Annotated in this window: 51 protein-coding genes (1 of these 51 running past the window's edge); 31 read left to right on the top strand and 20 right to left on the bottom strand. The window is 32.6% G+C overall.

The features are described 5' to 3' along the window. A protein-coding gene (gene tamL / locus AMD28_RS15790; RefSeq protein ID WP_055445119.1) for a translocation and assembly module lipoprotein TamL crosses the window boundary here: on the bottom strand, nucleotides 1–225 show its 5' portion. Its footprint begins 2295 nt before the window's first position; 225 of the gene's 2520 nt are visible here — the first part of the coding sequence; the start codon lies at nucleotides 223–225; the stop codon falls past the left edge of the window. Between the two features lie 103 nt (nucleotides 226–328). On the opposite strand from tamL, the gene AMD28_RS15785 reads away from it, so the two are divergent. Continuing rightward, entirely contained in the window at nucleotides 329–1048 is a 720-nt protein-coding gene (locus tag AMD28_RS15785) for a TrmH family RNA methyltransferase (protein WP_055445118.1), read from the top strand. Between the two features lie 75 nt (nucleotides 1049–1123). Here AMD28_RS15785 and porT read toward each other — a convergent pair whose 3' ends face one another. Together porT and ubiE are read right to left on the bottom strand one after the other, a co-directional pair. Further along, nucleotides 1124–1837, bottom strand: coding sequence for a type IX secretion/gliding motility protein PorT/SprT (gene porT, locus AMD28_RS15780; RefSeq protein WP_055445117.1), 714 nt, complete (start codon nucleotides 1835–1837; stop codon nucleotides 1124–1126). Nucleotides 1838–1840: 3 nt separating this feature from the next. After that, nucleotides 1841–2566, bottom strand: a complete 726-nt coding sequence (ubiE, locus tag AMD28_RS15775) for a bifunctional demethylmenaquinone methyltransferase/2-methoxy-6-polyprenyl-1,4-benzoquinol methylase UbiE (RefSeq protein WP_055445116.1) — start codon at nucleotides 2564–2566, stop codon at nucleotides 1841–1843. 132 nt (nucleotides 2567–2698) lie between these two features. On the opposite strand from ubiE, the gene trkA reads away from it, so the two are divergent. From trkA to AMD28_RS15750, 5 genes are all read left to right on the top strand, one after another. Then, nucleotides 2699–4051: a Trk system potassium transporter TrkA gene (trkA, locus tag AMD28_RS15770; protein ID WP_055445115.1), complete on the top strand. Its 1353-nt coding sequence runs from the start codon at nucleotides 2699–2701 to the stop codon at nucleotides 4049–4051. Further along, entirely contained in the window at nucleotides 4048–5550 is a 1503-nt protein-coding gene (locus AMD28_RS15765; protein WP_055445114.1) for a TrkH family potassium uptake protein, read from the top strand. Before trkA ends, AMD28_RS15765 begins: the two co-directional genes overlap by 4 nt. A 141-nt stretch (nucleotides 5551–5691) precedes the next feature. Beyond that, nucleotides 5692–5946: a hypothetical protein gene (locus AMD28_RS15760; RefSeq protein ID WP_055445113.1), complete on the top strand. Its 255-nt coding sequence runs from the start codon at nucleotides 5692–5694 to the stop codon at nucleotides 5944–5946. Between the two features lie 226 nt (nucleotides 5947–6172). Further along, the gene (locus tag AMD28_RS15755; RefSeq protein ID WP_055445112.1) at nucleotides 6173–6436 is read left to right on the top strand and encodes a hypothetical protein; all 264 of its coding nucleotides are present in this window, start codon (nucleotides 6173–6175) and stop codon (nucleotides 6434–6436) included. Between the two features lie 4 nt (nucleotides 6437–6440). After that, complete coding sequence (locus tag AMD28_RS15750) at nucleotides 6441–6692, top strand: hypothetical protein (RefSeq protein ID WP_055445111.1); 252 nt, start codon at nucleotides 6441–6443, stop codon at nucleotides 6690–6692. A 56-nt stretch (nucleotides 6693–6748) separates the two neighbouring features. Here the strand turns inward: AMD28_RS15750 and AMD28_RS15745 are convergent, their stop codons facing one another. Beyond that, entirely contained in the window at nucleotides 6749–7936 is a 1188-nt protein-coding gene (locus AMD28_RS15745; protein ID WP_055445110.1) for a pyridoxal phosphate-dependent aminotransferase, read from the bottom strand. A 35-nt stretch (nucleotides 7937–7971) separates the two neighbouring features. Continuing rightward, complete coding sequence (locus tag AMD28_RS15740) at nucleotides 7972–9066, bottom strand: fatty acid desaturase family protein (protein WP_055445109.1); 1095 nt, start codon at nucleotides 9064–9066, stop codon at nucleotides 7972–7974. 142 nt (nucleotides 9067–9208) lie between these two features. Here AMD28_RS15740 and rsmG point away from each other — a divergent pair, with 142 nt between their 5' ends. Continuing rightward, nucleotides 9209–9838: a 16S rRNA (guanine(527)-N(7))-methyltransferase RsmG gene (rsmG, locus tag AMD28_RS15735; RefSeq protein ID WP_055445108.1), complete on the top strand. Its 630-nt coding sequence runs from the start codon at nucleotides 9209–9211 to the stop codon at nucleotides 9836–9838. A gap of 38 nt (nucleotides 9839–9876) precedes the next feature. On the opposite strand, the gene AMD28_RS15730 is transcribed toward rsmG, so the two are convergent. Together AMD28_RS15730 and pruA are read right to left on the bottom strand one after the other, a co-directional pair. Beyond that, nucleotides 9877–12291: a T9SS type A sorting domain-containing protein gene (locus tag AMD28_RS15730; protein ID WP_055445107.1), complete on the bottom strand. Its 2415-nt coding sequence runs from the start codon at nucleotides 12289–12291 to the stop codon at nucleotides 9877–9879. A 141-nt stretch (nucleotides 12292–12432) separates the two neighbouring features. Next, on the bottom strand, nucleotides 12433–14061 hold the full coding sequence (gene pruA / locus AMD28_RS15725; RefSeq protein WP_055445106.1) for an L-glutamate gamma-semialdehyde dehydrogenase: 1629 nt from the start codon (nucleotides 14059–14061) through the stop codon (nucleotides 12433–12435). A 144-nt stretch (nucleotides 14062–14205) separates the two neighbouring features. On the opposite strand from pruA, the gene AMD28_RS15720 reads away from it, so the two are divergent. Then, nucleotides 14206–14931: an NRDE family protein gene (locus AMD28_RS15720; protein WP_055445105.1), complete on the top strand. Its 726-nt coding sequence runs from the start codon at nucleotides 14206–14208 to the stop codon at nucleotides 14929–14931. Next, the gene (locus AMD28_RS15715; RefSeq protein WP_055445104.1) at nucleotides 14924–15916 is read left to right on the top strand and encodes a DUF6695 family protein; all 993 of its coding nucleotides are present in this window, start codon (nucleotides 14924–14926) and stop codon (nucleotides 15914–15916) included. Before AMD28_RS15720 ends, AMD28_RS15715 begins: the two co-directional genes overlap by 8 nt. 234 nt (nucleotides 15917–16150) lie before the next feature. Here the strand turns inward: AMD28_RS15715 and apaG are convergent, their stop codons facing one another. Together apaG and AMD28_RS15705 are read right to left on the bottom strand one after the other, a co-directional pair. Further along, entirely contained in the window at nucleotides 16151–16537 is a 387-nt protein-coding gene (apaG, locus tag AMD28_RS15710; RefSeq protein ID WP_055445103.1) for a Co2+/Mg2+ efflux protein ApaG, read from the bottom strand. A gap of 107 nt (nucleotides 16538–16644) precedes the next feature. Next, nucleotides 16645–17892, bottom strand: coding sequence for a type IX secretion system plug protein (locus AMD28_RS15705; RefSeq protein WP_055445102.1), 1248 nt, complete (start codon nucleotides 17890–17892; stop codon nucleotides 16645–16647). A gap of 196 nt (nucleotides 17893–18088) precedes the next feature. Here AMD28_RS15705 and AMD28_RS15700 point away from each other — a divergent pair, with 196 nt between their 5' ends. The 19 genes from AMD28_RS15700 (at nucleotide 18089) to AMD28_RS15605 (ending at nucleotide 46333) form a co-directional block, all read left to right on the top strand. Continuing rightward, nucleotides 18089–19444, top strand: a complete 1356-nt coding sequence (locus tag AMD28_RS15700; protein ID WP_055445101.1) for a Na(+)-translocating NADH-quinone reductase subunit A — start codon at nucleotides 18089–18091, stop codon at nucleotides 19442–19444. Beyond that, nucleotides 19444–20649 carry an NADH:ubiquinone reductase (Na(+)-transporting) subunit B gene (locus tag AMD28_RS15695; RefSeq protein ID WP_055445100.1) on the top strand — a complete coding sequence of 402 codons (1206 nt, stop codon included), beginning with the start codon at nucleotides 19444–19446 and terminating at the stop codon, nucleotides 20647–20649. Before AMD28_RS15700 ends, AMD28_RS15695 begins: the two co-directional genes overlap by 1 nt. Nucleotides 20650–20651: 2 nt before the next feature. Further along, complete coding sequence (locus tag AMD28_RS15690; RefSeq protein WP_055445099.1) at nucleotides 20652–21398, top strand: Na(+)-translocating NADH-quinone reductase subunit C; 747 nt, start codon at nucleotides 20652–20654, stop codon at nucleotides 21396–21398. Between the two features lie 3 nt (nucleotides 21399–21401). Beyond that, nucleotides 21402–22046 (top strand): NADH:ubiquinone reductase (Na(+)-transporting) subunit D, encoded by a 645-nt coding sequence (locus AMD28_RS15685; protein WP_055445098.1) that lies wholly within the window; start codon nucleotides 21402–21404, stop codon nucleotides 22044–22046. A 29-nt stretch (nucleotides 22047–22075) separates the two neighbouring features. Then, on the top strand, nucleotides 22076–22792 hold the full coding sequence (nqrE, locus tag AMD28_RS15680) for an NADH:ubiquinone reductase (Na(+)-transporting) subunit E (protein WP_055445097.1): 717 nt from the start codon (nucleotides 22076–22078) through the stop codon (nucleotides 22790–22792). A 1-nt stretch (nucleotide 22793) separates the two neighbouring features. Further along, entirely contained in the window at nucleotides 22794–24107 is a 1314-nt protein-coding gene (nqrF, locus tag AMD28_RS15675; protein WP_055445096.1) for an NADH:ubiquinone reductase (Na(+)-transporting) subunit F, read from the top strand. A gap of 247 nt (nucleotides 24108–24354) precedes the next feature. Beyond that, nucleotides 24355–27174, top strand: coding sequence for a T9SS-dependent choice-of-anchor J family protein (locus AMD28_RS15670; protein ID WP_083478349.1), 2820 nt, complete (start codon nucleotides 24355–24357; stop codon nucleotides 27172–27174). 83 nt (nucleotides 27175–27257) lie between these two features. Continuing rightward, nucleotides 27258–27635 carry a hypothetical protein gene (locus AMD28_RS15665; RefSeq protein WP_055445094.1) on the top strand — a complete coding sequence of 126 codons (378 nt, stop codon included), beginning with the start codon at nucleotides 27258–27260 and terminating at the stop codon, nucleotides 27633–27635. 5 nt (nucleotides 27636–27640) lie between these two features. Beyond that, nucleotides 27641–28621 carry an FAD:protein FMN transferase gene (locus AMD28_RS15660; RefSeq protein ID WP_055445093.1) on the top strand — a complete coding sequence of 327 codons (981 nt, stop codon included), beginning with the start codon at nucleotides 27641–27643 and terminating at the stop codon, nucleotides 28619–28621. Nucleotides 28622–28713: 92 nt separating this feature from the next. Next, complete coding sequence (locus AMD28_RS15655; RefSeq protein ID WP_055445092.1) at nucleotides 28714–30690, top strand: tetratricopeptide repeat-containing sensor histidine kinase; 1977 nt, start codon at nucleotides 28714–28716, stop codon at nucleotides 30688–30690. Nucleotides 30691–30775: 85 nt separating this feature from the next. After that, nucleotides 30776–31528, top strand: coding sequence for a LytR/AlgR family response regulator transcription factor (locus AMD28_RS15650; RefSeq protein WP_055445091.1), 753 nt, complete (start codon nucleotides 30776–30778; stop codon nucleotides 31526–31528). A gap of 122 nt (nucleotides 31529–31650) precedes the next feature. Next, nucleotides 31651–34542, top strand: a complete 2892-nt coding sequence (locus AMD28_RS15645) for a sensor histidine kinase (RefSeq protein WP_055445090.1) — start codon at nucleotides 31651–31653, stop codon at nucleotides 34540–34542. A gap of 244 nt (nucleotides 34543–34786) precedes the next feature. Further along, the gene (locus tag AMD28_RS15640) at nucleotides 34787–38068 is read left to right on the top strand and encodes a T9SS type A sorting domain-containing protein (protein ID WP_055445089.1); all 3282 of its coding nucleotides are present in this window, start codon (nucleotides 34787–34789) and stop codon (nucleotides 38066–38068) included. A 151-nt stretch (nucleotides 38069–38219) separates the two neighbouring features. Next, nucleotides 38220–39023, top strand: coding sequence for a T9SS type A sorting domain-containing protein (locus AMD28_RS15635; protein ID WP_083478347.1), 804 nt, complete (start codon nucleotides 38220–38222; stop codon nucleotides 39021–39023). Nucleotides 39024–39166: 143 nt separating this feature from the next. Beyond that, entirely contained in the window at nucleotides 39167–39484 is a 318-nt protein-coding gene (locus AMD28_RS15630) for a hypothetical protein (RefSeq protein WP_055445087.1), read from the top strand. A gap of 367 nt (nucleotides 39485–39851) precedes the next feature. Beyond that, nucleotides 39852–42644 carry a sensor histidine kinase gene (locus AMD28_RS15620; RefSeq protein WP_055445085.1) on the top strand — a complete coding sequence of 931 codons (2793 nt, stop codon included), beginning with the start codon at nucleotides 39852–39854 and terminating at the stop codon, nucleotides 42642–42644. Nucleotides 42645–42882: 238 nt separating this feature from the next. Continuing rightward, nucleotides 42883–43635, top strand: coding sequence for a LytR/AlgR family response regulator transcription factor (locus AMD28_RS15615; RefSeq protein WP_055445084.1), 753 nt, complete (start codon nucleotides 42883–42885; stop codon nucleotides 43633–43635). A gap of 164 nt (nucleotides 43636–43799) precedes the next feature. Beyond that, on the top strand, nucleotides 43800–45635 hold the full coding sequence (locus tag AMD28_RS15610) for a right-handed parallel beta-helix repeat-containing protein (RefSeq protein WP_055445083.1): 1836 nt from the start codon (nucleotides 43800–43802) through the stop codon (nucleotides 45633–45635). A gap of 50 nt (nucleotides 45636–45685) precedes the next feature. Further along, complete coding sequence (locus tag AMD28_RS15605) at nucleotides 45686–46333, top strand: T9SS type A sorting domain-containing protein (RefSeq protein WP_055445082.1); 648 nt, start codon at nucleotides 45686–45688, stop codon at nucleotides 46331–46333. Between the two features lie 156 nt (nucleotides 46334–46489). On the opposite strand, the gene AMD28_RS15600 is transcribed toward AMD28_RS15605, so the two are convergent. From AMD28_RS15600 to map, 4 genes are all read right to left on the bottom strand, one after another. Next, nucleotides 46490–46858, bottom strand: a complete 369-nt coding sequence (locus AMD28_RS15600; protein WP_055445081.1) for a DUF423 domain-containing protein — start codon at nucleotides 46856–46858, stop codon at nucleotides 46490–46492. A 167-nt stretch (nucleotides 46859–47025) separates the two neighbouring features. Further along, nucleotides 47026–47790 (bottom strand): class I SAM-dependent methyltransferase, encoded by a 765-nt coding sequence (locus AMD28_RS15595; protein ID WP_055445080.1) that lies wholly within the window; start codon nucleotides 47788–47790, stop codon nucleotides 47026–47028. Between the two features lie 6 nt (nucleotides 47791–47796). Beyond that, nucleotides 47797–47994: a GldL-related protein gene (locus tag AMD28_RS15590; RefSeq protein WP_055445079.1), complete on the bottom strand. Its 198-nt coding sequence runs from the start codon at nucleotides 47992–47994 to the stop codon at nucleotides 47797–47799. Between the two features lie 3 nt (nucleotides 47995–47997). Further along, nucleotides 47998–48816, bottom strand: a complete 819-nt coding sequence (map, locus tag AMD28_RS15585) for a type I methionyl aminopeptidase (protein WP_055445078.1) — start codon at nucleotides 48814–48816, stop codon at nucleotides 47998–48000. Between the two features lie 126 nt (nucleotides 48817–48942). On the opposite strand from map, the gene AMD28_RS15580 reads away from it, so the two are divergent. Beyond that, nucleotides 48943–50214 carry an acetyl-CoA hydrolase/transferase family protein gene (locus AMD28_RS15580; RefSeq protein ID WP_055445077.1) on the top strand — a complete coding sequence of 424 codons (1272 nt, stop codon included), beginning with the start codon at nucleotides 48943–48945 and terminating at the stop codon, nucleotides 50212–50214. Here the strand turns inward: AMD28_RS15580 and AMD28_RS15575 are convergent. Genes AMD28_RS15575 through gpmI form a run of 3 tightly spaced genes read right to left on the bottom strand, consistent with a single transcriptional unit; the run spans nucleotide 50211 to nucleotide 52721 of the window. Beyond that, nucleotides 50211–50630, bottom strand: coding sequence for a BT0820 family HAD-type phosphatase (locus AMD28_RS15575; RefSeq protein ID WP_055445076.1), 420 nt, complete (start codon nucleotides 50628–50630; stop codon nucleotides 50211–50213). The two genes, AMD28_RS15580 and AMD28_RS15575, sit on opposite strands and share 4 nt — an antisense overlap. 28 nt (nucleotides 50631–50658) lie before the next feature. Then, entirely contained in the window at nucleotides 50659–51198 is a 540-nt protein-coding gene (locus tag AMD28_RS15570) for a thioredoxin family protein (RefSeq protein ID WP_055445075.1), read from the bottom strand. Between the two features lie 5 nt (nucleotides 51199–51203). Beyond that, the gene (gene gpmI, locus AMD28_RS15565; protein ID WP_055445074.1) at nucleotides 51204–52721 is read right to left on the bottom strand and encodes a 2,3-bisphosphoglycerate-independent phosphoglycerate mutase; all 1518 of its coding nucleotides are present in this window, start codon (nucleotides 52719–52721) and stop codon (nucleotides 51204–51206) included. A gap of 257 nt (nucleotides 52722–52978) precedes the next feature. Between gpmI and AMD28_RS15560 the strand changes: the two genes are divergently transcribed. Next, nucleotides 52979–53368 carry an ankyrin repeat domain-containing protein gene (locus AMD28_RS15560; RefSeq protein WP_055445073.1) on the top strand — a complete coding sequence of 130 codons (390 nt, stop codon included), beginning with the start codon at nucleotides 52979–52981 and terminating at the stop codon, nucleotides 53366–53368. A gap of 57 nt (nucleotides 53369–53425) precedes the next feature. Here the strand turns inward: AMD28_RS15560 and AMD28_RS15555 are convergent, their stop codons facing one another. Together AMD28_RS15555 and AMD28_RS15550 are read right to left on the bottom strand one after the other, a co-directional pair. Next, nucleotides 53426–54199 (bottom strand): M48 family metalloprotease, encoded by a 774-nt coding sequence (locus AMD28_RS15555; protein WP_055445072.1) that lies wholly within the window; start codon nucleotides 54197–54199, stop codon nucleotides 53426–53428. 30 nt (nucleotides 54200–54229) lie between these two features. Beyond that, on the bottom strand, nucleotides 54230–54958 hold the full coding sequence (locus AMD28_RS15550) for a M15 family metallopeptidase (protein ID WP_055445071.1): 729 nt from the start codon (nucleotides 54956–54958) through the stop codon (nucleotides 54230–54232). A 63-nt stretch (nucleotides 54959–55021) separates the two neighbouring features. Between AMD28_RS15550 and AMD28_RS15545 the strand changes: the two genes are divergently transcribed. Next, nucleotides 55022–55453, top strand: a complete 432-nt coding sequence (locus AMD28_RS15545) for a GNAT family N-acetyltransferase (protein ID WP_055445070.1) — start codon at nucleotides 55022–55024, stop codon at nucleotides 55451–55453. On the opposite strand, the gene AMD28_RS15540 is transcribed toward AMD28_RS15545, so the two are convergent. Then, nucleotides 55443–56591, bottom strand: a complete 1149-nt coding sequence (locus tag AMD28_RS15540; protein ID WP_055445069.1) for a T9SS type B sorting domain-containing protein — start codon at nucleotides 56589–56591, stop codon at nucleotides 55443–55445. The genes AMD28_RS15545 and AMD28_RS15540 overlap by 11 nt on opposite strands. Continuing rightward, a partial coding sequence (locus AMD28_RS15535; RefSeq protein ID WP_152975633.1) for a collagen-like protein occupies nucleotides 56584–57671 on the bottom strand: 1088 nt, incomplete at its 5' end. The genes AMD28_RS15535 and AMD28_RS15540, both read right to left, overlap by 8 nt.

Below are 57671 nucleotides of genomic sequence, written 5' to 3'. Positions count from 1 at the left end.
CGTATTGTAAATATGAAGACGTAAAGGAATGCCTAAAAGTTTTCTGTTAGGCGCTTGGTATAAGAGATTGTTTATTCTTTCGGTATTTACTTTTTTGTTATTGACTATTATGGTATTGTTAACTAGTAAGTGCTCTTTTTCGCCAACTCTTTTAACGGCATCACAAGAAGTGAAAAACACTGCAAGGAATACAAGTAATACTATTTTAAAGGGCTGTACTTTCAAGAATATTATGTGATAAATTAATACTAATTTTGTTTTAATGAATTTAAGGTTTCATCTTTAGCCAGTAAAAACCTTTTTATAGTTTCAAAAATACATTATTTACATGTTAACCAAAAGCCAAATAAAATTAATAACTAGTTTAAAGCAAAAAAAGTATAGACAGCAAGAAGGCTTGTTTGTAGCTGAAGGTTTAAAAACGATAAAAGAGCTATTGCATTCTTCTTTAAAACTGCATCATATTTTTACTACAACCTCTTTTAATATGGAGGTTAAGGAAGAAACTATTATTTCAGAAAAAGAATTAAAAAAAATCAGCTTTTTAACTACACCTAATAAAGCTTTGGCTGTTTTTAAAATTCCAGAAACAACTCAAGTGAATAGCAATACGCTTATTGTAGCTCTCGATGATGTTAGAGATCCTGGAAATTTAGGAACTATTATTAGACTTTGTGATTGGTTTGGAATTGCAGATTTGGTTTGTAGTACTGCTACTGTAGATTGTTATAATCCGAAAGTAATTCAAGCGACAATGGGATCTATAACTAGAGTTAATGTGAGTTATGTAAATCTAGAAAACTTTTTAAAGGAAAGTAAAACTGAAGTTTTTGGTGCTTTTATGGATGGCGAAAATGTGTATAAAAGCGAATTGCCAACTCAAGGTGTTTTGGTTTTAGGAAACGAAGCGAATGGTATTTCTTCTGCTATGGAAGCCTTAGTAACCAAACGAATTAGTATTCCAAGGTTTGGACAACTTCAAGCAACCGAAAGTTTAAACGTAGCTACAGCAACTGCTATTTTGTTGAGCGAATTTAAGAGGGGTTAAAAGTATTCAGTCGCAGTCTCAGTATTCAGTTCTCAGTATTCAGTGGTAGTCTCAGTTTTTAGTGGCAGTCGCAGTTTATTGAAAAGTCAAGTTGATAAACAAGCCTCTAGTTTGCATGCTTGAAATATTTCCTGTCCACGGACTATTAGGATCAACATCTGGAACAATTTCATCATTAAACGCAAAGATTCCACGTACAGAAGGAGTAAACTTGAAAAAGAACATGTAGAAATCAATTCCAAAACCAATTTCGTAAAACAGATTGTTTTTTTTCATTCTAAATTCACCAGCTGAATTATCATCCGGATTGTCTTGATTACTAGAAAGGTTTAAAGCAGTAGAGATTCCACCAACAATAAAAGGTTTAAAGTTGTTAAGTCGTTTTGTAGAAAGTTTAATTAATAAAGGAATATGAATGTAAGTAGATTTAACTTCTCTTATTAAATCGGCATCTGTAAATTCGGTACCATCAAAATAGGTTTCATCATAAATTAGATTTCTAGAAGTTATCGATAAGCCTGGTTCTAATCGTATATCTACATAGTCGTTAATTCTTAAATTCCCAATTAGTCCTACATTAAAACCGGTACTTGTTTCTACTTGAATATCTTTTTTGTCTTGGTAGTAGTCAAAGTTGAAATCATAACTATTAAATCCAAGGTAATATCCATAGCTTAAGCGTGCTTTATCTACATTTTCATTGTTTTTTATTTTCTCTTTACTAAATAGTTGTGCAGAAGAAGATTGAAAAACAAAAAGAGTGATTATTAAGACAAGTATATTTTTCATATATTATTTTGACGATTTATAGATGGTTGCCACACCAAATGTTTGTGGGAAATCTGTAACATTAATAAACCCCGTTTCTCTTAAAATATTGTTTAAAGCTTCACCAAAAGGAAAAACAGAAGCAGATTCACATAAATATTTATAGGCACTTCTATCTTTAGAAAACATTTTTCCAATTAAAGGAAGAATGTTTTTTGTATAAAAATTATAACCTTGTTTATAAGGTGTTTTTGTTGGCATAGAAGTTTCTAATATAACAAAAGTCCCTTGAGGTTTTAATACGCGGTGTATTTCTTTTAGGCCTTTTTCTAGAGTTTCAAAATTTCGAACTCCAAAAGCGACCGTTATCGCATCAAAAGAATTGTCTTCAAAAGGCATGTTTTCACTGTCTCCTAAAACCATTTCAATAGTATTTTCTAGTCCGCGTTTTTTAATTTTGGTTTTACCAATATTAAGCATACCGCTACTTATGTCTAGACCTACAATTTTTTCGGCATTGGTTTGTGCTAGATTAATAGCAAGATCTCCTGTTCCTGTAGCTATATCTAATATGGTTTTTGGCTGCGATTCTTTAACCATTGCAACCACTTTTTTACGCCATGAAACATCAATTCCAAAGGAAATAACTCTATTTAAGCCATCATAATCTTTAGAAATTGTATCAAACATTTTGGTAACTTGTTCTTTTTTACCTAAATCGCTATCCTTGTATGGTTTTATTTTCGACAAATCTATTTTTTTGGCAAAACTACATATTTTTTTTGTTTAAATACTTATAGAGTAATCAAATCAAATACAGGTATCTTATTTGTATCTTAATAATTTGCAGTATATTTGCTTACTTTTTTATTAAAACTATAAATGAAAATAATTATTGCTGGAGCTGGTGAAGTAGGATTTCATTTAGCAAAATTATTGTCTTACGAATCGCAAGAAATAACCTTAATAGATACTAATAAAGATAGTCTGTCTTATGCAGATAATCATTTAGATATTAAGGTGATTAAAGGGGATGCTACGTCAATATCTATCTTAAAAGAAGCAAATGTTAACAATATTGATTTACTAATTGCGGTAACAGCTTCTGAAACTACAAATATTACAGTTTGCGTTTTAGCAAAACAGCTTGGTGCGAAACGTACCATAGCTAGAATCTCGAATACAGAGTTTATCAACCATAAAGAAGAAGTTGGTTTTACCGAATTAGGTATTGATGAATTAATTTCTCCTGAAGCTTTAGCGGCTTCAGAGATTAGTCTGTTATTAAATCAATCTGCATTTAATGATAGCTATGAGTTTGAACAAGGAGCGCTAACCATGGTTGGTTTAAATTTAGCTAGAACCGCGTCTTTTGTTGGTAAAACAGTAAAAGAAGCCGCTCAATTATTTCATGAAATTCACTTTGTGCCAATAGCAATTCAACGTTTTGGTACGCAATATACAATCATTCCAAGAGGAGATACACAGTTTAAAGAAGGCGATAATGTGGTCTTTATTACAAGTGAAGGAGGAGGAGATGAGTTGTGTAAAATGACAGGAAAAAGTAATGTAGAGATTAAAAATGTCATGATTCTTGGAGGTAGTAAAATTGGTTACAAAACATCCAGAGATTTATGTGCCAACAATTTTAATGTAAAGCTTATTGAAAAAGATAAGGAACATGCTTTTGAGTTGGCAGACGAGCTAGAAAAAGTGCTAGTAATAAATGGAGATGGAAGAAATGTAGATTTGCTAGACGAAGAAAACATTGGGGATATGGATGCTTTTATTTCTGTTACAGGAAATTCAGAAACCAATATCATGTCTTGCTTAGTAGCAAAATCTAAAGGGGTTAAGAAAACCATTGCCCTTGTAGAAAATATGGATTATTTTGAGTTGTCACAATCTATAGGGATTGATACGCTTATTAATAAAAAACTACTTGCGGCAAATAATATTTTTAGATATATACGTAAAGGAGAGGTTGTGGCAATGACCAAACTGAATAACATGAATGCAGAGTTGTTAGAGTTTAAGGTAAAAGCAAAATCTAAAATTAATAATAAACTTATTAAAGATGTAGACTTCCCAAGATCTGCAATTATTGGAGGTGTTATTAGAGACGGAAAAGGGCATATTGCACTGGGAAGCTTTAGAATACAAGAAAATGATAATGTGGTAGTGTGTTGCTTGCCAAGATCTATTAAACGTTTGAAAAAATATTCTTGTAAATGAGAGCCATTAAGCTTAATCACAAAATTATTTTCCATTTTTTCGGATTGCTACTCTTGTTTAATGGTGGTTTTATGCTGCTGTCTGCACTAATCAGTTTGATTTATAAAGATGGTGTTACTTTAGAGTTGTTTCTTTCCGGAATTGTAACGCTTTTAGTTGGTGTTTTTGGAATGGTTTCTACTAGAAATCATAGCAAAGAAATGAACAAACGCGAAGGTTATATTGTAGTAACGTTTGGTTGGATTGTTATGTCGCTATCTGGAACGCTACCTTATATTTTTACTGAAAGTATCCCCCAATTTACGGATGCATTTTTTGAAACAATGTCAGGTTTTACAACAACAGGAGCATCTATTTTAAATGATATTGAAGCAGTACCCGAAGGAGTTTTGTTTTGGCGAAGCTTAACACATTGGATTGGTGGAATGGGGATTATCGTTTTAGCGATAGCTATTTTGCCATTATTAGGAATTGGAGGTATGCAGCTATTTGCAGCCGAAGCTCCAGGACCAAGTACAGATAAATTACACCCAAGAATTACAGATACAGCAAAACGTTTGTGGCTAATTTATTTTGGGTACACGGTTGCGGAAACTATTTTGTTACAAGTAGCAGGAATGTCCTTTTTCGACGCTATAAATCATTCCTTATGTACCTTGTCTACAGGAGGTTTTTCTACTAAGAATGCCAGTGTTGCCTATTGGAATAATGAACCCGTAATACAATACATTATTATCGTGTTTATGTTTCTAGCAGGAACTAACTTTGTTTTAAGTTATTTTGCTTTTAAAGGTAAAGTGCAAAAAATTATTCACGATGAAGAGTTTAAGCTATACTTTAAGTTTGTAGCTATTTTTACTGCTATTGTTGCCTTCATTATTTATTTTAAATCGGATCTTACAGCTTCTACAATTGATCATCCAATGGTTTGGGGAGAAGCAGAAAGTGCTTTTCGTCATGCTTTATTTCAGGTGTTATCTGTTATCACTACAACTGGTTTTGTAACAGCAGATTATACATTATGGACACCCTTTTTAGTGGTGTTCTTTTTCGGAATCATGTTTCTAGGTGGATCTGCAGGTAGTACTTCTGGAGGTGTGAAAGTAGTACGCCATTTAGTGCTAATAAAAAATGGGTTTTTAGAGTTTAAACGTACTTTGCATCCCAATGCTATTGTGCCTGTACGTTATAATAAAAAAGCCATTTCAAAAGAAATTGTATTTAATATACTTGCCTTTTTTATCCTATATATGTTATCCTTTATTGTTGGAGCTTTAGTGTTTTCTATGATGGGAATAAATTTTGAATCTTCCGTAGGTTTGGCAGCTTCCAGTTTAGGAAATGTTGGTCCGGCACTTGGTGATTTTGGTCCTGTAAATAACTATGCAGCATTGCCTGATTTAGGAAAATGGTGGTGTAGTTTCTTAATGCTAATTGGAAGATTAGAATTGTTTACTGTACTTATATTATTTACCCCATTTTTCTGGCGAAATAGATAAATTCGTAAAAATATTTTTTCTTTAAATCCTGTAATCAGAATAGGTGTTTCCACGTTATTGTATCGTTTCAAGACTATTAGGAATGTAACAATTTACTAATTGGTTCGTCTTTATTATACAAACCAATTAAAACCAATCATCATGGAATTAGTAATTACATCACAAGATTTAGAACCACTTCCCACACAAGAAAAGGACACCGTAAATAAACCTTTAGGGTTTTTAAACTCCAACTACCAACAGATCGTTAATAGCAACTTTAGTAAAGTTTCTTCCAATTCTATTTTCGGAATTAGACAACAATTAAAGAGTAGACAATTTAATACCTACTGCTCTATAGAGACCGTCTTAAAAGTGTCTTTGTTTTTTGTAGCATTTCTTATTGCTACTTTGTAAATGTATTTCTGAAGAATATCTATTTCCTTTTAAAAGTGTAACATTTATATAAAAAGTACTACATATATATAAAGCAGCTTTTATTACAGATTTTCAACTGATGATCTTTTGAGCTATCCTCAAAATAATCTTTTATAATATTCTATATAGAAAGCAAGAATGAAAATTCTTGTAACACACTTCTATTATCTAAAATTTAATGTTTCACTTTTAAAACCTAGAAATTATGGGATTTGGTGGTTCTGTACAAGCAATGATTACCGTTATTAAGAATAATGAGAAAATGCGTTCCAATAGAAGCAAAAGAAAATCTTTTGAAGGAGGCTATTCTAGTACAAAACTAGAGTTTCATAATACCGCAACTAAAGAAGAGTTGAAAAGCATTGAGGAAAAGATACAACGCGAACAAAAACAAGTAAGACTAAAGCAGATTCTTGTTTTAGGTGTTGCTTTAAGTATTCTAATGACACTAATAATTATTTATATATAAGCTTATGCCTTTAGGAGAATCCATGCTGTTAACGTTAAAGAATAATGAAAATCTGAAACGTCTAAGAAGGAAATTTACAAGACCATTTTTTGGTGAAATTATCAAAGCAGAATCCTTGTATACTTTTCCAGAAGCAACGCCAGAAATTTTAGAGCGAATACGTTTACAAATGGCTATTCAGAATAAGGAAGAAATCATTTATTATCTAATAAGCCTAGTGATTATTTTGCTTTTGTTGTTGCTAGTAATGGTATAAAAAAAAAGCCATGAATACAGTGTATTCATGGCTTTAAAATATATTTAAAATAAAGTTTAGCTAAGCGCTTCTTTAATTCTTTTAATTGCTTCTTTTATTTGTTCTTGACTTGCAGCATAAGAGATTCGAATGCAATTAGGATTTCCAAATGCATCTCCTGTTACCGTAGCAACCAATGCTTCTTCTAAAAGATATAGAGAGAAATCTGTAGCGTTGTTTATTGTTTTTCCACGTAAGGTCTTTCCGAAGAAAAAAGAAACATCTGGAAATACATAAAAGGCACCTTCTGGTGTATTGGTTTTAAAACCTTCTATACCATCCAATAAATCTAAAACCATATCACGACGTACTTTAAACTCGTCAATCATATAGTTAACAACACTTGGGTCTGCATTTAAAGCAGTTATAACAGCACGTTGTGCTATACAGTTTGTTCCGCTAGTTACTTGTCCTTGCATTTTGTTACAAGCACGAGCAATCCAATCTGGAGCACCAATAAAACCAACTCTCCAGCCAGTCATAGCGAAAGCCTTAGAAACACCATTAACGGTAATCGTATTATTAAACATACCATCAATTCCAGCCATACTTGCGTGTGGTTTTCCAGTGTAGTTTATGTGTTCGTATATTTCATCAGAAACCACATAAATATTTGGATGCTTTACTAAAACAGAAGCTAAAGCTTCTAGTTCTTCCTTACTGTATAAAGAACCACTTGGGTTACAAGGAGAACTAAACCAAAGCATTTTTGTTTTTGGTGTAATAGCTGCTTCTAACTGTGCGGCAGTCATTTTGAAATCGGTATCTATAGATGTTTTTACTTCTACAGGTACACCTTCTGCAACCTTAACTATATCACTATAGCTAACCCAATACGGACAAGGTAAAATAACCTCGTCTCCTTTGTTTAACATTACTTGCGCTATGTTGTATAAAGATTGTTTTGCGCCTGTAGAAACAACAACTTGAGGTAATGTGTATGTTAAGTTATTGTCGCGTTTAAACTTTGTAATTACAGCTTCTTTTAAATCCACATAACCATCTACTGGTGAGTACGAATTGTAATTATCGTTTACCGCTTGTATTGCAGCATCTTTAATAAAATCTGGAGTATTAAAATCTGGTTCCCCCAAACTTAATCCTATAATATCTTTGCCTTCGGCTCTAAGTTCTCTTGCTTTTGCTGCCATTGCTAATGTGGCAGAAGTAGACATATTTGTAATTCTTTCTGAAAGTGGATTCATTTATGAAGTGTTGTTTTGAAGTGCAAAAAAATGGGTTAAGCCATGCTAGGTTTTTGACCTAACACTTTTAATTGTTGATAATGTTCTCCTATTGCTTTCCACATTGTGTTGTATTCATTGTATGGTAAGCTAAATTCATGCGCAGTATCTTTAACGATTTTCGCTATGTTTTTATAATGAACATGACTAATATGAGCAAATAAGTGGTGTTCTACTTGTCTGTTTAAACCTCCTGTGTAAAATTCTACTAACCAGTTTTTTGGTGAAAAATTAGAAGTAGTAAACAGTTGATGAATTGCCCAAGTGTTTTTCATGTTTCCAGCTTCATCAGGAATAGGCATGTCTGTATTAGGCATTACGTGTGCTAATTGAAAAACAACGCTTAAGATAATTCCAGCAGTATAATGCATGATTAAAAAGCCTATTAAAACTTGCCACCAAGCATAACCCATAGCTATAGGTAATACAACCCAAATAGAGTAATATAATATTTTACCAATAATTAACTTGGTCCATTGTGTAGCTGGTTTTGGGAATTCACCATAAGACAATTTTCTTTTTAAATAAATGTACGTTTGCTTGAAATCTGTAGTAATAGCCCAGTTTACAGTTAGTAAACCATATAATAAAAAGGCATAATATTTTTGATATTGATGAATTTTCAACCATTTCGAATGTTTTGAAAAACGAATAATTCTTCCTGCATCAATATCTTCATCGTGTCCTTGAATATTGGTATAGGTATGGTGTAATACATTATGTTGTACTTTCCAATTGTAATCGTTACCAGCTAAAATATGTATGCTGCTTCCCATTAATCTATTTACCCATTTTTTACTAGAAAAAGAACCATGGTTTGCATCGTGCATTACATTCATTCCTACTCCAGCCATTCCAATACCTATAACCATCATAGATATAATTTGAAGCCAAGTTGGTAAATCAACGGTTAATAATAGTACTAAAGGACCAAGAAGTAAAGTAAACATTACTATGGCTTTAATATATAACTTCCAATTACCGGTCTTTTTAATCTGATTCTCTTTAAAGTAGTTGTTAACACGTTTATTTAGTGTTTTAAAAAACTTTGCCGAGTCTGTTCTTGAAAAAGTTATTGTTTGTTTTGTCATGCTATTGTTTTTTACTGTATTAAAACTAATAAATACAAGTATCTATTAGGATAACAAAGATAAATAATATTGACGTGCATCTTAATAAAATTTTCATAAAAATGCACAATAATTTATCTACTTTTGTGTAAAATTAAAAACCATGCAATTAATTCTTAAGTATTTTCCAGATCTAACAGAAGATCAAATTGATAAATTTACCAAGTTAGAAGCCTTGTACCAAGACTGGAATTTAAAGATTAATGTAGTATCTAGAAAAGATATTGACGAATTATATTTACGTCATGTGCTGCATTCTTTGGCTATTGCAAAAGTGGTAGATTTTAAACCGAAAACTAAAATTATGGATGTTGGTACTGGTGGAGGATTTCCAGGAATACCTTTAGCAATATTGTATCCGGAATGTTCTTTTCATTTAGTAGATAGTATTAATAAAAAGCTGAATGTGGTTAGAGAAGTAGCAGAAGGTTTAGGTTTAGAAAATGTAAAAACTACCCATTGTAGAGTGGAAGAAATTAAAGATACTTACGATTTTATTGTGAGTAGAGCAGTAGCGGCAATGCCAACGTTTGTACATTGGGTGAAAGGTCGCGTTGCTAAAAAACAAAACCACGAACTTAAAAATGGTATTATATATTTAAAAGGTGGTGATTTAGCTGAAGAGTTACAAGATTATCCAAAAGCAACGATTTTTAATATTCCAGATTATTATACTGAAGACTTTTTTGAAACAAAAAAAATAGTACATCTCCCTTTAAAGTATAAAGGTTAAAAAAAAGGCTTCTTTTAAAGAAGCCTTTTTTGTGAAATCTATTTAACCATAAACTTTGTTTTTAGGTTTTGGTTTTCTGAAGTTTTAATATTTAAAATATATAAGCCAGAAGCAATATGTAAAGGAATACTTGTTCTTTCTCTTAAAGTCATATTGCTGTTATGAACTATTTTTCCTGTTACATCTACAATAGTTATTTTGGCATTTTCAAAAGTTTTTGTGCTTAAAATATGTAACGCATTTGAAATGGGGTTTTGTTCTAGTTTAATGCTATTTTCTATATAGGTATCTGTAGATAACGTTTCTTGAAAAATTTCATTTAAAGCAAATGCGACATTACCTTCGGTTAAAGTGACATGCGGTTGGTTTTCTGTTGGCATATACCAAGCATCAAAAGGTGTGATGTTGTTTGTAGTTCTTCCTGTAGCAACTCCAAAAGGTGTGTGGAACCAATTAATTTGGCCATCGTTGGTATACGCCATAGCGCTTACACTTGGTATAAAATTAAAATGATCTATTTTTAAGGAGTTCAAAAAATCTCCAACTAGTCCATCTGCTCCTAAATCTGTTGTTAGTTTTTTAATGTCAAATAAACCTCCAGAGGCAGCGTCAATTCCGTTGGAGTACGAAAAGGCAGTCGAGCTTGCGTTATTTTCTCTGTCGTTTGCTAGAGCGAACCACCAAGGAAAGTCTAAATGTACTTTACTGTTTTCAATTTGCGTTCCAGCATTTGGTGTAAAATAGGTTCTTACTTTTAAGGTTGCAACATCGAAAAGGTCAATGTTTGCATTTACAATTTGGCTTCCAGGTACTAAATCATTTGCTTGAGGTGAATTGTCTTGATAACGATTATTACTACCACTTCCGTTTATTATGGATATGTTACGTGTTTGTTCTGGAAAAATAGAACCGTTTGCAGTATTCATTCTTCCGTCTAAAATACCTTTAAAAGCATGTGCTCTTGGTAAAGATCGAGAACTATTAAAGGTAACACCATCGCTACTTGTAATATGTGGTTCAAATTGATCGGTTAGCATTTGTCTTGCTGCCGAGGAACGTAACATACCATCAATAATAGGTTGTAACTCTTCTACATTTTGGTCTCCTAATACCCAGAAGTCATCTAAACCAAATGCAAGAAAATTGAATTGATGTTGAAAACCAATTGGCACATTTGCACCATGATGCGGTGCATCAAAAGAAATCCATAATCTAGTATCATGATCCATATTTTCCGCTTCCATATAGTTTAATGCATATCTAGAAATTAAACCTCCCATACTCGGACCAATAATCACGTTTTGGGCATTCCCTATTTTTTCTTCAGTATTAATATAATTTATTAATTCTACCAATAACATAGCGTTACGTTCTATAAAATCTACACCGCCATCTACTACTTTTGCATCTGCCGCTCTTGTATAAATAGGAAAATTCAAAATGATAACATCAAATCCTTCGGCTCTTACCAAATCACCAAGATTAGAAGTGTTTCCACCATCATTAAAATTTAGGAGGTCATAAAGTCCGTCTACATAGTTTCCAGATATAATATCGGTATAGCCGTTAATTGGTCTGCCATCACCAGGATCAAATCCATCTACCAGAAAAATTGGTTTGTCTATGATGCCATCGGTACTAGCAAATATTTCATATTCACCGGTTCCAGTATGTGATATAGATTCCCCGTAATCTCCAAGTAAATCGGTTGGAAGACTAGCATTAAATGTGCTTATAACACGATTAAAATTAGTGTATAAATCTGCATTAGAGTATTTGATTTCTATGCTAGCGTTTCTAGTAATAATGTTATTGTTATCTAATGTGATTTCAAAATGTAAGGTCTTTTTTCCAGGGCCAGGATATGCTACAACGATGTTTTGATTGGTGGTAATGTTTCTTTTTCCTAATCCGTCATTAAAATCTATTGCAATATTTTCAATTGTATGGTTTGTAGTGTTAAATATATTGCTAGCATCTAAACGAAAAGTAGTTTGCAAACCTTTTGTTTCTGTACGTAAAGCCGTTGCAAGTGTAATCGTGTTTTTTTCAAAAACGGGAGTTGCTGTGTTGGTTCTTAATAGGTTTCCTTGCGCATCTTTGGTTACTATATTGTTTTGCATGGCAGCATCTGTTATAGATTCAAACTCACTATGCATTATTGCTAACGGAATTATTTTAGTAAAGTAGCTTTGTTTGCTTTGCTCTTTTAAGCTTTGTAAAGGAAGAAGACGTGCTTGTAAATCGCCTTGGGCAATAGTTTTGTATGCTTGGTAAAAGCTTAAATTGTTGATTGTTTTTTGGTTGTAGCTTGTGATGTCTGTTATCACCGATTTTTGTGCTAAAACCGAAGTTTCCATGTCTGAAGTATCAAACTTAAGAAGTGCCTTTTTGTTTTGGGCAAAAGCAGAGAGGGTTACTAGTGAAAATACTAGAATGTAAAAATTTTTCATAAAAGAAGGGATTGATTAATCTCTTTCAATATATGAAGTTCTCGTAATAATTTTTTAATTAGGTGCTGTTTTAAGATAAAAGGTATAAAAAAACCCTTAAAATGATAAAATTTTAAGGGTTTTTACTAAAATACTATAATTTTATTCTCCTAAAAAAGGATATCTGTAATCTGTTGGCGTTACAAATGTTTCTTTAATCATTCTTGGTGAAACCCAACGTTGTAAGTTTAAAATACTTCCAGCTTTATCGTTTGTTCCAGAACCTCTAGCTCCTCCAAAAGGTTGTTGTCCTACAACAGCACCAGTTGGCTTGTCATTAATATAGAAGTTTCCAGCACAGTTTTCTAAAGCTTTTGTTGCTTCAATAACCGCATATCTGTCTGTTGCTAAAATTGCTCCAGTTAAAGCGTAGTCACTAGTTTCGTCAACAAGTTTTAATGTTTCCGAATATTTGTCATCCTCAAAAACATAAATAGTAATAACAGGTCCAAATAATTCATCACACATGGTCGTGTATTTTGGGTCTTCTGCTACAATTACTGTAGGCTCAATAAAGTAACCTTTACTTTTATCGTAACCACCACCAACAATAATGTTAGCATCTTTATCCGCCTTAGCTTGGTCAATATATTTTGCAAGTTTATCGAAAGAACCTTCATGAATAACAGCAGTAATAAAGTTGCTCATATCTTCTGGAGATCCCATTTTAAAAGATTTTACATCTTTAATCACTTGCTCTTTCACTTCGTTCCAAATACTTTTAGAAACATAAGCACGAGAAGCAGCACTACATTTTTGTCCTTGAAACTCAAAAGCACCTCTAACAATAGCAGTTGCTACTTGCTTAGGGTTTGCAGTTTTGTGGGCAACGATAAAATCTTTACCTCCAGTTTCTCCAACAATTTTCGGGTATGTTTTGTAGTTATGGATATTGTTTCCAATTTGTTTCCATAATTCTTTAAATATATAGGTAGAACCAGTAAAGTGTAAACCAGAAAAATCTGGGCTAGATAATACCGTATCTGTAATCATTACAGGATCACCAAATACTACATTAATTACACCAGCAGGTACACCAGCTTCTTCAAATACATCCATGATTACTTTTGCAGAGTATATTTGAGAATCACTAGGTTTCCACACTACCACATTTCCCATCATTGCCATACAAGCAGGTAAGTTACCAGCAATAGCCGTAAAGTTAAATGGCGATACTGCGTAAACAAAACCTTCTAATGGTCTGTATTCAATTTTATTCCAAGCATCACTTGTGCTTTCTGGTTGTTCGTGGTACATATCTGTCATAAACTGTACGTTAAAACGTAAAAAGTCTATCAACTCACAAGAAGCATCAATTTCTGCTTGGTGAATGGTTTTAGATTGTGCCATCATAGTAGCAGCATTTATTTTTGCTCTATATGGACCAGCAATTAATTCGGCAGCTTTTAAAAAGATAGCAGCACGATCTTGCCATGGCGCTTGAGACCAGCTTTTTCTTGCTTCAAGAGCAGTAGAGATAGCTTCGTCTACATGTGATTTTTCAGCTAAATGGTATTGACCAACAATATGTTTATGATCATGAGGAGGAGACATTGTTCTAGTGTTACCTGTAGTAACATCTTTCCCGTTTATGTACATTGGCACGTCTAAATTGCTGTTGTACATTTCTTTATATGTTTTTGAAATAGCTTCACGATATTCGCAACCAGGAGCATACGCTCTTACAGGTTCGTTTATTGCGATTGGAACATTAAAAAATCCTTTTCCCATTTTATTTTGAGTTTTTAGTTGTAAAATTTGAAGTGCAAAGTTACGATATTTTTATAGATTAGTAATTCTTTGAAATATTAAAGGCAAGTTAAATTATAATATTTTTTTTGTAAGTTGCTGTGCCGATTAAAGACTACAACAAACATGTGTACAGTAACTATTTTTATAAAAGGAGATAATGATTTTGTCTTAACGTCTAACAGAGACGAAGCGCCAAATCGTGTTTCTTTACCTCCAAATTTTTACTTGGTAAATAATACAAAAATGTTGTTTCCAAAAGATGAAAAATCAGGTGGAACATGGATTGGTGTTAGTGAAAAAAACAGGTTAATCTGTTTGCTAAATGGCGGTTTTGAATTGCATCAAAGAAAAGAACATTATAGGTTAAGTAGAGGAGTTGTGGTTACCGATTTATTAGCTTCAGAAGAAATTGTTTCTACAATTGAAAATTATAACCTTCAGGATATAGAGCCATTCACTATAGTGATTGCCGATTGGAATACCGATTTGCATTTCTACGAATTGGTTTGGGATGGGAGCCAAAAACACTTCACCAAATTACCAAAAGAAGCTAGAGTTTGGTCTTCTTCTACATTATATACCAAAGCCATGCGCGAAGAACGTAAGCAATGGTTTGAAGATTTTAAATCCAGAAACGAATTGTCTTCCGCGAAAGCGTTACAATTTCATAAAAATACCAATATAGATAATACAGAATATGGTGTTATTATGGATAGAGGATCTGTGAAAACCACAAGCGTTACTCAAGTTGTAAAAAGAAAAGAAGAAATTTTTATGTCTTTTGAAAACCTTCAAAACAATACTGCATTTTCAAAAACCTTTTTATTTTCAGAGACTATTCATGAGTAATACAGGAATTATTTTAACATTGGCATATCCGGAAACTATTGTTATGGTTGCAGATGAATGGTATTCGCCATATTTGCGGTTTTTAGGAGTTGGAAAAAAGGATTATCTACGAGCAGGACATGCGGCTTTGGTTTTAATTGAAAAAGCAACGGGAACTTTAGAGTATCATGATTTTGGAAGATATATTACGCCAGAACCTAACGGAAGAGTTCGAGGAAAAGATACCGATCATGAGTTAGCATTTTCTTTGGTTGCTAAAATTGAAAATAACAAAATAGAGAATCTAAACGAAATTTTAGAGTTTCTAAGTACGCATCCAAAACTAACGCATGGCGATGGGAAATTAATCGCTTCGGTTTGTGATGCCGTAGATTATGATTTAGCGAGACAGCATGTAACAAAAATGCAACAGCGTGATTTTATTCGTTATGCTGCTTTTATTAAAGATGCCTGTAATTGTGCGCGTTTTGTAACCGATGCTTTAATTGCTTCTGTAACCGATTCCGTAATAAATAAGGAACTTCAAAAATCGAAATGGTTTACGCCAAGTACCGTTGGTAATGTGGTAATTGCAGATACGGAAAATAAGGTTTATGAAGTTTCCGAAAAAGGAGAGATTTCGGAATACGCATCTTCTGTAAGTAAAGATAATAGATTGTATTTCTTAGATAAATTAAAAGGGCATACGCCAAATTTTGTGGGTACCTTAAAACCGAAACCGGTTGCCAATTTACACGAAAAAGCACAATGGCTTTCTGGTATTGCAGCTGGTGCTTGGTATGAATTGCATGCTACGGAAAACCATTTAGAGTATTGGTATAAACGTATTTCTCCACATGGAAATATAGATGTACATGCTTTATATGAAGTGAATGAAGAAGGATTTGATTATCACGAATCTTATGATTTTATACATTATTCGAATTGTAAGTTTTTCCATGTAGAACAACACGGAAAGGTGTATAGGTTTGAGATAAAAGAGTAAACAGTATGCAGTGAGTAGTCACCATTAAAATACTTGTTCTTTCCTTTTTGAGTAAAATAAATCGAGAGAATTTGTCTTGACTTAGATTTCTCGACAAGCTCGAAATGACAGTATTAATTTAGAATAAAAAAAGCAAAGCGTTTTTTAAAAAAGCGTGTTTTTTTCGGTTAGCGTAAAATGAATTGGAATGATTTGTCTCTAGTTAGATTTCTAGATAAGCTCAGAATGACACAATTAGTTTAATGCAAAAGGAGCACTTAACTTAAAAGTTGGAATGGCAACATGAAACTTTTTGGTATTACTAAAATTCACCATTTCATAATAGCCTTTCATTGCACCAAAAGGGGAAGTAAGTAAACATCCCGAATTGTACGTGTGCGATTCTCCTGGTTTTAAAACTGGTTTTTTACCAATAACACCTTCACCAGAAACTGTTTCTACATGGTTTAAGGCGTCAAAAATCGTCCAATGTCTTGCGTTCAGTTGCACAGAGTCTTTACTCTGGTTTTCAATAGTTACTTGGTATCCAAAGGCAAATTGTATTTTATAATTCTTATAAAATGTGCCTTCAAAAGTAGTATCTACCGAAATTTTTATGCCTTTTGTAACTTGTTGAACCATTTTAACTTCTGATAATCAAGGGGTTTAATAATCAAAAATACTAAAAAATAAATAATTAAAACTTATTTTAGTCTTTCTTTAGTATCAATATACTAAAAATATTTCTATTAATTGGTAATATTGACAGAGCTAGCTTCACCTAAACCAATAATTTTATCGTAACGCGCTCCTAAATCTCTGTAATAAACCAACACTTTGTAATTGTTTTCTGTTTGCCAAAAGTTACCACTAATAGCGCCTTCGTCTATGTTTCCCGTTTTGTCTACTACTACATATTTGTAATTGTAAAATCCTTGTTTTAAAAGCATTTCTTTTTTATAAACGCCTCGCTCTGCATTAAAAGTCATTTTGGTGCTTTCGTCAATAGTGTAATTATTAAAATTACCATAGATATGTACTGCTTTGTCTTGTGGTAACTCCTCTATGGATAAAGAGAAAAACATCCACACATAATCTGCTTCAATACTAGAGTTGCTAGCATCTACTGCGGTTACTAAATAATTACCATTAATGTCTGGATTGTACGTGTACGGTTTGTTCGTTCTAGCAAGGTTGGTGTATAAATAATTTTGATATAAATCTTTCAGGTCTATAAATTGAATTCCTGTATTTGCTGCGCGTACATCTTTGTTTTCAAACCAGAAATATTCGTTCCCGGCCCAAAAACTAGTTTCTTTATCATATTTATAAATAAGTTCATTTCCTAAGGTGTACATTGGTTCTACGCCAGAAATAGCAGTATTTAAATTGTTGTTTTGTACAATGACTGTTTTTATGGTTTGTTTTGGGTTGTTAAATTGTAGAGTGTTAGATGAGATGCTAATGTCAACTGTTTGTTTGCTCTGTATGTCTCTAACATCACGAGATCTTTTTATGGAAACACCAACATTAGCATCGCTTTCATAAACCATAAATTTTCTAGAAAACGCTAATTCATCATAGTCATCATAAATTTTAAGCATGTAATTTCCAGAAACTTTTATTTTACGTGTTTGTTCATTAGGAATGGTAAGTTGGTAATTAGAAAATATTTGTAGGGTGTTAAATGAATTTTCGTAAGTTCGTATACGTTGGTTGTCAAAACCATCTAGATATTCAATTTTAGATAAAACCGAAGGCGTCCAGTCGTAATTATAATGTTCAATAACATAATAGAAGTCTTCTTCGTTTCCGTTTAAAGCATCAAATTCTAGTTGTAAATATTCGCCAAGCTTTAAAACAGGTAATTGACTTTCTGCGGTATTTCCTTTAAAAGTGATTGTTTTTATGTAGTCTGGTGGTGCAACTTCTTTTGCTACTTGCGCAAAAAATGTAGTGGTAAACAGTAGTGTTATTATTAAATATTTGTAATTCACAAGAGTATAATTGTTGTTTTGCAGTAAATATAAGCAAATTTTGTGCCTAAGGCGATTGATTTATTTAGATTGAGTATAAATAGTATTGAAGCAGATATTTAGCCAAGTTTTTATGGATTTATTCGTAAATTTGCATCGATTTTTAAGAAACTTAAGAATTTAAAACACTATAACTATTAACAAATAGATTTATAATATGTCAAACGACATTAAGATTAAAAAGGGTCTAGATATTAAGTTACAAGGAGCTGCAGAAAAGGCAAAAGAAAATGCCATTATCAGCAACTTCTTCTCTATTAGACCAGAAGACTTCCACAGTGTTATTCCAAAATTGATTGCGAAAGTTGGAACTAAAGTAAAAGCAGGGGAACCTATTTTTTACGATAAGTCTAACGAAGCTTTAAAATTTGTTTCTCCAGTTTCTGGTGAAATAATTGACATTCCTCGTGGAGAAAAACGTAAAATTTTAGCAATTAAAATTCAGGCAGACAAAGAGCAATCTTACCAAGATAATGGTAAGTTTAACGTAGATACTGCAAAAGCAGCAGACGTTAAAGCACATTTGTTAGCTTCTGGATGTTGGCCTTTTATTAAGCAACGTCCTTATGATGTAATTGCAAATCCAGACAAAGCGCCAAAAGCAATTTTTGTTTCTGCTTATGCTTCTGCACCATTGGTTGCAGATTTAGATTTTACCCTTCAAGGTAAAAAAGCAGAATTACAAGCTGCAGTTACTGCTTTAACTAAATTAACAGAAGGACAAGTTCATGTTTCTGTTGGTAAAAATAGTGACTCCCCTTTAGCAAATGTTTCTGGTGCAACTATTCATAAAGTTTCTGGACCACATCCTTCAGGGAATGTTGGTACACAAATCAACAAAATTGATCCTGTTAATAAAGGAGAAGTGGTTTGGACAGTAAATGCACAAGATCTTGTTATTATTGGTGAATTATTATTAACTGGAAAGTTTAATGCTGAGCGTATTGTCGCTTTAGCCGGTTCTTCAGTAAAAAAACCAAGATACTTTGTTACTAAATTAGGAGCAGAAGTTGCTTCGATGATTTATGATAATGGTGTCGATAAAAACGATAACATTAGAATCATTTCTGGAAATGTATTAAGCGGTAAGCAAGTACAGCCAGATGGTTATTTAGATTATTACAGTAATACCATTACCGTAATACCTGAAGGTAACGATTATGAGTTATTTGGTTGGAATAAACCAGTTTTCAATAAAGTGTCTACTTCTAGAGCATTAACATTCTCTTGGTTAACACCTAACAAAAAATACGATTTAAATACCAATACCAATGGAGAACATCGTGCTTTTGTTTTAACAGGAATCTATGAAGAAGTTTTTCCTTTAGATATCTTTCCAATGCAAATTTTAAAATCTTGTATGTATAAGGATTTAGACGAAATGGAAGCTTTAGGAATGTACGAAGTTGCTCCTGAAGATTTTGCTTTAACAGAATTTGTATGTGTATCTAAACAACCACATCAAGATATTATTAGAAAAGGTTTAGACTTAATGCTAAAAGAGATAGGATAATGGGTTTAAAAAGTAATTTACATAACTTAAAAGAAAAGTATAAGGGAACAAAGATGGCTCCTGCGTTTAACGCAATCCATACTTTTTTATACTTGCCAAATGAGACCACACATAATGGAACTCATATAAAAGCAGCCGACGATTTAAAACGTACAATGAATATTGTAATCATGGCACTTGTACCATGTTTAATATTTGGTATGTTTAACGCTGGTTACCAACATTATTTAGCTTCTGGAGAAATTGAAGCAGCTAACGGGTTTTTTAGTTCTTCTTTTTGGGCTTGGGATAACTTAGTTGTTGGTCTTTGGAAAGTTTTACCACTAGTCCTTGTTTCTTATGGGGTTGGTTTACTTATCGAATTTATTTTCGCAGTAATTAAAGGTCACGAAGTAGAAGAAGGGTACCTAGTAACAGGAATGTTAGTACCACTTATTGTGCCAATCGATATTCCATTATGGATGCTTGCAGTAGCAGTTGCCTTTGGTGTTGTTATTGGTAAAGAAGTATTTGGAGGTACAGGAATGAATATATTAAATCCTGCATTAACTATTCGTGCATTCTTATTCTTTGCATATCCTACTTGGATGTCTGGAGATAAAGTTTGGGTAGAAGGAGCTAAAGAATTAGCTGGAACTCCAGATGCTATTTCTGGGGAAACCATTTTAGGAACACTAGCTCAAAATCATGAAGTCACACACTCTGTAGCAGATATGTTTTTAGGATTTATTCCTGGTTCTGTTGGTGAGACCTCCACACTGTTAATTGTATTAGCCGCATTATTCTTAGTGTTTTCTAAAATAGGAAGCTGGAGAATTATGTTATCTTCTGCATTAGGAGCTTTAGCAATGGGACTAATATTTAATGGACTTGTAAATGCGGAAGTAATTGCAGGTGGAAGTAAATTTTACGGATTAATGAGTACACCTTTTTGGCAACACTTACTTATTGGTGGTTTTGCTTTTGGTACGGTGTTTATGGCTACAGATCCTGTTACCGCATCTCAAACCAATAAAGGAAAATGGATTTACGGATTCTTAATCGGATTCCTTTCTATTTTAATTAGAGTATTTAATCCTGCATATCCTGAAGGAGTGATGTTAGCCATTCTATTAATGAATGTGTTTGCTCCAACTATTGACCATTACGTAGTGCAAGGAAATGTAAAAAGAAGAATGAAGCGTTTAAAAACTAAAGTTGCTTAAACATGGAAAAAAGAACAGATAAAAACTCATATACTATCCTTTTTGCCATAGCAATGGTAATTGTAGTAGGAGGTTTGCTAGCTTTTACAGCTTCAGCATTAAGACCAAAAATCGATAATAACGAAAGACTAGAGAAGCAGCAAAATATATTGTATGCTATGGGAGTAAACGAAAATGAAGGAAATTCTGCCATTTTTGTTTCTACCAAAAAAGCTCCAGAATTGTTTAAACAGTATATCAAAAAACAATTAGTAATTGAAGGAGATAAAGTATCAGAAGATGATAACGCATATCTTATTGATGTAAAAAAACAACAAACAAGCGCTAAAGCTGGTAATGTAAGAAAGCTTCCTTTATTTGTTGGAGAAAAAGATGGTCAAACATTTTATATTGCTCCAATTAGAGGAAAAGGACTTTGGGATGCCGTTTGGGCTTATATTGCTATGGATGAAAACATGGTGGTACAAGGTGCTTATTTTGATCATAAAGGAGAAACAGCAGGTTTAGGTGCAAACATTAAACAACGTTTCTTTATGGATGACTTTATTGGAGAACACCTAAAGTCTAACGGAAGCTTTAAAGGGATTAATATATCTAAAAGTAATAACGATCCTAAAAACGAAGATAAAACAGATAATGAGGTAGATGCAATAGCAGGTGCAACAATTACTGGAGACGGTGTTGCTGCCATGATAAAATCAGAGCTGAAGCAATATGTACCTTATTTCGAAAACTTAAAAAAGAATTAATTTATGGGACTTTTATCAAAAAAAGACGCAGCATTAATTACAGATCCATTAGCAGATAATAACCCAATTACTATTCAAGTACTTGGTATATGTTCTGCACTAGCAATTACTGCAGAATTGGAAGCGGCAATTGTAATGTCTGTTTCTGTATTATTTGTATTAGCTATAGGTAACGTAGTTATCTCTTTAATGCGAAATATTATACCTTCAAAAATTAGAATTATTGTACAACTAATCGTAGTTGCTGCTTTAGTAATTATAGTAGATCAAGTATTAAAAGCTTTTGCTTATGAGTTAAGTAAAACACTTTCTGTATTTGTCGGATTAATTATTACAAACTGTATCATTATGGGACGTTTTGAAGCTTTCGCTTTAGCAAACAAACCATGGCGTTCTTTTCTTGACGGAATAGGAAATGCTTTAGGATACGGTGTGATTTTAATTATTGTAGCATTCTTTAGAGAGCTTTTAGGAGCCGGAACTTTACTAGGTATTCCTGTATTAGGAGATCCTATTGAAAAAACAGGATTATACGCTTTAGGTTACGAAAATAATGGTTTTATGATTATGCCTCCAATGGCATTAATTGTTGTTGGAATTATTATTTGGGTACAACGTAGTAGAAACAAAGCATTAATAGAAGATTAAGCTAGTAACTACTAACAAACTATAAAAAAATGGAATATTTAGAATTATTTTTAAAATCGATATTTATAGATAACATGGTGTTTTCTGTATTCTTAGGAATGTGTTCATACCTTGCAGTATCTAAAAAAGTAACTACAGCAGTTGGTTTAGGAGCTGCCGTAATCTTTGTATTAGCAATTACAGTACCTTTAAACTGGTTGTTAGATCAGTATGTATTACAACCAGGAGCTTTAAAATGGTTAGGTGCAGAATATGCAGATTACGATTTAAGTTTCCTTTCTTTTATCATGTTTATTGCAACTATTGCAACCATGGTACAATTAGTGGAAATCGTGGTGGAGAAATTTTCACCTTCACTATATAATTCACTTGGTATTTTCTTACCATTAATTGCAGTAAACTGTGCCATTTTAGGTGGTTCTTTATTCATGCAATCTCGTGAGATTCCAACTTTAGGATTAGCAACTGTTTATGGTGTTGGTTCTGGAATAGGTTGGTTTTTAGCAATTTTAGCTATTGCCGCTATTCGTGAAAAAATCAGATATTCTAACGTGCCTCCTGCATTAAGAGGATTAGGAATTACATTTATCATTACTGGTTTAATGGCAATTGGTTTTATGAGCTTTGGAGGAATGTTAACTGGTGGAGATGAAGAAGAAACAACAGAAGATAAAACAGTGCAAGTAGAAACTGTAGATAAAGAAAGCTCTAAGGAGTTAGCTAACAACACAACAATAAACGAGTAACATGATATTAGCAGCAAGCACATTAGGAATCATAATAGCAACTGTAGCAGCTTTTTTACTAGTAACTTTAGTATTAGTATCTCTGTTGTTGTTTGTAAAACAAAAATTATCTCCATCTGGTCCTGTAAAAATTACCATAAACGGAGAACGTGAAATTGAAGTAAGTTCTGGAGACAGTTTACTATCTACTTTAGGAGCGCAAAAAATATTCTTGCCATCAGCATGTGGTGGAGGTGGAACATGTATTCAATGTGAGTGTCACGTACTTTCTGGTGGTGGTGAAGCATTACCTACAGAAACACCGCACTTCTCAAGAAAAGAATTGGCACATGGAGCACGTTTATCTTGTCAGGTAAAAGTGAAACAAGACATGGAAATTACTATTCCAGAAGAAGTTTTCGGAATTAAAAAATGGGAAGCAACTGTAGTTTCAAACTATAACGTAGCAACATTTATTAAAGAATTTGTAGTAGAAATCCCAGAGGATATGAACTACAAAGCTGGTGGATATATTCAAATTGAAATCCCTAGTTGTGAAATTAAATATGCAGACATGGATGTTTCAGCACATCCTCAAGATCATCCAGGAGAACCAGATAAGTTTAAAGGAGATTGGGAAAAGTTTGGTTTATGGCCTTTGGTTATGAAAAATAACGAACTTGTAGAAAGAGCGTATTCTATGGCTTCTTACCCTGCTGAAGGTAGAAAGATTATGCTTAACGTACGTGTTGCAACACCTCCTTTTGATCGCGCTAAAGGCGGATGGATGGATGTAAATCCTGGTGTGGCATCTTCTTATATATTTAACCAAAAAGTTGGAGATAAAGTAACTATCTCAGGACCTTACGGTGAGTTCTTTATTAATGATTCGGAAGCAGAAATGTTATATGTTGGTGGTGGTGCTGGAATGGCGCCAATGCGTTCGCATTTATATGAATTGTTTAGAACAATCAAAACAGGAAGAAAAGTAACATATTGGTATGGTGGACGTTCTAAAGCAGAATTGTTCTACATCCATTACTTTAGAGCATTAGAAAAAGATTTCCCGAACTTCAAATTTTTTATTGCATTATCCGATCCAACGGAAGCGGATAACTGGCAACTTAAGAAGGATGTTGAAGATCCTAATGGGGATGGATTTACTGGATTTATACATCAAGTAGTAATCGATCAATATTTATCTAAACATGAATCTCCAGAAGACATAGAATTATATTTCTGTGGACCACCATTAATGAACCAAGCGGTTCAAAAAATGGGAGAGGATTTCGGTATAGATGATGAGAATATCCGTTTTGATGACTTTGGAGGATAGAAACTATTAGTCTTACTGAACTGGTTTCAGTATCTTATTATAAATAAAACCCAATACGAAAGTATTGGGTTTTTTGATTTAATAATTTTATTAATTTTAAAGTTGTTTAATAAGAAAGTGTCATGTTTTTCATGCACAATTCTCATTTTACTCTCTTTTAGATGTTAATTTTTGTCATATTAATAGAGATTAATATAAAAAAGTAAATAGTTTTAATTATCTTCGATAGATAATTAATGAATATAAAATGAAGAAAAATTACTTTAAAAAGGGATGTTTTTATTTTATGTTTTTAGCAGTTCTAGGCCTTCAGGCACAATCTAAATCTGTTCAAAACCAAAGAGTAAATACAAACGAAAGGCTACAATTAAATGATGAAAATCAAAGGTTTTTTGATGAACATGGCGTTGTACGTTGTGCTACTGTTGAAGCACATGAATTAAGAATGCAGAATAATCCAGCAGTGCAATCTATGGATGAATTTGAAAACTGGATGGCACCTCTTGTAGAAGCTAAAAAAGCTAGAATGATACAAGATGCTATTAGTGGATCTGCAAATAGAGTAGTGTATAATATTCCTATTATATTTCACGTAATTACAGGCTCAGCAGGTGATGCTTATGATCTCGATGCGGTATATATAAATGCGCAAATAGATCAACTTAATATTGACTTTAATAATATGGCAGGAAGTACGCATCCTGCAGCGTACTCTGCAGATATTAACTTTATACCAGCGCAAGTAGATCCAAGTGGTAATCCACTTGCAGAACCAGGAATTCATAGAGTATATGGATATTCTGGAGCACAGTCTTCTGGTACTATGGATGGCGGTGTTAAACAAGCTACAATTTGGGATCGTTCAAAATATGCAAATATTTGGACAGCTAATCTTTCAGGCGGATTATTAGGATACGCACAGTTTCCTTCTAACTCTACGCTACCTGGTTTAGATACAGATGGAGGTTCCGTACTAACAGATGGAGTAGTATGTTTATATTCTACTATTGGTTCTGTTGCTACACCATACCCTGGTGGGGCTCCATATAATTTAGGACGTACTTTAACACATGAAGTTGGTCACTGGATTGGTTTACGCCATATTTGGGGAGATACATCTTCTTGTGCAAATACAGACTATTGTGCAGATACACCAGATGCTTCGGGATCTAATGGAGGGTGTCCAACTGTTGATAGTTGTCCATCGGATGGATTAGGAAACGATATGGTGGAAAACTTTATGGATTACACTAATGATGCTTGTATGGATATTTTTACTTTCGATCAAGTAGCACGTATAATGACTGTTATAGAAAATGCTGATGATTTTGATTTACTTGTCTCTTCTACAACAGGTAATAGTTCTCCTGTAATTGCTTTTGCAACACCAGATGTAACTGAATTAGAAGGTACAAGTTGTACAACTAGAGATATAGATATTGCTGTTAATATTGGTTTAGAAGCTTCTGCTAACGCAACAGTTACTTTTTCTGCTTCCGGTTCTGCAACAAATATGGTAGATTTTGAAATATTAACACCTACTGTAACTTTTGCTGCTGGATCTTTAGATAGTAAGACTTTAACAATTAGAGTTTATGAAGATGGTTTTAATGAAGGAGATGAAGATATTGTTGTAACTATGACATTAAATGCTAATGGAGGTGATGGCGAATTAGCAACCAATGGAAACGAAATCTTAACCTTAACATTAACAGATGATGATATTGTTCCAGGTGGTTCTTTTCTAGAAACTGTTTTTAGTGATGGATTTGAAACCTATGCCGATTTTGAAATTGGTACCATAGGAGATTGGACTATGCTAGATGGAGACGGTGATCCGACTTATCCTTCCGATAATTTTGATTTCCCTAATGAAGAATATACAGGTACATTCATTGTATATAATGCAAGTGCTACAACGCCTTCTTCTGTTGGTTCTGGTTGGGATCCTCATAGTGGAGATAAAGCATATTACTGCTTTAATGAAGCTGTTAATCCTTTTGAAAATGACGATTATATCTTTACTCCTTTAATTTCATTAAATGGAACAGGAAGCGAATTAAAATATTGGTCTAAAGGTTTAACAGATAACTATAATGGAGGAGAACGTTATCAAGTTGGAGTTTCAACTACTGATACAAATCCTACTAGTTTTACTTATTTAACAGCTGATCCTTATGCACAACCTTCATTAGAATGGGAGGAATATACTTTAGATTTGTCTGCTTATGATGGACAAGATGTTTATTTAACGTTCCATGTGGTTTCTTCCGATGAGTTTGTATTTATGTTAGATGATGTTTCTGTTACTACAAATGCTACAACAGCAGTGCAAACAGATGTAAATACAGCTTCTTCTGCACAAATGAATATTAACGGAATGGGTACTGTTTATGCTTATGATAGCGCTTCAGACAATATTATAGCGAAAATAGATAATAATGATGCATTCGATTATGGATGTACAGATATTTCTGTAATGAGAGCAGGTACTGGAGCTCAAATTTTAGAAAGCGCAACTTCATCTAATTTTGTTGCAGATAAAGCATATAAAGTGACAACAGAAAATGCTAATGTTTCTGGAGATGTGACGAATACGTTTTATCTTACAGAAGATGAAATTTTAGGATGGGAAACTGCTACAGGTAGAGACCGTTCCGATTTAGTAATCTTTAGAGAAGTAGATGGAGAGTTTATAGAATCTATAGCATCTATAATAGGAAGTTATGGAAGTGATATTACTTTAGAAGGAACATTCACAGGAGCGAATGGAAATTATTATTTTGGACCTTCAGAAGCTTTAAGTATTGCAGATAATAGTTTTGAAACATTTGCTTTATATCCTAACCCATCTAATGGCGAAATTAACGTTAACTTAAGTACAAGTCAAGATGTTAATGTGACATTATATGATGTTAGAGGAAGAAAAGTTTTTGCTAACAGTTATAATAATAGTAATGCAACTTTTAATAAAACCATTAATTTAGAAACTGTTTCAGCTGGATTATATTTAATACAGTTTGAAAGTGGAAGCAAGAAAACAACTAAAAAATTAGTAATTAAATAACTAGTTCGTTTTTATATAAAATCAAGGCTGTCTTAATCGACAGCCTTTTTTATTTTAAAGCGTAATTGTATTACTTTTGTAACATGAATAAACCACTTACAAAACAAGAATTACACAACTTAGCAATGAACCATGTTGGCAAAGACTTAGAACAAAGAGGTTTTGAATTCGTAGCGATTAACAGCAAGCTAACAAAACACCCACAATTTGTTTGTATAGATAAAAATAGCCAATACTTTTTTGTGATCGTTCGTGCAGTATTACTCCCAGATAACCCCAATAATTATGATGTTATTTGGATGGAGTCCTTTAAAAAACATGCTGCCGAAAAAGATGCTAAAGTATTATATGCTGGTGTTGGTCTTGGGAATCCTAATGGCGAAGAATTACCAGTGTATTTAAATCAAGAATATTTAATTGAGTATAATGGTATTCAAGTAATGGAAACAAATTTAAATTAGTTAAAATGAAGAAGTACCTAAGTCTACTATTAATTGCAACTTTATTTTTCGCTTGTAAAAAGGATCCTAAAAACACGAAGCTTTCTGGTGCTGTCTTCGGAACCAGTTATTCTATAATTTATGATGGTGAAACCAATTATCAAAAGCAAATAGATAGTTTGTACTATGTGATTAATAAATCCATGTCTACCTATCAAACCAATTCCGATATTTCTAAACTCAATAGAAACGAGAGTAATTCGGTAGATGCACATTTCAAAAAAGTATTAGCAACTTCTAAAGAAGTATATAGTCAAACCGATGGTGTTTTCGATCCTACTATAGGAACTATTGTAAATGCATTAGGATTTGGTCCAGAAAAGAGAATAGAGCGTTTAGATAGTCTTAAAATTGATAGCTTAATGCAGTTTGTAGGATTAGATAATGTACGTGTTGCAGATCAAACAGTAATTAAAAAACATCCCAATACTTTTATAGATTTTAATGCTATCGCTAAAGGCTATGCGGTAGATGTTGTTGCCAATTTCTTAGAAAGTAAAAACGTTAGAAATTATTTAGTCGAAATTGGAGGCGAAATTCGTTCTAAAGGTACTAATGTAGAAAAGAAATCTACTTGGACTGTTGGCATTGATAAACCTAATTTTGAAGGTACACAATCGGTATTAGAAGCTATTACACTGCATCAAGCAGCGATGGCTACTTCTGGCACCTATAGAAAATTTCAAATAGATGAAAACGGAAATCGCTATGCACATATTATAGATGCCAAAACAGGTTACCCAAGTAAATCGAACATTTTAAGTGTTTCCGTAATTGGGGAAAGTTGTATGACTGTAGATGCATTTGCTACCGCATTTCAAGCTATGGGAATAGAAAAAACTACTTCCTTTTTAGAAAACCACCCAGAACTGAAAGTGTTTATTATTTTTGAAAACGATAATAAAGAGTTAGAAACCTTAAATCTTAACGGATTTCCAGAAGCCTAAATTAGTGTGTTAAAAGCCCAAAACCACATTTCAGAAAATGACTAGATAGTTGATGTTATTTTTTTTTCATTTTTACGATAGATACTCGTTTTATGAAAAAAATATTACCTATTCTTTTAATCCTATTCCTTTTTCAATATAGTTTTTCGCAACAAAAAGTTATGGACAGCCTAGAGCAGGTGTTATCTCAAATTAAACAGGATACCTTACTAACTAAAGAATTTTCTAGAATAACCCAAGGTTTTAGAAGAGGCAACCAAGAAAGTCACCTTTATTTTACAAAAAAATATATAGAACATAGTCAGAAAATAAATGACGATAAAGTGAAAGGCTTTTCCATTAGGGAATTAGCTATTTATTACACGAATGGCGAGCAATTAGATTCTGCTTTGGTGTATTGTGACAAAGCAATCGGTTATTTTGAAAAAGCATCGTATGCTTATGGCGTTTGTATTACTAAAAACTCTAAGGCTATTATTTATCAAGATCAAGGAGATTATTTAAAAGCCATAAAGAATTATACCGATGTTATTTCACACTTGGAAACTCTGGGAGATAAAATGGCTTTAAATGTATTGTACACCAAAATGAATATAGGTACACTTTATAGCGATATGAATGATGTTGAAAAACAAGAGGAGTATAATTTATTGGTGTATAAGGATCCTTTAACAAAAAAGACAAAACCGTTATTAAGTAGTATATGTATTAATCTAGCCTTAGGCTATCGAAGTAAAGGTCTTCTGGATGAAGCATTAAAATATGCTCTTGAAGCGAATGAAATAGAAACAAGACCCAAAAGTTTGGCAAATGTTAAAAGTAGTTTGGCTAAAATTTATTCTAAGAAAAAAGAATATAAAATTGCAAACGATTATTATAAAGAAGCATTAGCTATTTGTGAATCGAATAATTTAATTTCTAGAGTTAATGATATTCACCATAACATTGCTTATAACTATTTAGATTGGGGGAAATATAAGGAAGCAGAGTTTTATTTTCTAAAAGCAAATAAAAGTATTGATAACCATGAGTCTGTTATACGAAGACGAAAGGGTTATCAAGGTTTGTCTGAGCTTTATTATGCAAAAGAAGATTATAAAAACTCCTTGAAGTATTTTAAAAAAGAACGAGATGTGAGCGATTCTTTAAGAGACATAGAAAAACAAAAAGCGGTTAGTAATTTCGAAATAAAATACGACACCGAAAAAACTAGAAGAGAAAAAGAAGTAGCAGAACAACAAGTCGAAATCTCGAAACTTGAAAGTCAGAAAAACAGAAACTTATTTGTAGGATCCTTGGTTGTAGGATCTTTAATATTGCTAACATCGGTATTTTACTTTAACAAGTTAAAAGCGAAAAAGAAAGCCGAATTAATAATCATAGAACTTCAAGAAACCCAAAAACGTTTGGCTATTGAGAAGCAATATCGAGATTCCGAATTAAAAGCCTTAAAAGCGCAAATGAATCCGCATTTTATATTTAATGCATTAAATTCCATTCAAGATTATATTGTATTAAATAAAAAAAATCTGGCCAGTGATTATTTAGGAAAGTTTGCCGATTTAATTCGTAATTACCTGCACTTTAGCGATACTGGTTTTATTTCTATTCCAGAGGAAGTTCATAATCTAAACCTCTATTTAGAATTAGAAAAATTACGCTTTGAAGAACAATTAGAATATACTTTTGAAGTAGACGAAGCTGCAAATTCAGACGAAATTTATATTCCTACCATGCTAATTCAGCCCTATGTAGAAAATGCTTTAAAACATGGCTTATTACATAAAAAAGAGAATCGAAGACTTAAAGTTTCTATGGGGAAACCTTCCGATAAAATAATAGAATGTATTATTGAAGATAACGGAATAGGTCGAGAAAAGTCTAGAGAAATTAATAAGAAACGAGAAGGGCAACATAAATCTTTCGCTTTAAAAGCAACCACAGAACGGTTAGATTTATTAAATTATGGTCGTGAGAAAAAAATAGGTGTAGTTATTATAGATTTACACCAAAATAATCAAGCAACAGGAACAAAAGTGATTTTAAGAATACCAATACTAAAAAAATAGTGTGAAATACGCCATAACAAATCTTGATTTTATGAGAGGTTTTATGGCAATTGCATGTCACTTTTTAAAACAATAAATTTACCAGATGAAGGCACTTATAATTGACGATGAAAAAAAAGCAAGGCAAGTTCTACATATTTTAGTAGAAGAAAACTGTCCGAAAATTACAGAAATTTTTGAAGCCGAAGATTTACTTTCTGGTGTAGCACTTATAAAAAAAGAACAACCAAGTATTGTTTTTTTAGATATAGAAATGCCAGAGCATTCTGGTTTAGAGATTTTAAATTTTATTGAAAAGGAAGTGCATAACTTCGAGATTATTTTCACAACTGCCTATAGCGAATATGCCATACAAGCCTTTCAACTTTCTGCAATAGATTATTTATTAAAACCAGTAAGACCTAGTCAGGTAAAAGCAGCGGTGGATAAAGCGGTTGCTTTTTTAGGAAATACCCAAATTAATAAACGACTGGTAGAATTAAAAGCGAGTCTTCAGGATTCTAACTTTAAAAAAATAGGATTGCCCAATGCAGACGGTATTAAGTTTGTAGATTTTACAGATATTATAATGCTGGAAGCAGATGGTATGTACACCAATGTTTCTACCGTTACACATGGTAGTATTTTGGTGAGTAAACCATTAAAATTCTTTGTAGATATCCTTCAGGGAATAAAAACATTTTATCGTCCGCATCGTTCTCACCTTATTAATCTATCCTATATCAAAGAATATATTAAAAAAGATGGCGGATATATTGTGATGGAAAATGACAAAACCGTATCCATTTCTAACGACAAGAAAGAAGAATTCTTGACGATTGTTCAAAATATAGGATAGTATCTTTTTAGTAATAAAACGCATGCTTTTAAAACCGAATAGGTTGTAAGTCTGTATTTTATTGTAGCTTTATCTGCAATTCCTAAATGTTGAATAAAAACCTACTTTTTATAGTCTTTCTGATGTGTTCCTGTTTTCTGCGAGCACAAGAACCTGTATCTATTCATATTACCGAAAAAGATGGCTTGCCGGATATTGAATTTTATAGCGTTTTAGAAGATAGCAAAGGTTTTATTTGGCTCGCTTGTGATAGTGGTTTGTATCGTTATGATGGTAAAAGCTATACACAATATACCAATGCAGAAAAGCGAGGATTGTCTGTTTTTCAGCTTACAGAAGACGCCAAAGGACGCGTTTGGTGTACCAATATTTCTGGTCAGTTTTTTTATATTGAAAATAATAAGCTGGTTACTTTTATAGACTTAAAAGAGGAATTAAAAGGGCAGCTTGCAAACTTTGAAATCCTAGAGGATACCATTTTAATTTCTACAGCTAGATCCTTATATGTTGCGGACTTAGCAACAAAGAAGATTATTTTAAAACAAACAAGTATAGAAGGAGGAAGTCGAGTAGTGCTATTAGAAGACGCTTTTATGCTAATTAATTTTAAAGCAATAGAAATCTTAGACAAAGACTTCAAAAAGCAGCGTGAGTTTTTACTTAATATTAATTTTAGAGATGATAATGGGAAAAGTACTTCGCAAGGAAAGACCTATGCTTTTAAACTAAAGGATACGCTTTTTCTTTCGCAACAATTTAAGTTTCAAAATACATTTAGAAGTATAAATTTAGAGGCAGGTACTACAGCGTTGGTTAAAGGATTGGAGCTTTTAAAAGATTTAAGAATTATTTCAATAAAAGTAATCCATAAGGATTTGTGGGTTTTAACGAATAAAGGAATCTTTATTTATGAAAAGAATCAAAAGGAATTCCAATTAAAAAGACAACTTTTAAAAGAGGAAGTGGTTACCGATGTTATTATAGATAAAGACCATATGTATTGGGTAACAACACTCACTAATGGTATTTATTTAATACCTAACATAGCAGTGGTAAAATATGCGTTGCCCGAAAAAAGTAACGATGTCATGGCTATTAATAAAGTCAATGATTCTGTGGTGTTTTTTGGAACTAAAGAAGGACAGGTAGGTTTCCTTAATTTAAATAGTTCGAAATATAAGCTATCTGAGTTTTTAAATAATAAAGTATCTGCAATACAATATAATCCAAAGCAAAAACATAGTTATGTAAGTACAGATGATGGCTCTTATTTTGTAGATAATAACACTTTAGAAGCAACAAGGAAAGGTCACTTTAAAGGTGTAAAAAGTTTTTCTCGTTTAAATGCATACACCACACTTTTTGGAACGTATGTACGATTGGTGTTTTTAAATGAACATTCTGGGGTAATCAAAGATTTTTCCAATGATAAGCGTGTGTATACCACGCACTACAGCCCTACTAATAATACTGCTTTTATTGGTTTTGTGGATGATTTATTAGTGTTAGACGATGCGTATGAAGCAACCACAATACAATATGAAGGCAAAGAAATTTCGGCAATTTCTATTACCGAAACTGCAGATGGTATCGTTTGGGTTGGTACATTTAAAAACGGAATTCTTGCTATAAGAGATAATCAAGTTATTGCACGCTACTCTACAGAAAAAGGATTGCTGTCTAATCAAATTACATTCTTAAAAGGAGATGGAAATGCGCTTTGGATAGCAACACCAAAAGGTTTGCAAATGTTTAATACCGATTTGAAGACGTTTAAAAATCTGACAAAAACAGATGGGATACAGTCTTATAAAATATCGGGTATCGAAATTTTAAAAAACCAAGTGGTTTTGTCTGCCAATAACGGTATCTTTTCTTTTGATAAGGATAACGTTTTTAAAACTACTTCCTGTCCGGAAATCTATTTTAACGATGTAAAAATTAATGAAAAATCGGTGGACATTGGAACCGATTACAATTTAGATTATAATCAGAACTCCATTCAATTTGAGTTTAATGTGAATGGTATTTTATATAATAGTAATAAAACGTATCAATACCGTTTGTTGGGTTATAATGCCGATTGGATTACTACAGATATAGGTGTGAATACGATGAAATATAGTAGTTTACCTGCTGGTAAATACACCTTTCAAGTAAGACCAACCAATAGCGATGCAGCGAGTGAAAACGGAATAGAAAGTATTAAGCTGCATATAAAATTACCCTTTTGGAAAAAAGCTTGGTTTATTTTATTATGTAGTTTGTCTATAGTTAGTATTATTGTTTTTTATTACAAAAGGAAGTTGCAAAATAAAGAGAAAGCGAAACAATTAGAAGTGAAGCAACTTTCTTTAGATAAACAATTAATTGCCTTAAAACTCGAGAATTTACGGTCGCAGATGAATCCGCATTTTATATTCAATGCGCTAAATTCTATTCAAGACTATATTGTTTTAAATAAAAGCCGACTAGCAAGTGAGTATTTAGGGAAATTTGCCGATTTAATAAGAACCTATTTAAGTCATAGTACAAGAGGAAAGATCACATTACAAGAAGAGATTAATTGCTTAGAAATGTATCTGGAATTAGAGAAGCTACGTTTTGAAGATAAGTTGAATTATACCATTACTGCTACTGGAGATTTAAATCCGAATCTGGTATATATCCCAACCATGTTAATTCAACCTTACGTAGAAAATGCTTTAAAACACGGATTGTTACACCGAAAAACAGATCGGAAGCTAGAAATTAATTTTCATATTAATTTAGAGAATCATACCATAAAGAGTGTTATTGTAGATAATGGTATTGGACGAGAACAAGCCGATAAAATTAAAACCAGAGGCCTTAAAAAGCATGAATCTTTTGCAACAAAGGCAACACAAGATCGTTTGGCATTATTAAACTACGGAAAAGAAAAGCAGGTAGGTGTCACTATTATGGATTTGTTTGATAATGATAATCCAATAGGTACGCAAGTAGAGGTTATTATTCCGTTTACTGTAGATTAAACGATTTCTTATTACCCCAATAGAAATGCGAAGACTTCTGAAAACTTCACAAGAATAAACCCAAAAGAAAGCTTGTTTCTATTGTAGAAGACGTCCTAAATAGTATTCGTGTATTCATCTCGCAAGTGTGCTACTTACGAGATTTTTTTGTTTAGAAGTTGAAATACGTGTTTCAGAAATCCACTACTGATTTTCAATACGTTCTGTAGGATATTTGCTTCATAAATTAAAAAATCAACCCATTATGAAAACACGCTTACTTTACTTATTGCTTTTTATAAGTAGCTATACTTTCGCAGAATCTCCTATCTCAAATGTAATAGATGCTTACAGAGCTAGTTGTTTACCCGAAGATGTAACAGTATATAATATTGCTCCAAATGCAGCAGATGTATCTTGGACTTCTACTTCAACAAATACAACCTTACGCTATGTGCAATTTGGATTTCCTTTTAGCTTTGGTACAGATATCGCTAATATCTCTGGAAATACACAAACAATTACAGGTTTAGCACCTAATACATCCTATGATGTATATCTGCAAGGAAATTGTAGTGGTACTGCAACAGCTTGGACTTTAGCAACAAATTTTACTACATTAAGTGGAAGCATTATTTATGTTAATCATGCAGCAACAGGAGCAGATGATGGAGCAACTTGGAGTGATGCTTTTGTACATTTAGAGGATGCCTTAGCTATTGCTACAGCTAATGATCAAGTATGGGTGGCACAAGGAACTTATATTCCAACAACAACCAATGTAGATCCTAGAAAAGCAACCTTTTCAGTGCTTAATGGAACCAAACTTTATGGTGGGTTTAATACTTCTGAAACAACAGTTTCTCAAAGAGATATTACTAATAATGTAACCATATTAAGTGGTGATTTATTAATGGATGATAATGATGTAATTACAGAAGATGAAACTACGCGACAGGATAATGCATATCATGTTTTAAGTATGAGAGGTTCTATTGCAAATGTAATTATTGACGGCTTTACAATTTCTGGAGGAAATGCTAATGGTAGTTATTATGTTTGGGGAAATGTTAACACGCAATATTCCGATAGAAAAGGAGCAGCGGTATATCTAAATCCTATAGTTACTTCGAATGACGTAATTGCAACGATTCAAAATTGTATTTTAGAAAAAAACACAGCAACATATAGTAGTGTTTTTGCTGGTTTCGGACCATTAAACGCAGCTACGCATAGTAGAGAGTTTAGAGGTGATTTTACAAACTGTATCATTAAAAATAATTACTCTTTAAATTCTTCCGCTTTAGAATATCTTGGATCTTCAGGACAAGGTTATAGAGCCTATGGTACAATAACAAATAGCTTGTTTTATAATAATACTTCCGTAAACGGTGCGTCTAGTTTAGCATTAGTAGCTAGTACTACAGATAGTGGAAATACAGGAGGAATAAATGTTACGGTTCTTAATTCCACCTTTGCTAATAATATAGGTGTTAATGGAAGTGTTGTTGAAATGGCACAAGCGTCTAATAGTAAAATAAGAAATTCTATTATTTATAATAACGGAAGCACAACACCATTTACTATTACAACTTCTGGTTCTGTAGTGTCTAATAGTATTGTAGAAGGAGGACAACAAGGAGCAACAGATGTGGATCCATTGTTTATTAATAGTAGTGTTAATCTATTTCAATTAAATACAGGCTCACCAGCAATCGATACAGGAGATAATAGTTTTATTTCTAGTACTATATTAAACGATTTAAGTGGTAGAACTCGTTTTGTAAATACTACTGTAGATATGGGAGCTTACGAATATGGCAATTTAGATTGTTCAGGAGTACCAACGAATATTGTTAGTGCTAACGAAACATTTACAACAGTGGATGTGTCTTGGACAGCCGGAGGTTCTGAAACAGTTTGGGATATTAGTTATAACCCTACAGGAACTGCTAATTTTGTCAATGTGGCTAATGTTAGTAATCCTTATACCATTACCGGATTAGATCCTAATACCATTTATGATCTTATTGTTAGAGCTTCCTGTGTATCTTCTTCAGGAACCTATTCTTCAGTAGGAACTTTTCAAACGGTAAATCCAGTATTATTTGTAGATGATTCTGCAACAGGATTAAATGATGGTTCGTCATGGGCGGATGCTTTTGTAAATTTAGAAGATGCTTTAGCAATTGCTACAATAGAAACGCCAGTATGGGTAGCGCAAGGATTATATAATCCTAGCACATTAGATGTCAATCCTAGAAAAGCGACATTTACAATTCCTGGAGATGTTAAAGTGTATGGAGGTTTTAATACAACAGAAACTCTTGTTTCAGAAAGAGATCCAAAAACAAATGTAACGATATTAAGTGGCGATTTAAATGCAGATGATAATGCAAATCTTTTGGACACAGAAGCAACAAGACAAGATAATGCATATCACGTAGTTTCTATTAGAGGAAATGCACAAAATGTATTAGTGGATGGTTTTACTATCACGGGTGGTAATGCAAATGGTGCCGCAGATAATAGTTGTTCTACACCAGATATAGACCAATCGTATGATTTAAGGGGTGGAGCAATTTATGTGAATCCATATCTTTATGGAGATAGTTTATCGGCTACCATTAAAAATTCTGTTTTAGAAAAAAATACAGGAACTAGTGTTGCTGTCTATGCTGCCTTTACACCTTGTGGCTTGTGGAATTTAACTCACGATGTAGATTTTGAGTCTTGTATTATTCGAGATAACTACTCTCAAGATTTACCTGTAATGTTGTTTTCAGGAGCACAACAATACCTTGTTTTCGCAAAAGGGTCTGTGGTAAATAGTGCGTTTTATAATAATATATCGCTAAACAGTTCTTCTTCTTTGTACTTATCTGCTGGTACTACCGGAAATGCTACAGGATTAGAATTTGAATTAATAAACACAACACTGTCTAATAATAATGGGGTTAATGATAATGTAATTACCATGATTCAAGCTTCAAATAGTACTGTTGAAAATAGTATTATATATGGAAATGGAACAGGAGCAGGATTTCCTATAGCAATCACAACTTCATTTTCTGTGGTAAATAATAGTATTGTAGAACTAGGAATGATTGGAGGATCTGCTAGTAATCCTATGTTTGTTGATGCATTAAATAATAATTTCAAATTAAGTTTGGGGTCATCTGCAATAGACGGAGGAAGTAATGCTTCATTGCCAGCACAAATTGTTGAAGATATAAATGGAAATAATCGAATAGTAAATACAACAGTAGATATGGGGGCTTATGAATACGATCCTACACTAGGTGTTAATACTTTTCAGTTAAGTGAAAACCAAATCAAATTGTATCCAAACCCAACAACTTCGGTTTTAAACATTAAAATGGATGGCAACTTAAAACAAGCAACCGTTTATTCTGTTTTAGGAGCTAAAGTTTTAGTAACAACATCAAAATCCCTAAATACTGCTCATTTAAAAAGCGGACTCTATTTAATTACCATTGAAAATGAAAGAGGAAGTGTAACCACTAAACGTTTTATAAAGCAATAATTAATCGTTTTAATTATTTTTTAAAGTCTCGTAAGCTTATTGTTTACGGGACTTTTTTGGTTTAGAAGTTCAAAGTTAGGTTTCAGAAATTGACAAGATTTTTAAATGCACTTTGGGAGTAGTTTTGTGGCATAATCAATAAAAAATAATAATGATGAAAACAAAATTACTTTCCATTTTTACCTTTATAGCAATAGGTTTAGCAACAAAAGCACAGAATGTAACTATTCCAGACGCAAGCTTTAAAGCCATATTAATTGCTAACACAAATATTAATACAAATAGCGATTCAGAAATTCAAGTTAGTGAAGCAAGTGCTTATACAGGAGGTATTAATGTTGCAAACTCGAACATTCATGATTTAACAGGAATGGAAGCCTTTACAGAAATTATAGGTTTACAGGCTTTTGGGAATGCAACGCTTACTAGTGTAGATGTTTCTCAAAACACAAAACTTACACAATTACTTTTAGAGCAAACGGGTATTTCTGGTATTTTAGATTTAAGTATGCTTACAGAATTGGTAGATTTTAAAGCACATACAACTGCGCTTACAGCAATAAATATGGCAAACGGAAATAACAGTAATGTAACTCGTTTTAATGTAATAAGTAGTACTGTAACTTGTGTGCAAATAGATGCTGGTTTTACTCCTAACTCCAATTGGGATATTCCAGCGAATGCTAGTTTTGATGAAAACTGTCCTACCATATTAAGTGTAGATGAATTTTCGCTGAATAGCATATCTATATATCCAAATCCAACTACTTCAGATTTACATATTAAAATGAATGGCAACTTAAAAGAAGTAACTATTTATTCGGTATTAGGAAAGGAAGTGCTAAGTACTCAGAATAAAAATATAGATGTAAGTCGTTTGGTAAATGGTGTGTATTTAATAAGCGTTACAGACGAAAACGGAAACGTAGCAACCAAACGTTTTATCAAACAATAATGTATCCCTTCGTTTTAGAAAACTCAAGTGTTATCATTTGCGATTTTTTGTTTAGAAGTTGAAAACTAGGTTTCAGAAGTTACCTATAATTAGAAAAGACTTTTAGTAACATATTTGCAGAAGTAAATTTAAAATAATTCAAAATGAAAACAATAATTATCGCCTTAAGTACATTGGTCCTTGTTTCTTTTTCAGAAGGAAAACAAACCTTAAATACATCAGACAAAATAGAAGTTTCTATAGCAAGCAGTTTTTCTTTAGTAAATGACACCAAAGAAAAAGTGAGTATTTACACAGGAAGCGGTTTTGTGTCTTTAAACAAAGGATCAAAAACTAGTATTTCTTGTAATTCGGGTAAAGAAGTACGTTGGGCAAATAAAGGAAAAAAAGGAAATGTTATTTTTAAAATAACAAGTGATATGTGTGGTAAAACCATTAAGCTTTCCAAAGTAATGGACTAAATAGCAAGTCTATTATTTTTATAAAACATTGAAGACGCTATTAATCGTGATGAAAGTTGGACTAAGGTATTTAGTTCAGCTTTTTTCTGTTAAACTAATTATGAAATATTTAAAACAATATAAATTAGAACTCTTTATTATGTTAACCTATGTTATTATAGGTATTGTTATCATGCATGTTTTTTGAAACCTATTGCGTTTTTGTTATTAAACTTCCTTCTAAAGTATATTACATGCATTCTACTAACTTATTAAGGCTTTTCATTAAAAAGCAATATATTTCTTTAATTTTAAATTGTAGTTTTGGAAGATGCGGTCTTTTTATAAGAAACTTGAAATTCTTTTTTTCTTTTTAGCTACATTTTTAATGTTTGCTCAACAGCCTGTGTCTATACATTTAACGGAAGACGATGGTTTGCCAGATACAGAGTTTTACGACATTATTGAAGATGATGATGGTGTCATTTGGTTGGCTGCAGATAAAGGTTTGTTTAAATATGATGGAGCTAGTTATACCTCGTTTACACATCCCGATCAAATAGGACTTTCTGTTTTTCAACTACAAAAAGATGAGGATAATGTTATTTGGTTTTCTAATACAGCAAATCAAATTTTTAATGTAAAAAATGGTAGGGTTACTTTATTTTTAGAGTTAAAAAACGAATTTAAAGGTAAACTAGCTACAACACTAGTTTATAAAGATTTATTGATATTACAATCCGGAATAAAAATCCTTGTTTATAATAAAAACACTTCTGAAATCGTATATAAACAAGAAGCAATAAGGAATGATAAAGAGAATTATGTCGAAGATTTTACTATTGAAGCTAGGGTAATTGATAATGAAATAGTTTTTGGTAACCGCTTAATGAATTTTTACAAAGTAAATTTAGAAACCTTTACTAGTACTTATTTTAATTCTTCCTTTGTTAGTTCTAAAACGAAAAGTAGAGGTTTTATCAGTCCCATTTATTTTAAAAATCAAATAATTTTCCATTCTAATTATAAAAAATCAGAAAGTAATTATAAAACTTTTTATAGTATACCTTCCAGTTTTGCAACCAAACCTTTAGAACTTCAAACAAACTTTCCAAATGTTCATATTCAATTGGTTCGTGTTCTTAAGGATCAGCTATGGTATTTTACAGATAATGGTATCTATGTTTGTGATTTCGAGAATAACGAATTGAAAGTTGTTCGGCATTTATTTAAGAATAAGTATGTAACCGGAATAGTGCAGGATGTTAATGAAAATTATTGGTTTTCAACGTTAAGAAATGGTGTTTATGTAGTGTCTAATATAGAAATAAACAACATGGATGTTCCTGTAAAGGATAGCCGGATTTCTGATCTGTTTTTAGGAAATACTAATGCGTTATTATTAACTACCTCAACGAATAAAATAGTTAGATTCAATATAGAAAAGGAGACGGTAGAAATACTGTCTTTAAAGGATGATAAAGATATATACAAGGTGAAATTTAACCCTTTTAAAAAAGAATATCTTGTGTCGAATAGGTATAATGTTCAGTTTTATGATGAAAATTTTAAACCTAAAAATCAAACAATAAATACTTCTGTAATAAAATCTTTTAGCTTTATAGATGAAGATGCCTTTATTTATGCAAGCTCTGCTAGAATTAGTGCGTTGAGGTATGCGGAATTAAAAGAGATTAAACTTTTTAATAAAGGAATAAGAGGGTATGCATGTTTGTATGACCATAAAAATAAACGTTCTTATTTTGGAACTCCAAAAGGCTTTTATGGTTATTCTCAAAACTGGGTTGGAAAAGAAATTAAGTATCAAGGAAAATCTATCTATATTAAGGATATTGCGCAAGCTAATGATGGAAGTTTATGGTGTCTTTCATTTAAAAACGGAATTTATGTTATTGAAAAAGATAAAGTAATTGAACACTACACAGTAAAAAATGGGTTGCTGTCTAATAAAAATAGCTTTATAAGAGCTAAAGAAAACATCATTTGGTTAGCTGGTGAAAAAGGTATTCAAAAAATAAATATAGAGACTGGTATTTTTAAAAAATTAACCAAACAAAATGGTATTCCATCCTACAACTTTACCGGATTAGAGGTAGTGGGCAATAATGTGTATGTTAGTTCCATAGATCAATTGTACACTTTTGATTCAGAAAAAGTATTTCAATCTAAAAAAATATTAGAACCTTATTTTACATCGGTAAGTATTGATGATGAAAAAAAAGTATTAAATTCTAAATATTATTTAAATCATGACCAAAAAAAAATAAACATTGTATTTAATTCCAATGGGTTTTTAAGTAAAAACAATGTAGAATATAAATACCGGCTTTTAGGGAGTGGCGATCATTGGGAAACGATTCCTTTAGGAACAAATCTAGTTAATTTTAATAGCTTGTCGCATGGCAAATATACGTTTCAGTTAAAAGCTTTTAATAGTACCGAATCTTCAAAGATAAAAGAAATACAATTTATTATTGCTGGTGTGTTTTATGAGCAACTTTGGTTTTATATAGTAGTATCTATACTTATTATTTGTTTGTTTTGGGTTTATTTTAGCGTGCGTAATAAACGATTGAAAAACAAACAAAGCCTTTTACTAGATAAGCAAAGTAGTGAGCTAGAAAACGTGTTTTTAAAATTGGAGAATTTGCGTAGCCAAATGAATCCGCATTTTATATTTAATGCTTTGAATTCTATTCAAGATTATATTATTCGCAAAGAACAAAAATTAGCGCGTAAATACTTGGTTAAGTTTTCTCGATTAATTAGAATTTATTTAGAGCATAGTCAAAAGGATAGTATTAGTTTACAAGAAGAGTTAGATGCATTAAAACTGTACCTAGATTTAGAGAAAGATAGGTTTGAGGATACCTTTTCATATACGATTAATCTTCCTGAAAAAATAAAGTCAGAAGCGATTAAAATTCCTACATTTTTGCTGCAGCCTTATGTTGAAAATGCAATTAAGCACGGTTTGTTGCATAGAAGAAAAAGAAGATTATTAGAGGTTTCATTTGCTCTAAATAAAGTAAAGACAATGCTAGTATGTACCATAAAAGATAATGGTATTGGGAGAGTAGCTTCCGTTAAAATTAATGCAAAACGTATGAAGCCAAAATCTTTTCATCAGAAGCGAACAAAAAAAGAATCGATTTATTAAATAAAACACATACAGATCCAATACGTTTCGAAATTACAGATGATTATGATGAAAGTGGAATCGCTCTAGGTACCACCGTTCAAATTTCTATTCCTATTATGTAGGTTATCGTGAAAATATAAATAAAAGAATAGGAAGTAATATTTTATTTGATAAAACCATCCATTCACTAAAAACCAAAATTTAGTATTAAAATTAAGTTGTAGTTTTGAGTGTAATACTATTGAAATTTTAAGATATGAATGCTATTATTATAGATGATGAAAACAAAGCTAGAAGTGTTCTAAGGGCTTTAATAGAAGAAGAACACCCAGAAGTCACCATTTTAGGAGAAGCTTCAAATTTAGTGGAAGGCGTGGCTGTTATAAAAGCGAACCTGCCAGATATTGTGTTTTTAGATATTGAAATGCCAGAACATTCTGGTTTGGAGATTTTAAGTTTTTTTAAGGATGAGCCTATATCTTTTCAAATCATATTTACTACAGCTTACAATCAATATGCTATTGAAGCATTAAAACTTTCTGCAATAGATTATTTATTAAAACCTATTGATGAGGACGAATTAAAAGGTGCCATAGCAAAGGCTGAAATAGCAATAAATGAAAATAAAGTGAATTTCAGATTAAAGAATATAGAAAAAGCATTTCAGCAATTATCCTTAAATAAAATAGCATTAGAAATCCCTAAAGGGATTATGTTTGTTGCGCATGAAGATATCCTTTTGTTTGAAGCAGATGGTGTTTATACTAAGGTTTATTTGCAAAATGGCAAAACCGAACTGATAACTAAAACACTAAAATATTTTACAGACCAATTAGTAGATAAACCTATTTTTTACAAGCCACATCGTTCGTATTTAATCAATTTAAAATATATGAGTCGCTTAGTAAAAAAGGATAGTTACCATTTGGTTTTAGAAAACAATAAAACCATTCCTATAGCTCGAGATAAAAAAGAGGAGTTTTTACAATTAGTAAAAAAAATGTTCTAATTTTATTTAAAAGCCTAACCCTTATTAGTAAAATATATTGCTTGTTTCTTACTGTAATACATAACTGCCATTCACTAACTTATACCTACAATTTACTAAATATAGAAATTTTCCTACGTGAGTAATTAACATCTTTGTTTCATAACTATTAATCAATTTATATTATGAAATTAAGAATACTTTTAATACTACTTTTAATAAGTAGTTTCGCTTTTGCTCAAACCTGGAATCAAGTAGGTGCAGCACAATTTACAGATTTTGCAAGCAATGGAGAAATGGCATTTGACAGTGCAGGAATTCCCTATTTGTTATATGAAAATTCTACCACAAATCAAGTTTCTGTTATGAAATTTAACGGAACAAGTTGGTTGCCTGTTGGTTCTGGTGCAATTTCAACAGAAAATTACAATAATTTAACAATTAAAATAAATCCAGTAACTAATCAGCCTTGGGTTGCTTTAAAAGCAGAGGCTAATGGAGCAGCAAGTAATATAGATGTATTTAGTTTTGATGGTAGCTCTTGGGTTAGTGAAGGAGTAAATATTGGAGGGTATTTCTATAGTTATGGAATACAATTGCAGTTTAGTACAGCTGGAGTTCCAAGAATAGTAGGTATGATAGCTTCAGTAGTACCATATTATAAACCTAGTTTCTATACTAAAAATGGAGCTAATTGGTCTGTTACAACATACCCTATATATACAAGTGCTCCTACAGGTGTAAATCCTAGAATAGATTTCTACGATTTTGACAATTACACGATGGCAGCACAGAGCTTTGTAAAAAATTATAATGTATCAGATAGTAATCAAACGGCACATGAAACATTATTATGGACCGCTGGAGTTAATTATAGACATGTTTCTGCTAATGGAGGAGCAAAATATTTTGCAGTAATAGATGCTAGTACTAATAAAATTACAGTTGGTAAAAGTGGAGGAGGAGTAACTCAACCCTCAGGAGTTACAGGAGTTACAGAAGAGATTGTTACGTTTAGAGAAAGTATTACCGATAATCATCACTATTTAATGTACTCTGACGGTTCGCATAATTTAACATTTAAAAAATATAAAACTTCAAATATTTGGCAAAACTTACCATCATTTGGGATTCTTACCAATACAACTGGTTTTTTTGTTAAGATGGAAATGAACCCTGTTAATGGAGATATGTATGTTGCATATTTAGATGGAGGGAAAGTATCCGTTAAAAGTTTCTCAATTCAACCTCCTTTAGCAAAATATTATGTGAATGCAAATGTTTCTGGAGGTGATGGTAGTGGAGATTCTTGGGCTAATGCTATCACAGATTTAGAAGATGCCATAAATTCAGTTAGTCCTATAACTACAGATATTTGGGTTGCTTCAGGAACTTATAGTCCAGGTTCTGCTAGATCGGATTCTTTTGAGTTTGTTGTAAATGGACTTTCTGTTTATGGTGGTTTTGATGGTACAGAAACGACACTTGCACAAAGAAATATAGCTGCAAACCCAACAATTTTATCTGGAGATGTTAATGGTAATGATGCCGTGGTAGATTTTGCAACAGCTTCCGGAAGTTCGAGAATAGATAATAATCATCAGGTAGTAAAAATAGCTGCCAATAACGTCACTATTGATGGTTTTAAAATTGAAGATGGTGATGCAGTTCAAAATAGTACTGGTTATACTACAGGAGCAGCAATACTAGTTGCTCCTACAGCTCTTAACCCAAAGATACAAAATTGTGAGTTTAATAATAATGTTACATATAGTGGTGGTGCAGTTGGAGTAAGGCATACCGTAAGTACAGACATTAATATTACTAATTGTGTGTTTAATAATAATGTTTCTAGGTATGGAAGTGGTTTGTATATATTATTCATGTCAAATAGTAGCCTTAATGTAATTATAACAAATACATTATTTATTAATAATATATCTAAAAACTATAATAATGCTAATGATGGTTATACAGGAAGTGCTGCATGGATAAGAGCTAATGAATCCGGTTCAAATTAACTACTACTATAACCAATTGCACCTTTGCAAATAATACAGATATTGGAGCTGTGTCAGCCTCACAAAAAGGAGCTTTAGCCTTAGGAAGAAGAGTTGATGGTAGTGCTACACATAATGCTACCATTAATAATAGTATTTTTTATGGTAACGAAGGCGCTGGAAGTGCTACAACAGCATCTGTTAATAATGGTCATACGTTATCACCAAATTTAACGCTTGTAAACAACTCAATAGGTGAAGATAATTTTTCAAACTTAACCTCTTTAACAAACACAAGTAGTGCAAACCCAATGTTTACAAGCGCAACCGATTTCACATTGCAATCAGGTTCTCCAGCAATAGATGCAGGAGATAATTCTAAAATTCCTGTAGGGACAACAACCGACTTATTAGGAAATGCAAGAATATTTAATACCACGGTAGATATGGGAGTTTATGAGTATGGCTCAACTCTAGATGTGGAAGATTTTGAAACTAAAAAGGATTTTATAATTTATCCTAATCCAACTACTTGTTTGTTAAACATTAAAATGAAAGCAGACTTAATTCAAGCAGAAATATATAATATACAAGGACAAAAAGTTTTAGAAAGTACTGTGAAAAGTATACCAGTTTCTAAACTAACTTCTGGAATGTATGTATTACAAATAGAAGATGTAAATGGAAACAGAAATACAAAACGATTTATAAAAATTTAAAGAAGCTATTAATCGTGATGAAAGTTGGGCTAAACTATTTAGCTCAGCTTTTTTCCATTTAAACCAAATATATATGAAGTACGTTAAGCAAAATAGATTAGAATTGTTTCTTGTGTTACTCTATTTACTATTAGGAATATTTTTGATTCGAATCATTTAAAAAGCATTAATTAGCACCAATAACCAACCTATCACTAAAAGCAAACCACCAATCGGAGTCACAGGTCCTAAAAACCGAAGTTTTTTGCCTTTAGCATCCGATAATATCAATCCGTAAATACTAAAAGAAAATAATATAATTCCTATAGTAAAACACCAGTAAATTGCTGAGGTTGCATAATTAGGTTTTAGACCTAAAACAAGCAATACTATGGCATGATACATTTGGTATTTCACGCCAACTTCAAAACTTTGTAATTGATCTGTAGATAAAATTTTCTTCAAAGCATGCGCGCCAAAAGCACCAAAAATTACAGAGAGCATACCAAAAGAGGCAGCAGTTGCTAGAATAATTTGCTGAGTCATTAAAATGAATTTTAGTAAAATGTTTTATTTATAAACCACAGGGATAATTTCTCCTTTAGCTAAGCAGTAAATTCCTGCGTAGGCAGGAATCTCAAAGATAATTATATATTAAGATATAACTTTAAAAAAGGTCTTTTTGATAGCGTTTTTTTAGCATTTAAGTATGGTTATTTATAAACCACAGGAATAATTTCTCCTTTAGCTAAACAAAATTTAGTGATTTTCCCTTCGGAAAGCGTTGCGGTATAATCCACTTCATTAACCATAAAACCAATCTCTCTAAGTTTATTGAAATAATCGTAACCGTAAACACGAACATGATCATATTGTCCGAATATTTTTGCGCGTTCTTTTTTATCTGTAATAGAATTGTCTTCAAAAGTAGTATGTCTACTTAAATCTTGCGGTATTTGAAAAACTCCGTAGCCTCCAGGTTTCATCACACGAAATAATTCTTGCATTGCTTTGGTATCATCTGGAATATGTTCTAAAACATGATTGCATAAAATGATATCATAACTATTGTCTTCAAACGGAAGGTTGCAAATATCTGCTTTCACATCGGCAATTGGAGACAGTAAATCTGTAGTGGTGTAATTCAGGTTTTTCAACGCTCTAAAGCGATCTAGAAAACATTGCTCTGGAGCAAAGTGAAGTACGCTTTTTTCGGCAGTAAAGAAACTAGTTTCATTTTTTAAATACAACCACAATAACCGATGACGCTCTAAACTTAAAGTAGAAGGAGAAAGTACATTCTCACGTTGTGTTTCATAGCCATAAGATAAAAAGCTTTTAAAACTTTTACCATCAATAGGGTCTGTGAAAGTGTTTCCTTTTAAAAAGAATGCCAAAATAGGACGTGCAACATAACTAAGCCTTATTAGTAAAGGTCTTGGGATAATATTTAAAATTATTTCGAAGAGTTTTTTCAACTTAAATTACCAATTTAAAAATTCTTTAAACTTATCTGTCGTTAGTATTTTGTAAATTAATAGAATTCCGAAAATCACTTTTAGTAAAGTCCCAATGGTATATATTTCACCAGCGTAAGGCCAATGTTGAATTTTAAACAAAGTCCCGATAATGGTAAAGATAAACCCAAAAATAATAAATGCTAATAGGTGTTTTATTTTCATAATTTATAGCACCAAAGCTTTCTGTCTAAACGCATCTTCCTCATCACTCACAATTCCTAAAGCTTCATATATATACGCAAAGGTTGAAAGAAGTTCAGGTTTACCATCTACTATAGCAACGTCATGCTCAAAATGAGCAGAAGGCTTATTGTCTAGTGTAGTAATTGTCCAGCCATCTCTGTGTTGTTTGATGCTTTTTGTACCAAGGTTAATCATAGGCTCAATAGCTACAACCATACCTTCAATGAATTTTTTGCCACGACCACGTTTACCGTAGTTTGGCATTTCTGGGTCTTCGTGCATTTTGGTTCCTAAACCATGACCAACAAGTTCTCTTACTACACCATAACCATGATCTTCACAGTATTTTTGAATAGCATAACCAACATCACCAACACGATTACCTACTTTTAATTCTTTTATTCCAACGTAAAGAGATTCTTTAGTGACTTGTAAAAGTTTTTCGGTTTCTGGGTCAATCTCACCAACAGCAAAAGTGTAGGCGTGATCACCATAATAACCGTTTTTTATAGAACCACAATCTATAGATATAATATCGCCTTCCTCTAAAGGTGTATTATTAGGTATACCATGAACGACTTGTGAGTTCGGACTCATACAAAGTGTGTTAGGGAAATCGTACAATCCTAAAAAACCAGGTATTGCACCTTGGTCTCTAATGCATGCTTCTGCAATTTTATCTAATTCTAAAGTGGTTACTCCAGGTTTTACTGCTTTAGCGATTTCACCTAAGGTTTTAGATACTACTAATGCTGCTTCACGCATTAACTCTATTTCTTCTCTTGTTTTTACTATGATCATAATGTAATATAAATGTTGTGCAAATATACTAAAAATAACAAGGCATACTTTTTTATTGAAACATGATATTCGACAGTTTTTATACTTTTTTTGTTTCCTATTTTTGCGACATAAATAATTAGGTATATGTATAGGTCCGTTAGTGCAGAAGAAGCAGTAAAAGTAATTAAGTCTAATAGTAGAGTTTATATACAAGCAGCAGCAGCAGCTCCACAATCACTTATACAAGCCATGACGGCACGTCATGAAGAACTTCGAAACGTGGAGGTTTGCCATTTACATACAGAAGGCGAAGCTCCGTATGCAAACCCAGAATTACGGGAGAGTTTTCATGTAAATTCTTTTTTTATAGGAAAAAATGTGAGGCATACTTTAAAAGCCGGAAATGGTTCCTATACGCCAGTTTTTTTAAGCGAATTACCATTACTTTTTAAGCGTAATATTATTGATATAGATGTGGCACTAATTCATGTGTCTGTTCCAGATAAACACGGTTATTGCTCTTTAGGGGTTTCTGTAGAAGCTACATTAGCGGCAATAGATAATGCCAAACATGTTATTGCACAAGTAAATAGAAATATGCCTAGAACACATGGTGCCGGAATTATTCATGTTTCTGAAATTGATTTATTTGTAGAGTCTAATGTTGATTTGCCAACACATGATATTGTAGCGCCAACGGCTATTGAAAGTCAGATAGGGGATTATGTTGCAGGATTAATTGAAGACCGAAGCACTTTGCAAATGGGGATTGGTAGTATACCTAATGCCGTTTTAACTAGATTAACAAATCATAAAGATTTAGGGTTGCATACGGAAATGTTTTCGGATGGAGTGATTGATTTAATATTAAAAGATGTTATTAACGGAAACTATAAAGGTATAAATCGAGGTCGTGCATTGTCTACTTTTTTAGTTGGATCTAAACGTTTGTACGATTATGTAGATGATAATCCTTTTGTAGAAATGCGAGCATCCAATTACACCAATGATGTCTCTATTATTAAACAAAACCCAAAAATGGTGGCTATTAATTCTGCTATTGAAGTAGATGTTACCGGACAAGTTTGTGCAGATTCTATTGGAGCACACATGTATTCTGGAGTTGGCGGACAAGTAGATTTTATAAGAGGTGCTTCTTTAAGTGAAGGAGGAAAAGCTATTATTGCATTACCTGCGACGACTAAATCTGGTGTAAGCAAAATTGTTCCTTCCTTGAAACCAGGTGCTGGAGTAATAACTACTAGATCTCATGTACACTATGTGGTAACTGAATATGGTATTGCAAATTTATATGGAAAAACAATTAAAGAGCGTGTAAAAGCACTAGTTAATATTGCGCATCCAGACCATAGAGAAACTATAGATAAACAGTATTTTGATTTGATAAATGACTAGTGGTTTTTTCTTAAAAAGGAAAAGAACCCTTTCTTTTTGGGTGGTGTTTTTTGATTGTATTTCGGATTTGAAAGGTGTTGATACACTTCTCCCCAACCTAAAAATCCACCAATATTTCTATCGTCTATAAATAAATCGGCATGTATTTTTCTGCTCTTAGATGCATCAAATTGCTCTTCGGGAAAACTTTTATTTACCGCATAAAACTCAATGCCTTTACTTTTACAAAAAGCAACAGCTTCGTCTAATGGTTTCCCACATCTGTAAGTCCATAATATTAAACGATGGCCATCTGCTTGTAGTTTTTTAAGTGTTTCAATAGCAAAAAGTTTTGGTTTCCCAACTTTTGGATATGCATCATCTACAATGGTTCCATCAAAATCAATGGCAAGAATAAGTTTGTCGTTTAAATTCATAGAAATTCATTAGCTGCAAATATATAAATTATTCTTCTTCAAAATAAGCATTTTTGTAAGGTTCATTCCTTAAAATATGCAAAATATCTTGTTCTAAATTTTCTATAGGGTATTCTACTATTCTATTCATTTCTTTACCGTCTTTGAAAAAAATCAAGGTTGGAACATTCGTGATGTTAAAGTTTTCTTCTAATTTTTGAGGGGTTACCTTGTCTCTATCTACAGCAACTAATTGAAGGTTTTCCAAATTAAAATGAACAGCGTCTAAAATTTTATATATTCCAGGAGTTTCTCTTTGGCTGTCTTCACACCAAGTTCCCATAAATAGTTTTATGGAAACATCTTTTAGTTCTGGTTTTATAAGCGCTACTAAAGAATCATTTACTTTATAATCGGTATAGGTTGTGCTGTACCAACTATTAAAAGGTTCTTGTAGCAAACCTTCTTCATTTGCTGGTCCTAATAACATAATTGTCTCTTCCTCTTCATCCGGAACAGTTACATTTATTGGCTGTTCTTTACACGCAAAACAAATTAAGGCTATAAAAATAAAATATAAATTTCTCATAATTATTATATTAAAGAATGTTGGGTCATTACTTTAGGTTGTTCTACTCCAATAAGTTTTAAAATAGTAGGAGCAATGTCTCCTAAAATACCATCTTTAATATGTTTTAAATCTTTATCTATTAAAATAATTGGAACCGGATTCGTGGTATGTGCGGTATTTGGTGATCCATCCGGATTTATCATGGTTTCACAATTTCCATGATCTGCAATAAGAATGGTTGTGTAATCATTTTCTAGAGCAGTAGTTATCACTTCTTTTACACAGTTGTCTACAGCTTCGCAAGCTTTAATAGCAGCTGCCATAACTCCTGTATGTCCAACCATATCTCCATTAGCAAAGTTTAAGCATACAAAATCTACTTCACCTTTTTTAAGTTCTGGTAAAAGAGCTTCTGTTAGTTCAAAAGCACTCATCTCTGGTTTTAAATCGTAAGTAGCAACTTTAGGAGAGTTTTTTAGTATTCTGCTTTCTCCTTCAAAAGGTTCCTCTCTTCCTCCAGAAAAGAAAAAAGTAACATGCGGATATTTCTCTGTTTCGGCAATACGTATTTGTTTTTTGTGATGCTTTTCTAAAACTTCACCAAGTGTTTCTGTTAAATTATCTTTATCATAAATCACATGCATTCCTGTAAAAGAATCATCATAATTGGTCATGGTTACATAATGCAAGTTTAATTTATGCATGTTCTGTTCATGAAAGTCTTTTTGCGATAAAGCTTCTGTTAATTGTCTTCCTCGGTCTGTTCTAAAATTAAAAAATACAATGACATCGCCTTCTTCAATTTTTGCAATTGGTTGATTATTTGCGTCTACAGCGATTATAGGTTTAATAAATTCGTCTGTAATATCATTGTCGTAATTCGCTTTAATCGATTTTAAAATATTAGTAGAATGTTCGCCTTCGCCATTTACCATAGCATCATAAGCTAGCTTAACACGTTCCCAGCGTTTGTCTCTATCCATTGCATAATACCTTCCGGTAACCGAAGCTATTTTGGTGTTTTTGTTTTCAATATAATCTTCTAATTCTGTCACAAAACCATAGCCAGATTTTGGGTCCACATCTCGACCATCTGTAAACGCATGAATAAAAGATTTTTCAACTCCAGCGTCTTCAACAGCATCCACCAAACCTAATAAATGGCTAATATGAGAATGTACACCGCCATCACTAAGTAAGCCTAAAAAATGTACTGCCTTATTGTTTTGTTTTGCATAATTAAAAGCATCTACAAGTACTTTTTCTTGTGCTAATGTTTTGTTTTTTACTGCTAAATTTATTCTTACCAAATCTTGATATACTATACGTCCGGCACCAAGATTCATATGTCCAACTTCCGAATTTCCCATTTGCCCTTCTGGTAAACCAACATGTAAACCATCTGTGCGTAAAGTAGCATTTGGATATTTTGTATAAAGCGAATTTATAAAAGGAATATTTGCGTTATCTATTGCTGAAACTTTTGGGTCAGGAGATTTTCCCCAACCATCTAAAATCATAAGAATTACTTTTTTGTTCATGTTGCGACAGTGTTTAGTATTCAAATATAATTTATTATAACAGAAATAGCATCTTAAATAAACGGAAGCTTGCTAAAAAAATGTTCCAGGTTTATTTGTGATTCAATAGGAGGGTAATTGTAATTTTTGCGTAACGTGTTTGATTTCAGAATGTTAAATAAATGTTATTTTAAGGTTATAGTGTAACAGTTTGTAATTCTTATCGTCTTTATATTATAATCAAAATCAGTATTAATAATCAATTAAAATCATTCATCATGAAAAAAACAATCATCTTATCAGCAATCGCATTAAGTTTCACTATTGGAACTTTACAAGCAAACCCTTCATTAGAAACCGAAAATCAATTACATGTAGAAACGGTTATGGAAGCTAGTCCATTTCATTTATCTATAATTAAAGGCGATTTTACAATGGTAAAAAAGCTATTAGATTTAGGGGCAAATGTAAATGAGAAATGGAACGGATTAAGTCCGGCCATGTATGCAGCAAAATTTAATAGAGCTAAAATATTAAAGCTTTTAATAACGCATGGAGCTACATTAAATTCCAAGTCTAAAGACGGTTATACCGCTAAAAAATATGCCAAAATATCTAAGGCTACAGAAGCTATGGCAGTACTTGAAAACGCATTGGATAAAAAATAATTTCCTTTTTAGTTTTTCAACATAAAAAAGCCTTGAGATAATTTTCAAGGCTTTTTTTTATTGAAATTGACTTCTATACTTTTCTATAGATTCTCTAATTTTTTCTATTCGATTGTCTGGGTCTGGATGTGAGCTTTGAAATTCTGGAACGCGATTTGGTCCTGCAGCAGCTTTTAAAATTTCCATGACATCAATCATTTCTTCCGGGTCATAACCAGCTCTTAACATAAAACGTACGCCAAGATCATCACTTTCTAATTCGTCGCCACGACCATTTTTTAAAATTAAGTTCTGACCAACACCTCCAATTAATCCGCCAATATCACCACCAACAGATCCTGCAGTAGAAAGTCCTTGCCAAAGCTCGCTATTAGCAATACGTTCTGCACTATGCTTACCGAGAACATGACCAATTTCATGACCCAAAACTCCAGCCAATTGGTCTTCGTTTTCTAACTGAGAAAATAGCGCGTAAGTAATAAAAACTTGTCCGCCAGGTAATGCAAAAGCATTTATGGTTTGCGGATCTGCTAATAAATGAAACTCATATTTATACGGTGTTTCTTTAGCGATGCTGTTGCTTATTAATTTGTTGCCAACATTATCCACCAGAGCTTGGTAGCTTTCGTTTGGGTATAAACCACCATGTTGCGCTGCCATTTGATCTCTACTTTGTAAGCCCATTTGTATTTCTTCATCTACCGTCATAGAAATGGCTTGTTTTTTTCCTGTATACGGATTTACCTCTTGCGAAGTAAAATATTTAAAGCCAAAATATGCAGCGATACATACACCTATAAAAAGTCTTACTTTTAGATTGCTTGATCTCATGTTGTTTGTGTTGGTTGTAATGATTTAAAGTTACAAAAGTTCTGGGTTAATATCTAAAATATTTTCATTTCGATACGTGCGTATAAATGCATCTGAGAAATATGCGCTTCCTAATAATTTTTCATTTTGAAGCACCTCTTGTAGGTCTAAATTTTTATAATTTTTTAAATAATTTTGTGATAATGGTTTGTAGCTATAATGCCAAGGTTCGTATTTAAAACCTTTTCGGTTGATATCTATAGTATATACTAGATGAAAGCCAAACGAATTGGCGTGTTTATCCATCCATTTTTTTAAGTGAATATAGGAACCATCTCTGTGAAAATTTTGTTCACGAAGCACATATTTTGGAGCATGTACATTGGCGTCAATAATATCCATGTCTGTTCCCCAATGATGTCTTGAAGTTCCTGGGATGGTGGAATATTGAATTATTTTTTGAATACTTTTTTCTTCGGAAAAACCTTGACTTCTATAGCGTTTGTATTTACGTTCCCAAATGCTTTTTTGATGTTCAAAATTTCTATAGCTGGAAACTATTTGAATATGTATGCCTTCTTTTAAAGCTTCTGTTTTCATTTCTTGAAAAGCAAAATGCGCTGCTTCTCTTAGTTTGTAATCTTCACCAAAAAGAATAGGTTTTCCTTTACCTATAAGCTCTTCCGAAGAAATTATATTTGGAGTACATGCAAAACTAGGAACTGTAGCTAGAGCTATTCCGGTTAATGTGGTTTGCTTTATGAAGTTTCTTCTTTTCAAATTCAGATAAGGTTATGCAAATTACGAGCCAAAATTAATTAAATTTACAAGAAAAATTAAGGTATGCATTTTTCGTTTAAAATAATTGAAAAAGAAAATATTTCAACAATCCTTCCTTTGGTTATTAAGTTAAATGAAGGAAAAGTTTCTATAGAAATTCTAGAAAAACGTTTTCAAGAAATAGTAACTCAAAATTATGAATGCGCTGGTATTTATGATTGCGAAAAACTGATTGGTATTTCTGGTATGTGGTTTTGTACTAGACATTATTCTGGAAAAAGTGTGGAATTAGATCATGTATATATAGATGATACGTATAGAAATCATGGTTTAGGAAAACAGTTTATGCAATGGATTACGGATTATGTAAAAAGTAAAAATGTAGAAGCTATAGAACTAAATGCATATATAGAAAACCCTGCTTCCCATCGATTTTATGAGAATCAAGATTTTAAAAAACCGGGTTATCATTTTGTAAAAAAGCTTAATAATTAATATATAACCAGCCTGCGTATTCTTTGTTTTCTTCTGGTAAGTTTAATACATAAAAATAAGTACCAACAGGAAGTTTTTTGCTGTTACCAACTAATACTTTTTTGTTTGTAATGCCATTCCAATCGTTTTTATAATTTTCAACATCATAAACGGTTCTTCCCCAACGGTTAAATATTTTTAAAGTGTTTCGAAATAACTCGACCCCTTCAATTATAAATACATCATTTTTACCATCTCCATTCGGACTAATTCCATTATAAACGATAATGCCATCACTTCCAATTAAAGATCCAAAGGTTATAATTTCATAGTCGTTTGGTACAAAAGAAGTCGAAGTAACGGTTCCTGTATTTACGTTTCCTGTAAAATCTACGTTCCCCAAATCTTTCCATTGATTTTCGGAAATACTCCATCCTACAACGCGAAGGTTTAGTAAATCATCTACTAAAACATCAATATCACTATCTGAATTCCAGGTTAATGTTACTTGTGTTTCTTCGGTACCATTAAAATCCCAGAATTCTTCCAAATTAATGGTGTTGATGATGCCTTCTGAATTATTCGTGTCAAACGAAGTGGCAAAGGTAGAAGGAAAGTTAGGATCTTCATTAAAATAGGCTGCGGAAAACTTAGGGTTTCCAGATTGTAAAGGAGTTTGCAAAGGTCTTAATTTATTATCGTCTCCAATAGGGAAACGGAAAGTGTCATTTCCGGTGAAGGAAGCGTAGCCATCGGTTAGTCTTAAATCGTCTTCGAAAACAAAAAATGCATTGCTTAAATAATCGAGAGATATGTTCGGATTATTTCTCGGAGTTATTACATCTCCAATAATATAGTTTAGTCCGTTGGAAACTTCGGTGCTTATTTCTAGGAATAAATTATTATCTACAGCGACATCCATATCATAAAACCTAGGGATTTCTGTTCCAGATATCGTTAGCGGATTGTCTTCATTATAAAAACCAGCTAAACCCAAATTTTCATTAAACGTTCCATCGTTTTCTAGGTCCATATGGAAGCCTATCTGACCTTGGTCATGGATTTGTACATTTCCAAAATTATGAAATGCTGTTTGCGATTTTCCACTTTGTGAAAAGAGAACAGTAACTATTATTAAAATACGGAGTGTCTTATTCATAAGCTGTGTATATTACGAGTATATTCTCTGTTTTGTTATCTACGTTTATTGTGAAACCGGTTGCATTAAAAGAGGTGAAACTTGCAGATGTTAAACCTAAATTATCTCCGTTATTATTGGAGTATCTAATACCTATGCAATGTGTGCTTGAAGCGTAACGAGAAATATCATTAATGGATGATCCACTACCACCAACATAAATTACTTGCTGAGTCGTCCCTCTTGCATAACCTGTCATTCCTCCAAAAGAATTATTAAATCCGTTATCGTTATTATTAACACCATTGTCGGCATTTATATTTTCACTTTCAATATTAGGATAGGCCTGAAATGTTATCTGTGAAGGTTCAAAGGGAAGTCCTGTAATTGTTTGACTTCCTGTTCCTGTAATTATAAAATGACCGATATAAGTTCCGGAAGGACCTACGGGTCCCGTTGCGCCGTCAACACCATTTATTCCGTCTGCACCAGCAGGTCCCGTTGCGCCATCAACACCATCTATTCCGTCTGCACCAGCAGGTCCAGTTGCTCCATCAATACCATTTATTCCGTCTGCACCAGCAGGACCAGTTGCTCCATCAATACCATTTATTCCGTCTGCACCAGCAGGACCAGTTGCGCCGTCAACACCATTTATTCCGTCTGTACCAGCAGGTCCAGTTGCGCCGTCAACACCATTTATTCCGTCTGCACCAGCAGGTCCCGTTGCTCCATCAACACCATTTATTCCGTCTGCACCAGCAGGACCAGTTGCTCCATCAACACCATTTATTCCGTCTGCACCAGCAGGACCAGTTGCTCCATCAATACCATTTATTCCGTCTGCACCAGCAGGACCAGTTGCGCCGTCAACACCATTTATTCCGTCTGCACCAGCAGGTCCAGTTGCTCCGTCAACACCATCTATTCCGTCTGTACCAGCAGGTCCAGTTGCGCCGTCAACACCATTTATTCCGTCTGCACCAGCAGGTCCCGTTGCTCCATCAACACCATCTATTCCGTCTACACCAGCAGGTCCTTGCGGTCCAATAATTCCAACGGTAGTAGAAACGTTACTTTCATTTGTGTAGGTTACAGTAC

The sequence above is a fragment of the Lacinutrix himadriensis genome (assembly GCF_001418105.1).
GTDB classification, from domain to species: domain Bacteria; phylum Bacteroidota; class Bacteroidia; order Flavobacteriales; family Flavobacteriaceae; genus Oceanihabitans; species Oceanihabitans himadriense.
Note: the sequence above shows the minus strand (reverse complement) of the source record. Positions and strands in the feature narration are given on the sequence as shown.

What these genes read in the sequence shown, in the direction of transcription:
- AMD28_RS15720 (WP_055445105.1), top strand. Translation starts at nt 14,206, where the DNA reads ATGTGTACAGTAACTATTTTTATAAAAGGAGATAATGATTTTGTCTTA.
- AMD28_RS15730 (WP_055445107.1), bottom strand. Translation starts at nt 12,291, where the DNA reads ATGAAAAATTTTTACATTCTAGTATTTTCACTAGTAACCCTCTCTGCT.
- AMD28_RS15785 (WP_055445118.1), top strand. Translation starts at nt 329, where the DNA reads ATGTTAACCAAAAGCCAAATAAAATTAATAACTAGTTTAAAGCAAAAA.
- porT (WP_055445117.1), bottom strand. Translation starts at nt 1,837, where the DNA reads ATGAAAAATATACTTGTCTTAATAATCACTCTTTTTGTTTTTCAATCT.
- rsmG (WP_055445108.1), top strand. Translation starts at nt 9,209, where the DNA reads ATGCAATTAATTCTTAAGTATTTTCCAGATCTAACAGAAGATCAAATT.
- AMD28_RS15610 (WP_055445083.1), top strand. Translation starts at nt 43,800, where the DNA reads ATGAAATTAAGAATACTTTTAATACTACTTTTAATAAGTAGTTTCGCT.
- apaG (WP_055445103.1), bottom strand. Translation starts at nt 16,537, where the DNA reads ATGGTTCAACAAGTTACAAAAGGCATAAAAATTTCGGTAGATACTACT.
- AMD28_RS15745 (WP_055445110.1), bottom strand. Translation starts at nt 7,936, where the DNA reads ATGAATCCACTTTCAGAAAGAATTACAAATATGTCTACTTCTGCCACA.
- AMD28_RS15555 (WP_055445072.1), bottom strand. Translation starts at nt 54,199, where the DNA reads ATGAGATCAAGCAATCTAAAAGTAAGACTTTTTATAGGTGTATGTATC.
- nqrE (WP_055445097.1), top strand. Translation starts at nt 22,076, where the DNA reads ATGGAATATTTAGAATTATTTTTAAAATCGATATTTATAGATAACATG.
- map (WP_055445078.1), bottom strand. Translation starts at nt 48,816, where the DNA reads ATGATCATAGTAAAAACAAGAGAAGAAATAGAGTTAATGCGTGAAGCA.
- AMD28_RS15695 (WP_055445100.1), top strand. Translation starts at nt 19,444, where the DNA reads ATGGGTTTAAAAAGTAATTTACATAACTTAAAAGAAAAGTATAAGGGA.
- AMD28_RS15580 (WP_055445077.1), top strand. Translation starts at nt 48,943, where the DNA reads ATGTATAGGTCCGTTAGTGCAGAAGAAGCAGTAAAAGTAATTAAGTCT.
- AMD28_RS15615 (WP_055445084.1), top strand. Translation starts at nt 42,883, where the DNA reads ATGAATGCTATTATTATAGATGATGAAAACAAAGCTAGAAGTGTTCTA.
- AMD28_RS15620 (WP_055445085.1), top strand. Translation starts at nt 39,852, where the DNA reads ATGTTTGCTCAACAGCCTGTGTCTATACATTTAACGGAAGACGATGGT.
- AMD28_RS15600 (WP_055445081.1), bottom strand. Translation starts at nt 46,858, where the DNA reads ATGACTCAGCAAATTATTCTAGCAACTGCTGCCTCTTTTGGTATGCTC.
- AMD28_RS15765 (WP_055445114.1), top strand. Translation starts at nt 4,048, where the DNA reads ATGAGAGCCATTAAGCTTAATCACAAAATTATTTTCCATTTTTTCGGA.
- AMD28_RS15575 (WP_055445076.1), bottom strand. Translation starts at nt 50,630, where the DNA reads ATGAATTTAAACGACAAACTTATTCTTGCCATTGATTTTGATGGAACC.
- AMD28_RS15570 (WP_055445075.1), bottom strand. Translation starts at nt 51,198, where the DNA reads ATGAGAAATTTATATTTTATTTTTATAGCCTTAATTTGTTTTGCGTGT.
- AMD28_RS15540 (WP_055445069.1), bottom strand. Translation starts at nt 56,591, where the DNA reads ATGAATAAGACACTCCGTATTTTAATAATAGTTACTGTTCTCTTTTCA.
- AMD28_RS15590 (WP_055445079.1), bottom strand. Translation starts at nt 47,994, where the DNA reads ATGAAAATAAAACACCTATTAGCATTTATTATTTTTGGGTTTATCTTT.
- AMD28_RS15700 (WP_055445101.1), top strand. Translation starts at nt 18,089, where the DNA reads ATGTCAAACGACATTAAGATTAAAAAGGGTCTAGATATTAAGTTACAA.
- AMD28_RS15660 (WP_055445093.1), top strand. Translation starts at nt 27,641, where the DNA reads ATGAAGAAGTACCTAAGTCTACTATTAATTGCAACTTTATTTTTCGCT.
- AMD28_RS15545 (WP_055445070.1), top strand. Translation starts at nt 55,022, where the DNA reads ATGCATTTTTCGTTTAAAATAATTGAAAAAGAAAATATTTCAACAATC.
- AMD28_RS15560 (WP_055445073.1), top strand. Translation starts at nt 52,979, where the DNA reads ATGAAAAAAACAATCATCTTATCAGCAATCGCATTAAGTTTCACTATT.
- AMD28_RS15740 (WP_055445109.1), bottom strand. Translation starts at nt 9,066, where the DNA reads ATGACAAAACAAACAATAACTTTTTCAAGAACAGACTCGGCAAAGTTT.
- AMD28_RS15670 (WP_083478349.1), top strand. Translation starts at nt 24,355, where the DNA reads ATGAAGAAAAATTACTTTAAAAAGGGATGTTTTTATTTTATGTTTTTA.
- AMD28_RS15755 (WP_055445112.1), top strand. Translation starts at nt 6,173, where the DNA reads ATGGGATTTGGTGGTTCTGTACAAGCAATGATTACCGTTATTAAGAAT.
- AMD28_RS15640 (WP_055445089.1), top strand. Translation starts at nt 34,787, where the DNA reads ATGAAAACACGCTTACTTTACTTATTGCTTTTTATAAGTAGCTATACT.
- AMD28_RS15760 (WP_055445113.1), top strand. Translation starts at nt 5,692, where the DNA reads ATGGAATTAGTAATTACATCACAAGATTTAGAACCACTTCCCACACAA.
- nqrF (WP_055445096.1), top strand. Translation starts at nt 22,794, where the DNA reads ATGATATTAGCAGCAAGCACATTAGGAATCATAATAGCAACTGTAGCA.
- AMD28_RS15685 (WP_055445098.1), top strand. Translation starts at nt 21,402, where the DNA reads ATGGGACTTTTATCAAAAAAAGACGCAGCATTAATTACAGATCCATTA.
- trkA (WP_055445115.1), top strand. Translation starts at nt 2,699, where the DNA reads ATGAAAATAATTATTGCTGGAGCTGGTGAAGTAGGATTTCATTTAGCA.
- pruA (WP_055445106.1), bottom strand. Translation starts at nt 14,061, where the DNA reads ATGGGAAAAGGATTTTTTAATGTTCCAATCGCAATAAACGAACCTGTA.
- AMD28_RS15630 (WP_055445087.1), top strand. Translation starts at nt 39,167, where the DNA reads ATGAAAACAATAATTATCGCCTTAAGTACATTGGTCCTTGTTTCTTTT.
- AMD28_RS15665 (WP_055445094.1), top strand. Translation starts at nt 27,258, where the DNA reads ATGAATAAACCACTTACAAAACAAGAATTACACAACTTAGCAATGAAC.
- AMD28_RS15635 (WP_083478347.1), top strand. Translation starts at nt 38,220, where the DNA reads ATGATGAAAACAAAATTACTTTCCATTTTTACCTTTATAGCAATAGGT.
- AMD28_RS15645 (WP_055445090.1), top strand. Translation starts at nt 31,651, where the DNA reads ATGTGTTCCTGTTTTCTGCGAGCACAAGAACCTGTATCTATTCATATT.
- gpmI (WP_055445074.1), bottom strand. Translation starts at nt 52,721, where the DNA reads ATGAACAAAAAAGTAATTCTTATGATTTTAGATGGTTGGGGAAAATCT.
- AMD28_RS15655 (WP_055445092.1), top strand. Translation starts at nt 28,714, where the DNA reads ATGAAAAAAATATTACCTATTCTTTTAATCCTATTCCTTTTTCAATAT.
- AMD28_RS15650 (WP_055445091.1), top strand. Translation starts at nt 30,776, where the DNA reads ATGAAGGCACTTATAATTGACGATGAAAAAAAAGCAAGGCAAGTTCTA.
- AMD28_RS15715 (WP_055445104.1), top strand. Translation starts at nt 14,924, where the DNA reads ATGAGTAATACAGGAATTATTTTAACATTGGCATATCCGGAAACTATT.
- AMD28_RS15690 (WP_055445099.1), top strand. Translation starts at nt 20,652, where the DNA reads ATGGAAAAAAGAACAGATAAAAACTCATATACTATCCTTTTTGCCATA.
- AMD28_RS15750 (WP_055445111.1), top strand. Translation starts at nt 6,441, where the DNA reads ATGCCTTTAGGAGAATCCATGCTGTTAACGTTAAAGAATAATGAAAAT.